General features: G+C 73.3%; 52 protein-coding genes (2 of these 52 cut by a window edge). 23 read left to right on the plus strand and 29 right to left on the minus strand.

Annotation, left to right across the window (positions count from 1 at the left end; all coding sequences use genetic code 11):
• Positions 1-4,690, minus strand: the 5' portion of a protein-coding gene (locus Sru02f_RS21325) for a non-ribosomal peptide synthetase (RefSeq protein WP_109032434.1). Its footprint begins 839 nt before the window's first position; only the first 4,690 of its 5,529 coding nucleotides appear in the window; the start codon lies at positions 4,688-4,690; its stop codon lies beyond the left edge, outside the window.
• The gene (locus tag Sru02f_RS21330; protein ID WP_109032433.1) at positions 4,687-11,409 is read right to left on the minus strand and encodes a non-ribosomal peptide synthetase; all 6,723 of its coding nucleotides are present in this window, start codon (positions 11,407-11,409) and stop codon (positions 4,687-4,689) included. The genes Sru02f_RS21325 and Sru02f_RS21330 overlap by 4 nt, the downstream gene beginning before the upstream one ends.
• A 127-nt stretch (positions 11,410-11,536) precedes the next feature.
• Between Sru02f_RS21330 and Sru02f_RS21335 the strand changes: the two genes are divergently transcribed.
• A complete protein-coding gene (locus Sru02f_RS21335) occupies positions 11,537-13,198 on the plus strand; it encodes a (2,3-dihydroxybenzoyl)adenylate synthase (RefSeq protein ID WP_109032432.1) in 1,662 nt (553 codons plus the stop codon).
• 62 nt (positions 13,199-13,260) lie between these two features.
• On the opposite strand, the gene Sru02f_RS21340 is transcribed toward Sru02f_RS21335, so the two are convergent.
• The 9 genes from Sru02f_RS21340 to Sru02f_RS21380 all read right to left on the minus strand — a co-directional run bounded on the left by Sru02f_RS21340 (position 13,261) and on the right by Sru02f_RS21380 (position 21,251).
• Positions 13,261-14,910, minus strand: a complete 1,650-nt coding sequence (locus Sru02f_RS21340) for an ABC transporter ATP-binding protein (protein ID WP_109032431.1) — start codon at positions 14,908-14,910, stop codon at positions 13,261-13,263.
• Positions 14,907-15,761: an ABC transporter permease gene (locus Sru02f_RS21345; protein ID WP_109032430.1), complete on the minus strand. Its 855-nt coding sequence runs from the start codon at positions 15,759-15,761 to the stop codon at positions 14,907-14,909. The genes Sru02f_RS21340 and Sru02f_RS21345 overlap by 4 nt, the downstream gene beginning before the upstream one ends.
• Positions 15,758-16,708 (minus strand): ABC transporter permease, encoded by a 951-nt coding sequence (locus Sru02f_RS21350; protein ID WP_109032429.1) that lies wholly within the window; start codon positions 16,706-16,708, stop codon positions 15,758-15,760. Before Sru02f_RS21350 ends, Sru02f_RS21345 begins: the two co-directional genes overlap by 4 nt.
• Positions 16,705-18,291, minus strand: coding sequence for an ABC transporter substrate-binding protein (locus Sru02f_RS21355; RefSeq protein WP_109032428.1), 1,587 nt, complete (start codon positions 18,289-18,291; stop codon positions 16,705-16,707). Before Sru02f_RS21355 ends, Sru02f_RS21350 begins: the two co-directional genes overlap by 4 nt.
• 109 nt (positions 18,292-18,400) lie before the next feature.
• Positions 18,401-18,622 (minus strand): ferredoxin, encoded by a 222-nt coding sequence (locus Sru02f_RS21360; RefSeq protein WP_003971465.1) that lies wholly within the window; start codon positions 18,620-18,622, stop codon positions 18,401-18,403.
• A 93-nt stretch (positions 18,623-18,715) separates the two neighbouring features.
• Complete coding sequence (locus tag Sru02f_RS21365; protein ID WP_109032427.1) at positions 18,716-19,168, minus strand: hypothetical protein; 453 nt, start codon at positions 19,166-19,168, stop codon at positions 18,716-18,718.
• Positions 19,169-19,208: 40 nt separating this feature from the next.
• Entirely contained in the window at positions 19,209-19,610 is a 402-nt protein-coding gene (locus Sru02f_RS21370) for a cupredoxin domain-containing protein (protein WP_109032426.1), read from the minus strand.
• A 38-nt stretch (positions 19,611-19,648) separates the two neighbouring features.
• Positions 19,649-20,203 (minus strand): COG4315 family predicted lipoprotein, encoded by a 555-nt coding sequence (locus Sru02f_RS21375; RefSeq protein ID WP_109032425.1) that lies wholly within the window; start codon positions 20,201-20,203, stop codon positions 19,649-19,651.
• A 187-nt stretch (positions 20,204-20,390) separates the two neighbouring features.
• The gene (locus Sru02f_RS21380) at positions 20,391-21,251 is read right to left on the minus strand and encodes a UbiA family prenyltransferase (RefSeq protein WP_109032424.1); all 861 of its coding nucleotides are present in this window, start codon (positions 21,249-21,251) and stop codon (positions 20,391-20,393) included.
• A gap of 36 nt (positions 21,252-21,287) precedes the next feature.
• On the opposite strand from Sru02f_RS21380, the gene Sru02f_RS21385 reads away from it, so the two are divergent.
• Genes Sru02f_RS21385 through Sru02f_RS21395 form a run of 3 tightly spaced genes read left to right on the plus strand, consistent with a single transcriptional unit; the run spans position 21,288 to position 24,016 of the window.
• Complete coding sequence (locus Sru02f_RS21385) at positions 21,288-22,463, plus strand: type III polyketide synthase (protein ID WP_109032423.1); 1,176 nt, start codon at positions 21,288-21,290, stop codon at positions 22,461-22,463.
• Positions 22,464-22,472: 9 nt separating this feature from the next.
• On the plus strand, positions 22,473-22,988 hold the full coding sequence (locus Sru02f_RS21390; RefSeq protein ID WP_109032422.1) for an isoprenylcysteine carboxyl methyltransferase family protein: 516 nt from the start codon (positions 22,473-22,475) through the stop codon (positions 22,986-22,988).
• Positions 22,985-24,016 (plus strand): NAD(P)/FAD-dependent oxidoreductase, encoded by a 1,032-nt coding sequence (locus Sru02f_RS21395; protein ID WP_109032421.1) that lies wholly within the window; start codon positions 22,985-22,987, stop codon positions 24,014-24,016. Before Sru02f_RS21390 ends, Sru02f_RS21395 begins: the two co-directional genes overlap by 4 nt.
• A gap of 132 nt (positions 24,017-24,148) precedes the next feature.
• On the opposite strand, the gene Sru02f_RS21400 is transcribed toward Sru02f_RS21395, so the two are convergent.
• Positions 24,149-24,856 carry a helix-turn-helix transcriptional regulator gene (locus Sru02f_RS21400; RefSeq protein WP_109032420.1) on the minus strand — a complete coding sequence of 236 codons (708 nt, stop codon included), beginning with the start codon at positions 24,854-24,856 and terminating at the stop codon, positions 24,149-24,151.
• Between the two features lie 120 nt (positions 24,857-24,976).
• On the opposite strand from Sru02f_RS21400, the gene folE reads away from it, so the two are divergent.
• Genes folE through Sru02f_RS21420 form a run of 4 tightly spaced genes read left to right on the plus strand, consistent with a single transcriptional unit; the run spans position 24,977 to position 28,529 of the window.
• Positions 24,977-25,591, plus strand: coding sequence for a GTP cyclohydrolase I FolE (folE, locus tag Sru02f_RS21405; protein WP_109032419.1), 615 nt, complete (start codon positions 24,977-24,979; stop codon positions 25,589-25,591).
• Between the two features lie 33 nt (positions 25,592-25,624).
• On the plus strand, positions 25,625-26,872 hold the full coding sequence (locus Sru02f_RS21410; RefSeq protein ID WP_109032418.1) for an NAD(P)/FAD-dependent oxidoreductase: 1,248 nt from the start codon (positions 25,625-25,627) through the stop codon (positions 26,870-26,872).
• A 38-nt stretch (positions 26,873-26,910) separates the two neighbouring features.
• Positions 26,911-27,786, plus strand: coding sequence for a dihydropteroate synthase (gene folP, locus Sru02f_RS21415; RefSeq protein WP_109032417.1), 876 nt, complete (start codon positions 26,911-26,913; stop codon positions 27,784-27,786).
• A complete protein-coding gene (locus Sru02f_RS21420; RefSeq protein WP_109032416.1) occupies positions 27,786-28,529 on the plus strand; it encodes a pyrimidine reductase family protein in 744 nt (247 codons plus the stop codon). Before folP ends, Sru02f_RS21420 begins: the two co-directional genes overlap by 1 nt.
• A gap of 44 nt (positions 28,530-28,573) precedes the next feature.
• Here the strand turns inward: Sru02f_RS21420 and Sru02f_RS21425 are convergent, their stop codons facing one another.
• Positions 28,574-29,170 carry an HD domain-containing protein gene (locus tag Sru02f_RS21425; RefSeq protein WP_109032415.1) on the minus strand — a complete coding sequence of 199 codons (597 nt, stop codon included), beginning with the start codon at positions 29,168-29,170 and terminating at the stop codon, positions 28,574-28,576.
• A gap of 5 nt (positions 29,171-29,175) precedes the next feature.
• A complete protein-coding gene (locus Sru02f_RS21430; protein WP_109032414.1) occupies positions 29,176-30,123 on the minus strand; it encodes an NADP-dependent oxidoreductase in 948 nt (315 codons plus the stop codon).
• Positions 30,124-30,312: 189 nt separating this feature from the next.
• Here Sru02f_RS21430 and Sru02f_RS21435 point away from each other — a divergent pair, with 189 nt between their 5' ends.
• The 5 genes from Sru02f_RS21435 to Sru02f_RS21455 all read left to right on the plus strand — a co-directional run bounded on the left by Sru02f_RS21435 (position 30,313) and on the right by Sru02f_RS21455 (position 32,125).
• Positions 30,313-30,522 (plus strand): hypervirulence associated TUDOR domain-containing protein, encoded by a 210-nt coding sequence (locus tag Sru02f_RS21435; protein WP_011031814.1) that lies wholly within the window; start codon positions 30,313-30,315, stop codon positions 30,520-30,522.
• Between the two features lie 8 nt (positions 30,523-30,530).
• Positions 30,531-31,070 (plus strand): DUF488 domain-containing protein, encoded by a 540-nt coding sequence (locus tag Sru02f_RS21440; RefSeq protein WP_109032413.1) that lies wholly within the window; start codon positions 30,531-30,533, stop codon positions 31,068-31,070.
• Positions 31,067-31,351 carry an MGMT family protein gene (locus tag Sru02f_RS21445; protein ID WP_109032412.1) on the plus strand — a complete coding sequence of 95 codons (285 nt, stop codon included), beginning with the start codon at positions 31,067-31,069 and terminating at the stop codon, positions 31,349-31,351. The genes Sru02f_RS21440 and Sru02f_RS21445 overlap by 4 nt, the downstream gene beginning before the upstream one ends.
• 247 nt (positions 31,352-31,598) lie before the next feature.
• Positions 31,599-32,003, plus strand: coding sequence for a type II toxin-antitoxin system PemK/MazF family toxin (locus Sru02f_RS21450; RefSeq protein ID WP_109032411.1), 405 nt, complete (start codon positions 31,599-31,601; stop codon positions 32,001-32,003).
• The gene (locus Sru02f_RS21455) at positions 31,934-32,125 is read left to right on the plus strand and encodes a DUF6000 family protein (protein ID WP_280524892.1); all 192 of its coding nucleotides are present in this window, start codon (positions 31,934-31,936) and stop codon (positions 32,123-32,125) included. The genes Sru02f_RS21450 and Sru02f_RS21455 overlap by 70 nt, the downstream gene beginning before the upstream one ends.
• A gap of 35 nt (positions 32,126-32,160) precedes the next feature.
• Here Sru02f_RS21455 and Sru02f_RS21460 read toward each other — a convergent pair whose 3' ends face one another.
• From Sru02f_RS21460 to kcsA, 3 genes are all read right to left on the minus strand, one after another.
• Complete coding sequence (locus Sru02f_RS21460; RefSeq protein ID WP_109032410.1) at positions 32,161-33,336, minus strand: Cmx/CmrA family chloramphenicol efflux MFS transporter; 1,176 nt, start codon at positions 33,334-33,336, stop codon at positions 32,161-32,163.
• Positions 33,337-33,571: 235 nt separating this feature from the next.
• A complete protein-coding gene (locus Sru02f_RS21465; RefSeq protein WP_174855099.1) occupies positions 33,572-34,177 on the minus strand; it encodes a dihydrofolate reductase family protein in 606 nt (201 codons plus the stop codon).
• 85 nt (positions 34,178-34,262) lie between these two features.
• Positions 34,263-34,745: a pH-gated potassium channel KcsA gene (gene kcsA / locus Sru02f_RS21470; RefSeq protein WP_109032408.1), complete on the minus strand. Its 483-nt coding sequence runs from the start codon at positions 34,743-34,745 to the stop codon at positions 34,263-34,265.
• Positions 34,746-34,909: 164 nt separating this feature from the next.
• Between kcsA and Sru02f_RS21475 the strand changes: the two genes are divergently transcribed.
• From Sru02f_RS21475 to Sru02f_RS21490, 4 genes are all read left to right on the plus strand, one after another.
• Entirely contained in the window at positions 34,910-35,893 is a 984-nt protein-coding gene (locus Sru02f_RS21475) for an alpha/beta fold hydrolase (RefSeq protein ID WP_167469570.1), read from the plus strand.
• Between the two features lie 161 nt (positions 35,894-36,054).
• Positions 36,055-37,176: an FAD-dependent oxidoreductase gene (locus tag Sru02f_RS21480; RefSeq protein ID WP_109032407.1), complete on the plus strand. Its 1,122-nt coding sequence runs from the start codon at positions 36,055-36,057 to the stop codon at positions 37,174-37,176.
• Between the two features lie 107 nt (positions 37,177-37,283).
• Positions 37,284-37,712, plus strand: coding sequence for a MarR family winged helix-turn-helix transcriptional regulator (locus Sru02f_RS21485; RefSeq protein ID WP_159107542.1), 429 nt, complete (start codon positions 37,284-37,286; stop codon positions 37,710-37,712).
• 3 nt (positions 37,713-37,715) lie between these two features.
• Positions 37,716-38,741, plus strand: a complete 1,026-nt coding sequence (locus Sru02f_RS21490; RefSeq protein WP_109032405.1) for an NADP-dependent oxidoreductase — start codon at positions 37,716-37,718, stop codon at positions 38,739-38,741.
• A 106-nt stretch (positions 38,742-38,847) separates the two neighbouring features.
• Here the strand turns inward: Sru02f_RS21490 and Sru02f_RS21495 are convergent, their stop codons facing one another.
• From Sru02f_RS21495 to Sru02f_RS21510, 4 genes are all read right to left on the minus strand, one after another.
• Positions 38,848-40,605, minus strand: coding sequence for a lysyl oxidase family protein (locus tag Sru02f_RS21495; RefSeq protein WP_109032404.1), 1,758 nt, complete (start codon positions 40,603-40,605; stop codon positions 38,848-38,850).
• Between the two features lie 217 nt (positions 40,606-40,822).
• Positions 40,823-41,332, minus strand: coding sequence for a 2'-5' RNA ligase family protein (locus tag Sru02f_RS21500; protein WP_244941856.1), 510 nt, complete (start codon positions 41,330-41,332; stop codon positions 40,823-40,825).
• Positions 41,333-41,378: 46 nt separating this feature from the next.
• Positions 41,379-42,311, minus strand: coding sequence for an aldo/keto reductase (locus tag Sru02f_RS21505; protein WP_109032403.1), 933 nt, complete (start codon positions 42,309-42,311; stop codon positions 41,379-41,381).
• A 55-nt stretch (positions 42,312-42,366) separates the two neighbouring features.
• Complete coding sequence (locus tag Sru02f_RS21510; protein ID WP_109032402.1) at positions 42,367-43,224, minus strand: aldo/keto reductase; 858 nt, start codon at positions 43,222-43,224, stop codon at positions 42,367-42,369.
• A gap of 251 nt (positions 43,225-43,475) precedes the next feature.
• On the opposite strand from Sru02f_RS21510, the gene Sru02f_RS21515 reads away from it, so the two are divergent.
• Positions 43,476-44,198 (plus strand): VOC family protein, encoded by a 723-nt coding sequence (locus Sru02f_RS21515; RefSeq protein WP_109032401.1) that lies wholly within the window; start codon positions 43,476-43,478, stop codon positions 44,196-44,198.
• Between the two features lie 69 nt (positions 44,199-44,267).
• On the opposite strand, the gene Sru02f_RS21520 is transcribed toward Sru02f_RS21515, so the two are convergent.
• Positions 44,268-44,819 carry a GNAT family N-acetyltransferase gene (locus Sru02f_RS21520; RefSeq protein WP_109032400.1) on the minus strand — a complete coding sequence of 184 codons (552 nt, stop codon included), beginning with the start codon at positions 44,817-44,819 and terminating at the stop codon, positions 44,268-44,270.
• A 51-nt stretch (positions 44,820-44,870) separates the two neighbouring features.
• On the opposite strand from Sru02f_RS21520, the gene Sru02f_RS21525 reads away from it, so the two are divergent.
• A complete protein-coding gene (locus tag Sru02f_RS21525) occupies positions 44,871-45,464 on the plus strand; it encodes a TetR/AcrR family transcriptional regulator (protein WP_239106328.1) in 594 nt (197 codons plus the stop codon).
• 1 nt (position 45,465) lies between these two features.
• On the opposite strand, the gene Sru02f_RS21530 is transcribed toward Sru02f_RS21525, so the two are convergent.
• On the minus strand, positions 45,466-46,938 hold the full coding sequence (locus tag Sru02f_RS21530) for an alpha/beta hydrolase (protein ID WP_109032398.1): 1,473 nt from the start codon (positions 46,936-46,938) through the stop codon (positions 45,466-45,468).
• Positions 46,939-47,121: 183 nt separating this feature from the next.
• Here Sru02f_RS21530 and Sru02f_RS21535 point away from each other — a divergent pair, with 183 nt between their 5' ends.
• Entirely contained in the window at positions 47,122-48,318 is a 1,197-nt protein-coding gene (locus Sru02f_RS21535) for a sensor histidine kinase (protein ID WP_109032397.1), read from the plus strand.
• Between the two features lie 81 nt (positions 48,319-48,399).
• Entirely contained in the window at positions 48,400-49,092 is a 693-nt protein-coding gene (locus Sru02f_RS21540; protein ID WP_280524896.1) for a response regulator transcription factor, read from the plus strand.
• Between the two features lie 61 nt (positions 49,093-49,153).
• On the opposite strand, the gene Sru02f_RS21545 is transcribed toward Sru02f_RS21540, so the two are convergent.
• From Sru02f_RS21545 to Sru02f_RS21555, 3 genes are all read right to left on the minus strand, one after another.
• Positions 49,154-49,693 carry an EF-hand domain-containing protein gene (locus Sru02f_RS21545; protein ID WP_109032395.1) on the minus strand — a complete coding sequence of 180 codons (540 nt, stop codon included), beginning with the start codon at positions 49,691-49,693 and terminating at the stop codon, positions 49,154-49,156.
• A 309-nt stretch (positions 49,694-50,002) separates the two neighbouring features.
• On the minus strand, positions 50,003-50,275 hold the full coding sequence (locus Sru02f_RS21550) for a DUF4190 domain-containing protein (protein ID WP_109032394.1): 273 nt from the start codon (positions 50,273-50,275) through the stop codon (positions 50,003-50,005).
• Between the two features lie 134 nt (positions 50,276-50,409).
• Entirely contained in the window at positions 50,410-51,123 is a 714-nt protein-coding gene (locus Sru02f_RS21555) for a TetR/AcrR family transcriptional regulator (RefSeq protein ID WP_109032393.1), read from the minus strand.
• 107 nt (positions 51,124-51,230) lie between these two features.
• Here Sru02f_RS21555 and Sru02f_RS21560 point away from each other — a divergent pair, with 107 nt between their 5' ends.
• Positions 51,231-52,454, plus strand: a complete 1,224-nt coding sequence (locus Sru02f_RS21560; RefSeq protein WP_109032392.1) for a saccharopine dehydrogenase family protein — start codon at positions 51,231-51,233, stop codon at positions 52,452-52,454.
• A gap of 52 nt (positions 52,455-52,506) precedes the next feature.
• On the opposite strand, the gene Sru02f_RS21565 is transcribed toward Sru02f_RS21560, so the two are convergent.
• From Sru02f_RS21565 to Sru02f_RS21575, 3 genes are read right to left on the minus strand one after another with little or no spacing between them, the layout of a single operon-like run.
• Entirely contained in the window at positions 52,507-52,776 is a 270-nt protein-coding gene (locus Sru02f_RS21565) for a DUF1905 domain-containing protein (RefSeq protein WP_164278736.1), read from the minus strand.
• Positions 52,777-52,792: 16 nt separating this feature from the next.
• Positions 52,793-52,978, minus strand: coding sequence for a VOC family protein (locus Sru02f_RS21570; RefSeq protein WP_109032572.1), 186 nt, complete (start codon positions 52,976-52,978; stop codon positions 52,793-52,795).
• A 59-nt stretch (positions 52,979-53,037) separates the two neighbouring features.
• On the minus strand, positions 53,038-54,234 hold the full coding sequence (locus tag Sru02f_RS21575) for a nuclear transport factor 2 family protein (protein WP_109032390.1): 1,197 nt from the start codon (positions 54,232-54,234) through the stop codon (positions 53,038-53,040).
• 98 nt (positions 54,235-54,332) lie between these two features.
• On the opposite strand from Sru02f_RS21575, the gene Sru02f_RS21580 reads away from it, so the two are divergent.
• Positions 54,333-55,211, plus strand: the 5' portion of a protein-coding gene (locus tag Sru02f_RS21580; RefSeq protein ID WP_109032389.1) for a LysR family transcriptional regulator. The gene runs 24 nt beyond the window's last position; 879 of the gene's 903 nt are visible here — the first part of the coding sequence; the start codon lies at positions 54,333-54,335; its stop codon lies beyond the right edge, outside the window.

Below are 55,211 nucleotides of genomic sequence, written 5' to 3' on the forward strand. Positions count from 1 at the left end.
TGATCAGCGCCCGGTACGGCATGATCGTGGCGGTTCCGGCGTGCACCAGCACGGTCGTCGGCTCGTCCTCGGAGGGGGAGCCGTGCAGGTGGATCACCGGGTCCGTGCGTACGGCACCGGACGCGGGCGTGTCCTCGGGCCCGGCCAGGCCGCGCAGGAACGCGGCGAGACCCGCGACCGTGGGGCGGCGCAGCATGTGGCGCAGGACGACCTCCCACTCCAGGTCCGCCGCCTGCGGTACGCGTTCCCGCAGCCGGCCCACCATCCGGGCCACCAGGAGCGAGTCGCCGCCCAGGTCGAAGAAGTCGTCGTTGCGGGTGACGCCTTCGACCGCGAGGAGTTCCGCCCACAGGTCGGCCAGGCTGTGCTCCAGCTCGTCCTTCGGCTGCTCGTCCACGACGACCGGTGCGCTCTCCCGGGGCAGCCAGGAGCGCAGGCGCGCGCGGTCGGTCTTGCCGTTGGCCGTGCGGGGCAGGGTGTCGACGACCTGCCACACCGCGGGGAGCATGTACTCCGGGAGCCGGGTGGCCGCCGTTCGGGCCAGTTCCCCCACCGGCACGTGGTGCCGGTCGTCCTTCATGGTGGCGATGAACACCTCCTGCCCGGTGCGTGCCAGGGCGTCCCCGGCGTCGGGCAGCGAGGTGACCCCGGACGCGTCGTGCCCGTCGAGGAGGGCACGCCACTGGGTGTGGGTGAGGAACGACTGCCCGGTGTGCTCGCGCACGTCGGTCCAGGCCCGTCCGGCGACCTCCAGGAACTCCATGGAGACCAGCAGCGGGAGGTTCTCGTCGCGGGTGTTCTCGACGAACACGAGCTGTCCGCCCGGTACGAGCAGTTCCCTGAGCCTGCCCACGGCGGCGTCCGCGTCGGCGGCGGCGTGCAGCGTGTTGGCGCAGACCACGACGTCGAAGGTGTTGGGCAGCAGGTGCTGGGCGCGCGGGTCCTCGTCGACGTCGAAGCGCTGGTAGCGGACCCAGGCGTGGTCGGCGAAGCGCTCGCGGGCCTCGTTCAGGAAGAACGCCGAGGGATCGGTGAACAAGTAGTCGACGCCGTACTCGGCGAGGACGGGCACCAGTTCGCCGGTGGTGCCGCCGACGCCGCCACCGACCTCCAGCACCCGCAGCCGCTCCTCGCCGGTGTGCCCCGCGGCGATCTCGCGCAGCGCGGCGACCACGGCGCGGTTGAGGTGCCGGATGGCGAGGTTGTCCCGGTAGGCGGCGTCCGCGGCGTCCGTTGCCGCGCCCGGGAAGAGCAGGTCCCGGATGCCTGCGTCCCCGGAGACCAGCTCGGGCAGCCGCTCGGCGCAGGTGCGCATGACGGTGAGCAGTTCGGTGCTCCACCCGATCTCGTGCTCCAGGTCGGCGGCCCGCCGCCACCGGCGTTCGGCCTCGGGCTCGGGGACGGGGCGCAGGCCGGTGTAGGTCGCGTCGGCGGCCCGGTGGGTGAGCCGGTCCCGGGCGGCGAGGGCGCGCAGCCAGCGGCGCACGATGTGCCGGTGGCGCGGTGTGGCGCGCAGTGCCGTGCCCACCTCCTCCGCCGTGCGTGCCGCGGCCGAGTCGAACACGCCGGAGGCGGCGAGGACCCGGGTCATCTCGGCGACGGCGACGTCGTCGAGGGCGGCGAGGAATTCGGTGAGCCGCGCGGCGTCGACGGCCGCGCCCGCTTCGCGTACCGCCTCGGCGGCTGCCGTGCGCGCCTGTTCGCGGCTCGTCACCGCGGGCCCGCCGTCCTTGCGTGCCGTCTCGACGAACGCGGCCAGGCGCCGCCCGCCCGCCGCCGAGTCGTCCACGACGACCGCGCCCGCGGCGACCGCGGGGTGGGTCTGTACGGCGGCCTCCACCTCGGCGAGTTCGACCCGGTAGCCGCGGATCTTGATCTGGGCGTCCTCCCGGCCCAGGAACTCGATGGTCCCGTCGGGCAGGTAGCGGCCGAGGTCGCCCGTGCGGTAGAGCCGCTCTCCGGTGGCGGAGTCGGTGAGGAACCGCTGTGCCGTGCGCTCGCCGTCGCCGAGGTAGCCCAGGGCGACACCGGCACCGCCGATGTACAGCTCGCCCGGAACCCACTCGGGCCGCGGCCGCAGGTGCCGGTCGAGCACGGCGAACGTCTGGTTGGTCAGGGGCTTGCCGTACGGGATGCTGGGGCGGGCGGTGTCGACCTCGCCGATCGGGTGGGCGATGGACCAGATGGAGCCCTCGGTGGCTCCGCCGAGGGAGACGATCTCCAGTCCGGGCAGGAGTTCACGGGCCTGGTCGGGCAGCGAGACCGGTATCCAGTCGCCCGATATCAGTGCCAGGCGCAGGGAGCCGTCGTCGGTGGGCGGCTCGGAGCGGAGCCAGTCGCACAGCATGTGGAGCTGGCCCGGCACGGAGTTCCACACCGTGACGCCGAAGTCGCGGACGAGTTCGGCCCAGTGGGAGGGGTCGCCGCGCCGGTCGGATTGGGGCAGGACGAGGGTGGCGCCCACGGCGAGCGGTCCGAACAGGTCGTAGACGGACAGGTCGAAGCCGAGTCCGGCGATGCCGAGGACGCGGTCGCGCTCGTCGACGGCGAAGCGGCGGTTGATGTCCTCGACGGTGTTGAGGGCGGCCCGGTGGCTGATCATCACGCCCTTGGGCGTGCCGGTGGAGCCCGAGGTGTAGATGACGTAGGCGAGGTCGTCCGGGTCCCGGCGGGCGGTGGTCGGGCGGTCCGCGGTGGCCTCCCCGGCAAGGTCCACGGCGACGGGCGACACCGTCGACGGGAGGTCCTCGAGTTCGGCGAGCCAGGACTGGGTGAGGACGGTGCGGACGCCGGCGTCCGCGATGATCGTGTCCCGGCGGGCCGCCGGCTGGGCCGTGTCGACGGGCAGGTAGGCGCCGCCCGCCATGAGGATGCCGAAGACGGCGACGACCTGTTCCCAGCCCTTGTCCATCCAGATGGCCACCGGTTCCCCGGGGCGCAGTCCGCAGGCCGTCAGCTGCTGGGCGAGGCCCGTGGCGCGGGCGACGAGCTGCCGGTAGGAGAGGGCCAGTTCGGGGGTGCGGACCGCGATCGCGTCCGGCGTGGTCCGTGCCCGGGCGAGTACGGGTACGTGGAGCAGGGCGTCCGGGAGGGGGCCCTCGGTCGCGTTGACCGCGGCCCGGCGCGCCGCCTGCGCCGCGGGCAGCGGGATGCGGACGGGCGCGTCCCAGGCCTTCTCGCCTGTCTCGCCCTCGGCCGACAGCGAACGCACGAGTGCCGTGTACGCCTCGAACATGGCGTCGGCCGTCCCGTGGGCGAGCGCGCCCTCCCGGATGTCCCAGGACAGGCTGAGGGTGTCGCCGCGGTGCATGACCTGGCAGTCGAGCCACACCTGCGGTGTCCGGGTCGCGGCGTACTCCACCTCGGGGGGCACGCCCTCGGACGTGGCGCCCGAGCCCAGGGCGCTGGTGAAGACGACCGGCATGAGGACCGGACCGCCGGCCCTGCGGGAGAGTTCGGCGAGCACCTCCGAGCCGGTGAACAGGGGGTGGGCCAGGTCTTCGAGGAGCTGTTCGCCGACGGCTCCGGTCCGTTCGGCGAAGGTGGCCGGGGTGTCGAGGTCGACGGCGAGGAGTTCGAGCGAGGTGAAGTCGCCGACGAGTCGGTCGATGTCCTCGTGCAGGGCGGGCCGGTCGACGGTGGGCACGTTGAGCGTGAACCGGCTGGAGCGCGACCAGGCGCCGACCGTCTCCGCGTACGCGGCGAGCAGGGCCGTCGAGAGGGTCAGCCCGCGCCGCGCGGCACGTTCGGTGAGCCGGTCCCGGTCGGCCGCGGGCAGCAGCACCTCCAGTCGGCGGAACGCCACCGCGTCGCCGCCGGAGGCCGGGCCGCGGCCTGCTTGTCCCGGGTCGTCCACCGCGGCCTGCCAGGCTTCGGCGAGGGGCAGTTCGGGGGCGGGAGGCAGGGTGTCGAGCCGTTCGGTCCAGTAGGCGCGGTCGCGGGCGTGGCCGTCGGTGTCGGCGAGGGCGCGGCGGGCCAGGACGTAGTCGCGGAAGGTGATCCGCGGCGCGTCGGTGAGAGGGGTGCCGCCGTAGCTCCGCTGGAACTCGGCGAGCAGGATCCGCAGGCTGGCGTGGTCGACGACGAGCATGTCGAAGGAGAGGTGCAGTACGGCCCGCCGACCGGTCCGGGTCACGTGCACGTCGAAGAGGGGCCACTGGTCGGTGGGCGCCTCGCGGGCGGACAGCCGCGCCCGGGTGTGCCGCATCCGTGCCTCGGCGGTGGCGGCCGGCAGCGCGGTCAGGTCGTCGGCCCCGACGGGCAGCGCGGGCACCTCGGGCAGGACCCGCTGGTGGCCGTCCTGGTGGATGACGGCCCGGAGCATGTCGTGCCGCTGGACGAGTTGCCGCCACACGGAGGTGACGCGGTCGATGTCGAGGTCCGGGTATGCCAGCTCCACGTAGGCGTGGCAGCCGACGCCCCCGTAGGCGTAGGCGTCGGTGCGGCCGACGAGGTAGGCGGCCTGGATGTCCGTCAGCGGGAAGGGTTCGTGGCGGTGGCCGGGGTCGGCCCGCAGCGCGGGTTCCGCCGCCTCCAGGTGGCGCAGGAGGGCTTCCTTGTGCGTGCGCAGTTCGGCTCGGTGCGTGTCGGTGAGCCGGCCCTGCGGGGCCCGGAACCGCAGTTGTCCGTCCTGGGCCCAGAGCGTCACGCCCTCGTCCGCGTATCGGGCCAGCAGTTCAGCGATGTTCACAGCTCTCCGGTCTCGTAGGCGGTCCCGTGGGCCGCGAGCGTTCGGGTGATGTCCGCGGCGAGCGCGGCGATGGTCGGTGCGGCGAAGAAGCGGCGGGCGGGCACGGTGGCCCCGAAGCGGCGTTCGATCGCCGTGAGCAGGCGCAGCGCGGTGAGGCTGTCGCCGCCGACGGTGAAGAAGTTGGCGTTGCGGTCCGGCGACCCGTGCGGCAGGCATGCGTGCCAGAGGGCGGCGAGGGCCGTCTCGGTCTCGCCCCGTGGCGGCTCGGCGACGGCGGAGACCGCCTCGGGTCCCGCGAGGGCGGTCAGGGCGGCCCGGTCGACCTTGCCGTTCGCGGTGAGCGGCAGGGCGGGCAGCACCAGGATGCGGGACGGGACGGCGTAGACCGGTACGCGCTCGGCCAGCAGGGCGAGGAGGTCCTCGGTGAGCCCGGGGTTCTCGACCGTCCCGGTGTCGGTGGCGGGCGGTGGTTCGTGCGGTACGGCGAACGCCACCAGGCGTCTGGCGGTGCGCTCCCCCACGGCCAGGGCGGCGGCGCGCGCGACGGCCGGGTGGGCCTCCAGCGCGGCCTCGACCTCGCCGGCCTCGATGCGGTGGCCGGCGATCTTCAGCTGGCTGTCGAGCCGGCCGAGGAACTCCAGCAGTCCGTCGTCCCGGAACCGGCCCAGGTCTCCCGTCCGGTACCAGCGCCGCCCGTCCCGTTCGACGAACTTCTCGGCGGTGCGGGCCGGGTCGGCCAGGTAGCCGCGGGCCAGTCCCGCGCCGCCGATCCACAGTTCGCCGGGCGCCCAGTCGGGGCAGTTGCGGCCGTCCCGGTCGACCACGCGGTAGTGCTGGCCGGTCAGGGGGCGTCCGTAGGGGATGGACACCCACCGGGGGTCGGGTTCCGTGACGGTGAGGGTGTTGGACCAGATGGCGGCTTCCGTGGCTCCGCCCATGGCGACGAAGGCGCAGGACCGCCCGGTCCGTGCTCGCAGCCGGGCGGGCAGGTCGAGGCCGATCCAGTCGCCGGAGACCAGGGCGGTCCGCAGCCCCGCGATCCGGCGGCCTTCCCGTCCCTCCTGTCCGTCGGCGTCGAGCAGCAGGTCGAGCAGGGCTGGGACGGTGTTCCAGACGGTCACGCCGTACCGGTCCAGCAGGTCCGGCCAGCGGGCCGGTTCACGGCGTTGGTCCTCGGTGGGCAGCAGGAGGGAGCCGCCCGCGGCGAGCAGGCCGAAGACGTCGTACACGGACAGGTCGAAGTCCAGTGCCGACAGGGCGAATACGCGGTCGTCGCCCCGGATGCCGTGGCGGGCGTTGATGTCCGCGACCGTGTTCCAGGCGGCGGCGTGGGTGATCTCGACGCCCTTGGGCTCGCCGGTGGAGCCCGACGTGAAGATCACGTAGGCGAGCGCGTCGGGAGCCGTTCCGACCGGCGTGGACAGCGGCTCGCCGCCCTGCGTGTCGGCCGGGGACAGGGTGCGGGGGCCGGTGCCGTCCGTGGCGGGCCAGGCGCCCAGGACGACGTCGAAACCGGCCGTGGCACGCACCCGCTCCAGCCGTGCGGCGGGCTGTCGGAGGCTCAGGGGGACGTAGGCGGCGCCGGCCGCCAGCGTGCCCAGGACCGCCGCGACCTGTTTCGTTCCCTTGGGCAGGGTGACCGCGACCAGGTCGCCGGGCCGCACCCCGGCGTCGGCGAGGGCGGCGGCGGTGCGCAGCGCCTGTGCGGCGAGGGCTCCGTAGGTCACCTCCTGCCCCGCCGTCGTGACGAGGGCGGTGCGGTCGGGGGTGGCCGCCGCGTGGGTGAAGAACATCTGGTGCAGCGGGCGCGGTGGCACCGGTTCCAGGGCGGCCTCCCGTGCCGCGGCCTCCCGCCGTTCGTACTGGGCGGCGGGCACCAGGTCGGGGAGCGGTGCCTGCCAGTCACCGTCCACGAGGTGCCGCAGCAGCCGTTCGTACGCGGAGAACATCGCGTCCAGCACGCCCTCGGCGAACGGTTCCTCGACGGCGTCCCAGGTGACGACGAGGTTCCCGGACTCCTCGGTGACCTGGTTGTCCAGGCAGACCTGCGGGGACTGGGAGATGCCCCAGACCTTCGGGGGGAGTCCGGTGCCCGGTCCGGCGAGCGTCGCGTCCCCGACGCCGATGGCGCTGGTGAACACCACGGGTGCGGCGGCGTCCACCGTGCCCGTGCGCCGGCCGAACTCCCGCAGCAGCCAGTCGATCGGCACGTCGGCGTGGTCGAGGTCCTCGGCCTGGCGGCGTTGCAGCTGGGCGGCCGCCGCGGGCCAGTCGGCGCCCTCGCGCCGGTAGCCGGCGAGGGACAGGGAGGTGAAGTCGCCCAGTACCCGGTGGATGTGGGGGTGGACGTCACGCCGGTTGAAGAGGGTGAGCGTGACGGTCACGGCGTCGGTCCCGCTCCAGGCCGCCAGGACCTCCGCGTACAGGGCGAGCAGGACGGTGGACGGGGTGAGGCCGTGCCGGGCGGCCTCCCGCTTGACGGCCTGCCAGTCCCCGGCGGGCAGGCTCAGCCGGCGCCGGGTGAAGACGGGGGCGTCGAGCGTCGCCGGGTCCCGGTCGAAGGGCAGGGCGGGCGGCGGCGGCAGCTCCGGCAGGCGGGCCTGCCAGTGGGCGCGGGCCCGCGCGGTCGACTCGGGGTCGGCCGGGAGGCGGGTCAGGTAGTCGCGGAACGACACGTCGACGGGGGGAAGTCGGTGTTCCGGGTCGGCGTAGAGCGCGTTCAGTTCGGCGTAGAGCGTGGTGATGGAGAGCGCGTCGAGCACGAGGTAGTCCAGGCCGATGCCGATCCGGGTCCGTGTCTCGCCGCCCCTCTCCTCGGCGTCTTCGTCCGCCCGGTGGCGCACCGCCTCGATGGCGAACAGCGGCCAGCGGGCGGGGTCGCGGACCTGCTGGGACAGGCGGGCGCGCAGGCCGGCCAGGGCCTCGGCCGCGCCACCGGCTCGGGCGTCGTGCACGGGTATGCGCACCGGCGGTACGTCGGGCAGGACACGCTGGTGTCCGTCCTCGACGACGGCGCGGAGCATGCCGTGCCGTCGCACCAGGATGTTCCAGGCGCGCTCCAGCCGGTCCAGGTCGACGTCGGTGCCGTCGAACTCCGTGTAGTGCCAGGTGCCTACGCCGCCGAGGGTGAACCGGGCGTCGCGGCCGGTGTGGTAAGCGGCCTGGACGTCGGTCAGCGGGAACGGCTCGTGCGCGTGGTCCGGATCGGGCACGAGGACGGGAGAGGTGCCCGCGGCGGGCCCTTCGTCGGTGGTCGTGGCGGGGCGCAGCGTCTCGCAGAAGTGCCGGAGTACGGGGCGGGCGAACAGGTCGGCCACGCGGGCGCCCGGGAAGCCCGCGGCGCGCAGCCGGCCGATCATGCGCGTCGCGACGAGTGAGTCGCCGCCCAGCAGGAAGAAGCCGCTCTCGCGTCCCACTTCGGCCACGCCGAGCAGGTCGACCCATTCGGCCGCGACGGCGGTCTCCACCGGGCCGGCCGGCGCCGACGTGGCGGGTCCGGGCCGGTCGGCGGTCTCGGTCAGCGCCTGCCGGACGGCCGTCCGGTCGAGCTTGCCGTTGGCGGTCAGCGGCAGGTCGCGCAGGACGAGGACGCGCTCGGGGACCATGTGGGCCGGGAGGCGTTCCGCCGCCCGCAGGCGTATCTCGTCCGGGTGCGGTGCGCCGGCGGGGGCGGACACGGCCGCGGCGAGGTGCCGTACGGGGGTGTCGAGGACGGTCGCGACCGCGTGCAGGACGGCGGGGTCGTCCTCCAGCGCGGACTCGACCTCCCCCAGTTCGATGCGGTGGCCGCCGATCTTCACCTGGTGGTCGGCGCGGCCGAGGAACTCCAGCACGCCGTCGGGCCGGTAGCGGGCCAGGTCGCCGCTGCGGTACCAGCGTTCGCCGTCGTGGTCGACGAAGCGCTCCGCCGTGCGTTCGGGGTCCGCGCGGTAGCCGTTGGCCACGCCGGGCCCGCCGATCCACAGCTCGCCCGGGACGAGATCGGGGCAGTCGCGGCCGCGTCCGTCCACGACGCGGGCCCGCATGTTGCGCAGCGGAACGCCGTAGGGGACGGACTTCCAGGCGGGGTCGGTCTCCTCCACCTCGAACACCGTGGAGTGGACGGCGGCCTCGGTCATGCCGCCGAGCGCCACGAAACGGCAGCCGGGGACGAGCGCGCGGAGTCTGCGGGGCTGGTCGAGCCCGATCCAGTCGCCGCCGAGCAGCACCATGCGCAGGGAGTCCCCGAGGCCGTCGTCCTCCCCCGCGGCCATCAGCAGGTCCAGCAGGGCGGGCACGCACTGGACCAGCGTCACGCCGTGCGTGCGCACCAGCCGCGCCCAGTGGTGGGCGTCGCGGCGGTGTTCCTGTCCTACGGCCACCACCTGACCGCCGAGGGACAGCGGGGTGAAGACGTCCCAGGTGGCGAGGTCGAAGTCCAGCGCGGAGATGGCGAGCGTGCGGTCCGCCGGGCCGAGCCCGAGCTGCGCCTCCATCGCCTCAATGGTGTTGACGACCGCCCGGTGCGACACCTCGACGGCCTTGGGCCGCCCCGTCGAGCCGGACGTGAACAGCACGTAGGCGGCCAGGCCGGGGTCCGGCCGGACGACCGGCGCGGGAGGGAGCGCCGAGGCGTCCTCCACGAGCACCACCGGGGCCGGGGAGACCTCCTCGCACAGGTGGGCGTGGTCCCGGTCGGTGAGTACGGCGGAGGCGCCGGCCACCGCGTGGATGCGTCGCCGGCGCACGGCGGGCTGTTCCACGCCGACGGGGGCGTAGGCCGCGCCCGCGGCCAGCACGCCGAGGACCGCGGTGATCTGGTCGTCGCCCTTGGGCAGGGTGACGGCGACGGTGTCGCCCTCCCGCACGCCGTGGGCGTGCAGCAGCGCGGCGATCCGCCGGGCGGCGTGGGCGAGTTCGCCGTAGGTGAGGGTGTCGCCGGTCGTGCGGACCACCGCGGTGCGGCCCGGCCCGGTCTCGGCCAGCCGGAAGAAGCGGGTGTGCAGGGCGCGGTCCGCGACGGGCGCGGCGGGCAGGGCGGCCACCGCGCGCCGGGGCAGCACGTCGGGGTCGAGCAGGCCGTCCACGGGCCGGTCCCAGGCGTCGGGGTCGGTCACCAGACGGGTGACGAGGCGGCGGTAGGCATCGAACGCGGCGTCGGGCACACCGGCCTCGAACACGCCGTCCCGCACGTCCCAGTTAAGGAGGAGACCGCCGTCGAGTTCGGTGACCTGGGCGTCCAGATACACCTGCGGGCCCTGCGAGATGATCCAGGAGGGGTGGCCGAAGGACTTCTGGACGTCCTGCTCGAAGATCTCCCCGAGACCGATGGCGCTCGTGTACACGACGGGGGCCAGTACCGGTGCTCCCTCGGCGCGGGCGAGGTCGCGCAGCACCTCGACACCGCCGTACGCGCCGTGGGAGATTCCGGCCTGCAACCGCTCCTGGAGGCCGCGGGCCTGCCGGGAGAAGGGAAGGGGCGCGCTCAGGTCCGCGTCGAGCAGGACCGAGCTGCTGAAGTCGCCGACGAGTCCGGCGACTTCGGGTGCGAACATCTCCCGGTCGAACAGCGGCAAGTTGAGCAGGAAGCGCCGGCTGTCGCTCCAGGCGGCGATCACCTCGGCGAAGGCGGTGGCGAGGGCGGCGGCGGGGGTGACTGCGTGCCGACGGGCGGCGCCGAGGAGGGCGGCCTTGTCGGCGGGGCCGAGCCAGTGGTGCAGGCGGCGGGAGTGGGTCAGCGTGCCGTCGTCCGCGGTGACCGGGGTCAGCGGGTCGACGGTCGTCGGCAGCCGCGGGGCCCGCGGCAGATCCGGCAGGCGCTCGCGCCACCAGGCGGCGTCCCGCTCTCGCTCGGTCCGTCGCCGGGAGTCGTGCTCCGCGAGGTAGCGCCGGTAGTCGAGCCCGAGTTCGCGCGGCGGTTCGTCCGGACACTCGTAGAAGCGGCGCAGGTCGGACAGGAGGACCCGCAGGCTCAGCGCGTCACCGGCCATCATGTCCAGGTCGATCTGGAGGCGGGTCCTGCCGTCGGGGAGCAGGCACAGGGCCGCGCGGAAGACGTCACCGGCGCCGATGTCCGGGCGGGTGTGGGTGTTGCGCTCGCGCAGCCGTTCCAGCTCGGACTCGGACTCGACGGGGGCGAGTTCCCGCAGGTCGTGGACGGTGAGCGGCGCCCCGGCGGCACCGAAGCGCTGACGGCCGTCCTCGTCGAAGACGGCCCTGAGCATGCCGTGCCGCAGCACGAGCGACCGCAGGGCGGTGTCCAGCCGGGCCGGGTCGACGCCGTGGCCGTCGAGTTCGACGTAGAAGTGCGCGGCGACGCCGCCGAGGGGCTGTCCGTCCTGGCGGCCGATCCAGTAGGCGTGCTGCATCGTGGCCAGCGGGAAGGAGTCCGTGTCCGGATCCGCACCGGCCACCGGCGCGGGCGGCCCGGGCGGGACGGTGGTGGCCGTGTCGTCGTTCGCGGCCCGCGCGAGCAGGGTCGTCCAGTCCCGCAGGGTCGGCCTGCTCGTGAGGTCCTGGAAGGTGACCGTGCTGCCCTCGCGCCGCCAGGTACCGACCAGGGACATCAAGGCCAGCGAGTCGAGGCCGAGTTCGAAGAGGTCTCGGTCGTCCTCCAGCTCCTCCGGTGCGATCTCCAGCACGCCCGCCACGGCTTCCCGCACCGCGGCGGGTGCGTGGCGGGCGCGGCTGCCGACGTCTCCTTCCGCTGTCCGCGCCTGGACGACTGCTTCATCGCTCACTGGTGCTGCCTTCCGGTCGGACGGTGCTAGATAGAAATGATTATCATTTCTATAGTTCACATCGTAATCACACGACGGGACTCGGCGCCAGAGCCGGAGGCCCGGCAAAAAAAGAGAGGCACAGCCCGTGAGCGAGACTCAACGGACCTGGTCCGAAGCCGAATCGGCGCACTACCGTGCCGCCGGGCACTGGCAGGGGGTGACGTTCGCCGCCCGGCTGCGGGAGAGTGCGGCGGTCCACGGAGCGCATGTCGCCCTGGTCGACGGTGACCGGCGGTGGACCTACGCGGAGCTGGACGCCGAGGCCGACCGCGTCGCCCGCGGGCTGAGGGGACTCGGGATCGGGCGGGGTGACCGCGTGGTGGTCCAGCTCCCCAACTGCGCGGAGTTCGTGCTCGTGTGGTTCGGGCTGCAGCGCGTCGGTGCCGTTCCGGTGCACGCCATGCCGGGCCACCGGCGCCTGGAGATCGGCCACCTGGTGCGCGTGGCGGGCGCCGTGGCCTGCGTGGTGCCGGACCGGCACGCCCGCTTCGACCACCGCGAACTGATGCGCGAGGTACGGGCGGAGCAAGGGCCGGGCGGCTCGCTGCGGCACGTCGTGGTGGTCGGAGATCCCGGGACCGGCGAAGGCTTCGTCCCCTTCGAGGCGCTGCGGACGGACACACCGTCCGCGTCGGGCCCCGGGTCCGGCCCCGCATCCGGTGTCGCATCCGGCGAGGGCGCTGCGGACGCCGCCGATGTCGCCCTCCTGCTGCTGTCCGGCGGCACCACGGGACTTCCCAAGCTCATCCCGCGCACCCACGACGACTACGCCTACAACGCGCGTGCCTGCGCGGAGGTCTGCGCACTCGACGCGCGCACCGTGTACCTCGCGGTGTTGCCCCTCGGGTTCAACTTCGCCTTCGCCTGCCCCGGTGTGCTGGGCACCCTCATGGCCGGGGGAACCGTCGTCGTCGCGCCCGACCCCAGCCCGCAGACGGCGTTCGCCCTCGTCGAGCGGGAGGGCGTGACCCTGACCTCGCTGACGCCCCCGCTCGTCCCCCACTGGACGGACGAGGCCGCGTCCGGCTCCTGGGACCTCGGCAGCCTCTCGGTGGTGCAGGTCGGCGGGGCGCGGCTGCCCGAGGACCACGCCCGCAGGCTCGGACCGGCGCTCGGGGTGACCGTGCAACAGGTCTTCGGCATGGCGGAGGGCCTGATCAACCTCACCCGCCTCGACGACCCCGAGGACCTGGTCTGCGCCACCCAGGGCCGGCCGGTCTCGCCGGACGACGAGGTGCTCGTGGTGGACGCCGACGGCAGGCCCGTGCCGGACGGTACGGAGGGTGAGCTGCTCACCCGCGGTCCGTACACGTTGCGTGGCTACTACCGCGCCGAGGAGCACAACCGCACCGCGTTCACGCCGGACGGCTACTACCGCTCCGGAGACGTGGTGCGGCGTCTGCCGTCCGGTCACCTCGTGGTCGTGGGGCGGCTCAAGGACCAGATCAACCGCGGTGGCGAGAAGGTCGCCGCGGTGGAGGTGGAGGAGCAACTGCTGACGCATCCCGCGATCACGGCGGCGGCGCTGGTCGGAGTGCCGGACGAGCGGTGGGGTGAGCGGTCGGTCGCCTTCGTCGTCTGTGCGGGCGCGGCTCCCGGCGTCCGGGCGGTCGCCGCCCATCTGAAGGAGCGCGGGCTGGCCGGGTACAAGGCTCCGGACGAGGTGGTGCGGGTTCCCCGGCTTCCGCTCACCGCGGTCGGCAAGGTCGACAAGGCGGCACTGGCACGGCAGTTGCCCCGGCCGTGAGACCCGGCGTGGAGGAGCGCCCGGTGACCGGGGCGCTCCTCCCGCCTGCCGTAAGACGCCTCTCACCGCCGCTGATCCGGTTCGGCGAGGACGACGCCGTCCGCATGGGTGAGCAGTGCCCTGGTGACGGGGTACTCGGGGGCGGTGAGCACCCGGTCCACGGGCCCGGCCTCGGCCACCCGGCCCGCGTCCAGGACGACGACCCGCTCCGCGTGGTGGGCGGCGGCCGTCAGGTCGTGCGTCACCATCACTACCGTCACTCCCAGCGTCCGGCGCAGCGAGCCCAGCAGGGCCAGGATCCCGCTCGCCGTCTCCCGGTCCAGCGCGGAGGTGATCTCGTCACAGACCAGGACACGCGGCTGCGCGGCCAACGTCCGGGCCAGCGCGACGCGTTGACGCTGGCCTCCCGACAGCTCCCCCGGCCGGCGGGCCAGCACGTCGGCGTCCAGCGAGACCAGGCCGAGCAGCCGTACGGCTTCGCGGGCGGCGTCGGCGGCGCAATGGCGCCGCCGGAGGGGCCGCATGAGCGCGGCGCGAACGGACTCCCGTGGATTGAGGGCGCCGCGCGCGTCCTGGGCGACGAGTTGCACCGGGGCGCCGTGGCCTCCCTCCGGACCGTCCTCCCGCCACTCGACGCTCCCCCGCGCGGGCCGGTGCAGCCCCGCGAGGCACCGGGCGAGGGTGGTCTTGCCGGAGCCCGAGGGACCCACGACGGCGGTGCAGGAACCTGCCGGGACGGTGAGGGAGATGCCGTGCAGCACGGACACACGCCCGTGGGCCGCGTCCAGCCCGCGCACGGACAGCTCGCCGCCGGAGCCGGTACGCGGCGCGCCACGTGAGCCGGTGCACGGCGCTTCACGGGGGCCGGTACTCGGCGCTTCACGGGGGCCGGTACTCGGCGCGCCGCCCGGGCCGGGGCCGCCGGCGGTCGGGAAGCCTGTGGACGACCGCGGGGCGGGCACCGGCGCGCCGGGCTTCCCGGCACCGGCGATCCGGCCTCCCTCCAGGCGGACGACTTCGTGCGCCACGGACGCGATCCACGCCGGGTCGTGGCTGACCAGCAACGCGGCGCGGTCCCCGCCGGACAGGACCTCGGCCAGCAGGCCACGCATCCGGTCCGCCAGCACCGTGTCCAGACCGCTGGTGGGCTCGTCGAGGACCAGCAGGGCGGGCCTACCGGCCAGGGCGACGGCGAGGGCGACCCGTTGCGCCTGCCCTCCCGACACCTGACTGGGCAGCCGCCGCCGGAAGGCCCGGTCGGCCGGCAGCCGCACGGACAGCAGCAGTTCCTCGACCCGCGCACGGACCTCGTGCGCACGCCTGGCGGGCGAGCGCAGTCGGACCGCTTCGCCGATCTGCGTGCCGATCCGGAGGGCGGGGTTGAGCGCGGAAGCGGGGTCCTGCCCCAGGAACGACACCACGCGGCCCCGCAGCCGGCGGGCGTCCGCGCGGTCGAACGGGTCGAGGCCGGCCACGCGGACGGTTCCGGAACGCACCTCCAGGCCGGGTCGGACATGCCCGAGCAGGCTGTACGCCAGGCTGCTCTTGCCCGATCCGGACCTGCCGACCACCCCCAGCACCTGTCCGCGCGCCACCGTGAGGCGGGCGTCGTGCAGGACGGGCGGTCCGCCCTGCACCGGTCCGAGGGACAGCCCGCTGATCTCGGCCGGCGGGTCCGCCCCCGGCGGACGCGCGGTCGCGTTCCCGGTCATGCGGCTCCCTTCCCCACCGTGTCCGCCAGTCGTCCGGCGAGCAGACCGACGCAGACGGAGAGCAGTACGAGCAGCAGGGCGGGCGCGAGGAAGGGCGCGGCGGCCAGTGTCGCCCCGGGGACGTTCTCGCTCACCATGCGTCCCCAGTCGGGCGCCGCTCCTCCCCGTCCCAGGCCGAGGAAGCCCGCGGTGGCGGTGAGGTGCAGGGAGGCGACCAGGCGCAGCGCGGTGTCCATGAGGGCCGGTCCGGCGATGTTGGGCAGCACGTCGTGGCGCAGCACGGCCCTGCGGGTGTCGCCCCGGGCCAGGGCCGCCTCGACGTACCCGCTGTGCAGCACCGTGTCCGCCGCGGCTCGCAGCACCCGGGTGGAGAAGGGGGCGGTGGCCAGGGCGACGGCTGTCACGAGGGCGGTGTCGCTGCCGGGGAAACCGGCGGCCAGCACGAGGACGACCAGGAGGGCGGGGAGCACGGCGAGGGCGTCCACGCAGCGGACCGTCAGGTCGCCCAGCCGACGGGAGACCATGGCGGCCAGGACGCCGGCGGTCATCCCGACGGCGCCGGCCGCCGCCGTTCCCGCCAGCGCGGTGAGGACGATGGTCCGGCCGCCGCCGAGCACCCGGCTCGCCACGTCCCTGCCCAGCACGTCGGTGCCGAGGAGGAACCGGCCGTCCGGCTGCTGGAAGGGTGCGGCGAGCTGCGCGGTGGGGCTGTGCGGCGCGATCAGCGGACCCAGGAGGGCGAGGAGGAGTACGAGCAGCGTGAGGGTCCCGGTAAGCAGCGGCGGTCGCCGGCGTCCTGCGGTGCGGGCCGTGCGTGCCCGCCTCCGCGGTGGTGTCAGTACCGTCGTCATCGGCCGTGCCCCTCCCGCGCCCCCAGCAGACGCGCGCAGACGTCGCCCAGGACCAGCACCGCGAGCATCACCGCGACCAGGGCGGTGGCGATGCCCTGCACCATCGGTACGTCCCGTGCCGCGACGGCCAGTTGCAGCTCCCGGCCGATGCCCGGGTAGTCGAAGACGTTCTCCACCACCACCGCGGAGCCGACCAGGGCCCCCGTGGTGAGGGTGAGCGCCTGCACGGCCGGTCCTGCCGCGTTGGGCAGGATGTGGCGTACCGCGAGTCGCACGCCGCGCACGCCGTTGAGCCGTGCGGCTTCGCAGTACGGCGTGGCCGCGGTGTCCGCGACGGAGGCCCGCAGCAGCCGGGTGGCCACCGCCAGGCCGACCGCGCTGAGCGTCAGTACGGGCAGCACCAGCGCGTCCGGGACGTCGAGCGGGGTGCCTCCCAGGGGGATGACGGAGACCCTCGGCAGCACCTCCAGCCACACCGCCAGTACCGCGACGAGCAGCGCGGCGACGACGAACTCCGGTACGGCGGCCAGGATCTGGGCGGACGTCGAGACGACCCGGTCGGCGACGCCGCCGCGCAGCCCCGTCCACAGGCCGAGCAGCGTGGCGAGCGGCGCGGTGACCGCGAGTGTCAGTGCGGCGAGGAGCAGGCTGTTGGGCAGGCGGGTGGCGAGCACGTCGGCGACCGGCCGCTCCCCCACGAAGCCCCGGCCCAGATCCCCCCGGACCGCGCCCGCCGCCCAGTCGGCGTACCGCTGGACGGCGGGCCGGTCCAGCCCGAGTCCGGCCCGGACCTCGGCGCGTTGCGCCGCGGAGGCGTCCACGCCGGCGACCGCGCTGACGGCGTCCCCGGGGAGGACCGCCGTGGCCGCGAAGACCGCGGCCGACAGCAGGACGAGCAGGACGACGGCCCCCGCGAGGCGACGGGCCGCGAAGGCGAGCAGGTTCACGCCAGCGACGCCCGGGAGAAGCCGGGGAACTGTTCGAAGAGGTCGTCGGATATCCCGTCGACCCCCTTGGCCCGGGCGTTCAGGTTCGGCTTGAAGACCGGCACCACCTGGTTGCCCTCGTCCCAACGCGTGCGCTGGGCCCGGGTGCCCAGTTCCCTCGCGCGCTCCGGGTCGCGCTCGGCGCGCGCCTCGGCCACCAGGGCATCGGTCTCGGGCTTCTTCCAGCCGAACGCGGACGGTGATCCGCCCGCCGTGTTCATCTGGTAGGTCGACAGCGCGGGAACGGGCATCTGGTACGAGCCGGCCACCGGCAGTGCCGAGTACGCGGGGAAGTCGGCGTAGAGCTGGCCCGGGGGCAGCTCACGGACGGACGCCCGCACGCCGATCTTCTTCAGGTCCTCGACGAAGAGGGTGGCCATCTCCACCATGCCCGGCGTCTCGGGGCCGGTGGTCAACTGGACCTTCACCCCGTCGGCACCGGCCGCCTTGAGGAGGGCGCGGGCCCGCTCGGGGTCGTGGGCGCGCTGGGGGATGCCGTCGGCGTAGTCGGGGAAGCCGAGCGAGGGCAGGTCGTTGCCGATCTCGGCGTTGCCGTAGAACACGGTGTTCACCATGGCCTCGCGGTCGACCGCGAGTTTGAACGCCTCCCTGACGCGCGGATCGTCGAAGGGCTCGGCGCTCATGTTCAGCTGGAAGGAGAGACCGACCAGGTAAGGGCTCTTCGTGGGCGCCAGTTCGACCTTCGCGTCGTCCGCGAGGGTGCGCGCGGTGACGGGCGAGAGGTCGTGGGCGAAGTCGACCGCGCCGCCGGTGAGCGCCCCCGCCCTGGCCGTCGAGTCCGCGATGGACCGCAGCTCCAGGCCGTCGAGGTGGGGCACGTGACCGTAGTGGTCGTCGTAGCGCTCGAACGCCGAGCCCTGGCCGGCCGTGAATCCGGTCAGCCGGAAGGGGCCGCAGCTGGGCATGGACTCGCGGAAGTCCTTGGTGCCGTCCTTGACGACGAGGAAGTTTCCCTGGCAGAGGATCAGGCGGCCGTCGGCTATGGGCCGCAGGGTCGGCAGTACGACCTTCAGGTCGCCGTCGGCCTTGGCGCGCGCGAGGTCGAAGTTGGCGGCGGCGAGCCGGTACACGGGCAGTTTGCTCCGGGCCGCGAGCGCGCTGAGCGAGTGCAGGATGTCGGCGGAGGTCAGCCGGGAGCCGTCGGTGAAGCGGACGCCGGGCCGCACGCGCAGCGTGTAGGCCGACAGGTCGTCGGCGATGTCGATCCCTTCGAGCACGCCGTAGCGCACCCCGTCGGGGCCGCTGGGATCGAGGTTGCCCAGCGTGCCGTGCCAGGCCCGGGCCCGTACGAGGTCCAGGGCGGAGGGGCCGTTGAAGAAGTCGAGGGTCTCGGAGGCGCCGCCGCCGACGAAGGCGGCGCGGAGCGTGCCGCCGGACCGGGGCGAGGACCCCGGTCCGGGGTTTCCGGCGGAGCCGGGCTCGTCGGTGGAGCACGCCGCCAGCAGGCCGGGTCCCACCGCGAGGGCCGCGGCGCCCGCCGCGCCGCGACGGAGGAAGGCACGGCGATCGATCTGTCTGGACATGCTTCTCCTTGACGTTCTGCTGAGCTGAACCGGGCACCGCGGGACACCTGCGGCGCGTGAAGTGAGGCGGTGGGCGAGGCGGGGCCGGAAGACGGGCGGCCCGCGCGGGCTACCGAAGAGTGAGCGCTCCGGACGGGCAGGCCCGCACGGCCGCGCGCACGGCGTCCGACTCGGCCGCGGAGGGCCTCTCGGCGAGGACGCGCACGAGCCCGTCCTCCTCGTCCTGGTCGAAGACCCCCGGCGCGGCGAGGACGCACTGCCCCGCCCCGACACACCGATCCCGCTCGGCGCCGACTCTCCCGGATCCGAACGCCTGGCCTGCCAAAGTCATGAGGGCCCCTCCCCTGCGGCCGCGGGCGCGGCCGACACGCGATGGTCAGACGTTAAGGGAAAACGACATTCATATTCAACCATTGCCGCGGGCTCAGTGGCCGCGGCCTCCTCGGGGCCGGAGGAGCAGCAGGGACAGCGTGGCGAGCGCGGCGACCGCCTGGGCGACCGCGGTGACTTCCTTCTGGCCGTACCAGACCGGCTCGTACATGTCCGGGACCGGCCCCAGTTCGCCGACGTCCACGTAGCGGTACACGAGCAGCAGCGCGAGTCCGCCGACCGCCACCAACGCGGCGAAGAGGTCCCCGGGGAGGCGGCGCCAGACGAGGACGAGCAGGGCGGCCAGGGCCGCGAGGGCCGCCTCGAGGCGGAAGAGGGTGCCCTGGCCGACGACGCTCGACGCGATGGCGTCGTACCGGTCGGCGAGGTGCGCGTGCAGATACGCGTCCACGGCGAGACCGGCCGCGGCGAGCACTCGCACGGCACCCCGTACGACCCGGCCGGCGCCGCCTCGGCGCGGGGGCGGAGCGGTGGACTGTGACGACATGGCAGGTCTCCGTTTCGGGGCCGGGGGCCACCGGCCGGGGTCACTCGACGGTGAGCGTGCCCTTCATGAACGGGTGGATCGAGCACGCGTAGGGGAAGTCGCCCGCCGTGGACGGCGCCGTGAAGGTGGCACTCTTGCCCGGGGCGATGTCTCCGGTGTCGAAGGAACCGCCCTTGGACGCCGTCAGGGTGTGCGTCGTCGAGTCCTTGTTGACGACGGTGACCTTCGCCCCGGGAGAGACGGTCAGGGAGGCGGGCTCGAACTTGAAGTCCTTGATGGTGACCTGAGTCCCGCCGCTCGCGGACGAGCGGGTGGCCGACTCGGTCGCGCCGTCGCCGCCACCGCCTCCCCCGTCGGAACATCCGACGAGGGTGGTCAGGGCGAGCGCGCAGACGGCGGCCGCGGCGAGCCGGGCGGCACCGGTGGGGAACGGGAACGGCATGGAGTCTCCGAGCGCTGGTGGGCCGGTCCGGCCTGAGGTCAGTAGCCGCCGTCGCCGGTCTTGGGCTTGGTGGTGATCTTGTCGCCGTCGGGGTCGACGACGAACCACTTGGCGCCGAAGGCGTCGACGTCCTGCCCGTTGGTGTCACCGGGCTTCTGGTCGTCGGCGAACCGGTACAGCGGGTGCCCGTTGTACGTCACCTGCTCGGAGCCGTCGTCCCGCTTGATGGTCTTGAGCAGGTCCTTCTTCACCCCCTTGCCCGCGGTCGGGGTCGCCTTGACCGTGAACGGGGGCCACGCCTTGGCGCAGTCGCCGTCGCACTTCGACTTGTCCTTCGAGTCCTTCTCGAAGAGGTAGAGGGTCCGGCCCTTCTCGTCGACGAGTGACTTGCCGTAGGTGCCGTCCTTGACGTCGACCGCGGGGGCGCTCGACGAGGTCGCCGCCGGGACGACGTCGGTGTCCGGCGCGTCCGCGGCGTTGCGGGTCTCCGTACCACCGGCGCTGCCTGAGCCACCATCGTCCGAACACCCTGCCGCCGCGCCGGCGACCAGCAGGGCCGCGGCCATCGCGGTGGCTGTCCTGATGCGTTTCATGAGGGTCTCCTCGACCGTCGGGCCGCCTCGCGGGGCAGCACGCGGCCCCGCTTCGGGGCCACCGGACTCAGTGCACCCCAGGACTCGCGAACCGACCAACGCACCGCGTCTGTTCGGAGTGCGGCCGACCGTGCACGGTGCCGCCGGCACGTTCCGGAGCGGTCGGGTCCGGGTTCGGAGCCCGCGCTCAGCTCATGTCGGGAGCGTGCAGCAGCAGTTCCGCCACCCCGATGGCGGCCACCACGATGGCCGTGCGGAACGGCCACCGGCTGCGGGCTCCCGACCGCACGGCCGTGCCCACCACGGCGGCGGCCACGGCCGCCCCCGTCAGCACCCGGTCCATGACTCCGGTCGCGCCGGGCGGTCCCACGACGAGCACTCCCACGGCGGCCGTCATCACGACCGGCGCCAGCCGGCGGCAGGCCGGCCGGCGCAGCCGTTGCGGCAGCCCGCGCACCCCCATGGCCAGGTCGTCCTCGATGTCCGGCAGCACGTTCGCCAGGTGGGCGCCCACGCCCAGCAGGGCCCCGGCGGTCGTGGCCCACCATGCGGGCCAGGCCGACAGGGGCGGACCGAGGGTGACGAAGGCCGGCAGGGCGGCGAAGCCCACCGCGTACGGCAGCGGCGAGAGCACCGTCCGCTTCAGCCACAGGTTGTACGCCCAGCCGGCGGCAACCCCCACCAGGTGGACCGTTCCCGCGGCGAGCCCGCAGACCAGGGACAGGGGTACGCACAGGGCCAGGGCCGTGCCCGCCGCGGCGGCGGCAGCCGCCCGCGGAAGCTCCCCGGTGCCCACCGGCTTGTCACCGCGTCGGCAGGCCGAGTCGCGCCGCGCGTCGACGGCGTCGTTGCACCAGCCGATCGAGAGCTGGCCGGCCAGTACGGCGAGCGCCACGGCCACCGACCCGGCCGGTCCGCGGCCGGCTCCGACCGCCAGGACCGCCACGAAGACGGTGACGGCGACCGTCGGCTCCGGATGGCAGGCACGCAGCAGCGCCACGACTCTGCCGGACGAGCGCGGGAGAACCCCGGACGGGTGGAGTGACACGTACGCACGGTAGTGGGACCGGCGACCGAGGAAGGCATGAACGACATGCGTGTCCCCGTGCTAGTCGAGCATGCTCCCTCGCCGTCCGCTCCCGCTTCCCCCGCGCGGCGCGCGTCGCCACCGTCCGCGGCGGGCCCCCGCATCGCCGCCGTGCGGTGCGCGCTGCCCCCGCACCGGTACGCCCAGCACGAGCTCACCGGGCCCATCGGCGACCTGTGCCTGTTCCCCGGGGCGGACCGCGCCCTGCTGCACCGTGTGCACGCGTCCGCGGGGGTGGGTACGCGTCACCTCGCGCTGCCGATCGAGCGGTACGCCCGGCTGGGTGACTTCGGGCGCAGCAACGACGCCTGGCTCGAGACGGGTCTCGAACTGGGTGAGGAGGCCCTCTCGGGCGCGCTGCGCGAGGCGGGGCTGGCACCGGCCGACGTCGACCTGCTGGTGTTCGCCTCGATCACGGGCGTGGCCGCGCCGTCACTCGACGCCCGGCTGGCGGGGCGCATGGGGCTGCGGCCCGACGTCAAGCGGCTTCCGCTGTTCGGGCTCGGCTGCGTCGCGGGCGCCGCCGGTCTCGCCCGGGTGCACGACCACCTCCGCGGGCACCCCGACGACACCGCCGTACTGCTCACCGTGGAGCTGTGCTCGCTCACGCTCCAGCGCGGTGACTCCTCGCGTGCCAACCTCGTCGCCGGGGCGCTCTTCGGCGACGGCGCCGCCGCACTCGTCGCCCGCGGCGGCAACACCGACGGCGACAGCAGTGGCGCGGTCGCACCCGCGGCCGGTCCCCGCGTGGTCGCCACGCGCAGTCACCTGTACCCGGGTACCGAGCGGCTCCTCGGGTGGGAGATCGGCGCCGCCGGCTTCCGCGTCGTGATCGACGCCGGTGTCCCGGACATCGTCCGGGGCCACTTCGGACGGCATCTGCGCGCGTTCCTGGCCGAGCACGAGCTGGCCGTCGACGACATCGGAACCTGGATCTGCCACCCCGGGGGCCCGCGGATCCTGTCGGCGGTGAGCGAGACCCTCGGCCTGTCCGAGGACGCCCTGGACTGCTCACGGCGCTCCCTGGCGGCGGTGGGGAACATGTCGTCCGTGTCCGTGCTGCACATCCTGGAGGGCATCCGGGCACGCCGTGCACCGGAGCCCGGCACCTGGGGCCTGCTCCTGGCGATGGGCCCCGGATTCTGCTCCGAACTCGTCCTGCTGCGCTGGTGAGGTGCTCTCATGCCGTGGTACGCGCTTCTCGTCCTCGCCGTCGCCGCCGAGCGCGTGGCCGAACTCGTCGTCGCCCGCCGCAACGCGGCGTGGACGCTCGCCCGCGCCGGAGTGGAGCACGGCCGTGGCCACTACCCCGTGATGGTCGCCCTGCACACCGGCCTGCTCGCGTGCTGTCTGCTCGAACCCCTGCTCGCCGACCGCCCGTTCCTGCCCGCCCTGGGGTGGCCCATGCTGGCCCTCGCGCTCCTGGCGCAGGCCCTGCGCTGGTGGTGCATCGCGACGCTCGGGCCCTACTGGAACACCCGGGTGATCGTCGTTCCGGGAGCGCGTCCGGTCGGCGCCGGACCCTACCGCTTCCTGCGGCACCCCAACTACCTCGCGGTCGTGGTGGAGGTGGCCGCCCTGCCCCTGGTCCACTCGGCGTGGCTGACCGCGGCCGTCTTCACCGCGGCCAACGCGATGCTGCTCACCGTCCGCCTGCGCTGTGAGAACACGGCCCTCGCCCGGATGGCGCCCGCGTGAGCGCCCGCCACGACCTGGTGATCGTCGGTGGCGGGCCCGCCGGGCTCGCCACCGCCCTGCACGCGGCGCGCGCCGGTCTCGACACGGTCGTCGTCGAGCCCCGCCCGGCGCCGGTCGACAAGGCGTGCGGCGAGGGGCTGATGCCCGGCGCGGTCCGCTCGCTCGCCGCGCTCGGCCTGGCGGTCCCCGGCGTCCCCGTCAGCGGCATCCGCTACGTCCAGGGCGCCCGCGGGGTCCAGGCCCCGTTCCGTCACGGCCCCGGCATGGGCGTCCGCCGCACCGACCTGCACGGCGTGCTGCACCGTGCCGTGCTGGCGGCCGGGGTTCCGGTGCTGCCGCTGCGCGTGGCAGAGGTGCGGCAGGACGGTGCGGGCGTGAGCGTGCCCGGCACGGGGCTGCGCTCCCGGTGGCTGGTCGCGGCGGACGGCTTGCACTCACGTGTGCGGCGCTCCCTCGGCCTGGAGGCGCCAACCCGTGGCGCACCCCGCTACGGGCTGCGCCGGCACTACGCGGTGGCGCCCTGGTCGCCGTACGTCGAAGTGCACTGGGGCAGCGACGCGGAGGCGTACGTCACCCCGATCGGCCCCCGGCTCGTCGGGATCGCCGTGCTGACCACCCGGCGCGCCTCCTTCACCGCCCACCTGGAGGGCTTTCCGGGTCTGGCGGCCCGCCTGCCGCCGGACCGGGCGGTCACCTCGGTGCGGGGCGCCGGGCCCCTGCGGCAGCGGGCCCGCACCCGGGCCCACGGCAGGATCCTGTTCGTCGGCGACGCCGCCGGATACGTCGACGCCCTGACCGGTGAGGGCGTCGCCCTCGCCCTCGTCGGCGCCGAAGCCCTGGTCGCCAACCTGCGCCGGGGCACACCCGGCCGCTACGAGGCCGACTGGCGCAGGGCGACCCGCAGGCACCGGCTGCTGACCGAACTCCTGCTGCGAGCCCGTCTGCAGCCCGCGCTCGCCCCCCGCATCATGCCCACCGCCGCTCGTCTGCCCCGCGTGTTCTCGGCAGCGGTGAACGCGCTGGCCTGAGCCCCTTCCGGCCCCGCGCGGCCCGGGCTCCGACGGTTCGGCGTCCGGGCTCCGCGCCGGGCGGAGGCCTCAGCGCTTCATCGAGCAGACAGATCATCACTTCGACGCGTGCCTCAACACCCGTCGCGAGGGCTACGGGCCGCCCCGGTGCGGTCGTCGGGCGGCCGTGGCTTCGGGCTCCTGCTCCGGTGGGTCGACGACCACGCAGCAGCGGCCGGGGCGGGGGGCGAGCACCGCACGGCCAGGCTGGTGTCCGCCGGCCTCGAGCACGCCCCGTACCAGGTGCAGGTTCAGCCAGCACACCAGTTCCGTGTGCTCGCGAGCGAGCCGGTGGAAGGGGCAGTTGCGCAGGTCGATGCTGCCCCCGGCCGTCGTCGCGGGCTCGTAGCCGCAGCCGCGCAGCGCCGCCGTCAGGTCCTCGCCACCGGCCGACCTGCCCGCCGCGTGCGCGGCGGCGGCCACGGCCTCCCGCACCGCCCCGGAGTCGTCCGCGGCGACGGCCTCGGCCAGCACCCCGGCGAGCAGACCGTAGTCGCGGGGCGGCACGCTGACCGACAGCTCCTGGTCCGTCCGCGTGTAGCGCTTGGCCGGGCGGCCGGCTCCCGGGCCGCCGCGCCCGGCGGCCCGCGCGTAGCCGACGGTCAGCAGGCCCGCCTCGGAGAGCTTGTCCAGGTGATAGGCCGCGAGCGTGCGGCTGATCCCGGCCGCCTTCGCGGCGTCCTCCCGGCTGACGGCCTCGTCGCAGGTCCGCACGTAGTCGTACAGCCGACGCCGCACCGGATCGTCCAGGCTGCTCAGTCCGCCGATGGCGTCCCTGTCACGGTCCTCGTTCGTACCCACATTCCCAATGTAACACCAATGAGATTTGACAAATCTCCGGCGCGGTGGCCAGCCTGTAAAAACAACAGAAGTTGGCGATAGACAGAGGGCCGTGCACATGTCACAGGAGGGTCCGTGGATATGACTGCCACAGCCGCACTGCAGGTGATCGAGGACGTCACCGGGCCCGACGAGGTCACCGGGCCCGACCTGGAGGCCGCCGAGCGGGCCGCCCGGGAGTTCCTGCAGGCGCTCGGGGTCGTGGTGGACAGCGAGGGAAACCGGGACACGCCCGGCCGGATGGCCCGCGGCTACGCCGAACTGCTCAACGCGCGCCCCTTCCGGATGACCACGTTCCCCAACGACGAGGGCTACGACGAGCTCGTCCTGGCCCGCGACATCCCCCTGCGGTCGGTCTGCCAGCACCACATGCTGCCCTTCGTGGGGGTGGCACACGTCGGCTACCTGCCCGGCGCGCGGATCCTCGGGCTGTCGAAGCTGGCCCGGGTGGTGGAGCACTACGCCTGCCGGCCCCAGGTGCAGGAACGGCTGACCAAGCAGGTCGCCGACCACCTCGCCGAGCAGTTGCGGCCCCGGGGCGTCGGGGTCGTCGTCGAAGCCGAGCACACCTGCATGACGCTGCGCGGAGTGCGGGCCACCGGATCGAGAACCGTCACCTCCACCCTGCTCGGAACGCTGCGCGACGACGCTGCGTCCCGCCAGGAGTTCCTCGCCCTCACCGGCGTCCAGCGGTAGTGCAGCAACGCACCAGGCCATTGGGAGGCAGTCATGAGCACATCGCAGCACCCGCCCCGGCGGATCCTGATCGTGGGCGCCGGGCTGGCCGGCGCGTCGGCCGCCGCCTCCCTGCGCGAGCAGGGGTTCGACGGTGACATCACCGTGTTCGGAGAGCAGTCCCACGACCCGTACGAACTTCCGCCGCTGTCCAAGGACGTCCTGCTGGGCCGGCGGGACGAACCTGACTGGGTCCGCGGGGCCGGCTACTGGGACGACCACGGCATCACCCTGCGCCGTGACACCGCCGTCATCGCGCTCGAACCGGCCGACCACGAGATCGTCGACGCCGACGGCACGGCCCACGGTTACGACCGGCTGCTGCTGGCGACCGGGTCCCGCCCCCGTGTCCCGCCCGGCTTCGAGGGTCCCGGGGTGCACACGCTGCGCACCCTCGACGACGCTCTGGCCCTGCGCGAGAAGCTGACCGACGGAGCCCGCGTGGTGATCGTCGGCGCCGGATGGATCGGCTGCGAGGTCGCTTCGGCGGCCCGCGCCCACGGCGCGCGGGTGACCATGGTCGACCCCGTGCCGCTGCCGCTGCGGCACGTCCTCGGCGACCAGGTCGGAGCGGTCTTCCGCGACCTGCACGCCGACCACGGCGTCGCCCTGCGCCTGGGCGTCGGGGCGACCGGCACCGAGGTCCGCCCCGACGGCCGGACGGTCCTCCTGGACGACGGCAGCGAGCTGCCCGCCGACGTGGTGGTCGTCGGAGTCGGCGCCCGGCCCCGCACCGAACTCGCCGAAGCCGCCGGTCTGGACCTCGCGGCGGGCGCGGTCGCCACCGACGCCGCACTGCGCACCTCCGCCCCCGACGTCTACGCGGCCGGCGACATCGCCGCCCACGACCACCCGCGCCACGAGGGGCGCGTACGCGTCGAGCACTGGTCCAACGCCAAGGAGCAGGGCACCCACGTCGCGGGCAACCTCCTCGGCGGCCACGACGCCTACGGCGCCGACCCGTACTTCTTCTCCGACCAGTACGACCTCGGCTGCGAGTACCGCGGCCTCGCCGACCCCGCCCGCGACGAACTGGTCCTGCGCGGCGACCCGGTCACCCGCGAGTTCCTCGCCTTCTGGCTGCGCGACGGGCGGATCGCCGCCGCCCTCAATGTCAACTCCTGGGACCACGGCGACGCACTCACCGCCCTGGTCGGCAGCCGCGCACGGGTCTCCGCCCAGCAGCTCACCGAGGCGGACCTCGACGCGCTCGCCACCGGCGACGCACCGCCCCGGCCATGAGCGCCCTCGACCGGCCGACGACAGGAGCCGCACACACCATGCCCACCACAGCAGTCGACCTGGAGTTCCGCGGCCGCCGCGTAGTCCTCGACCGGCCCCTGGTGATGGCGATCGTCAATCGCACACCGGACTCCTTCTACGACCGGGGTGCCACCTTCGCCGCCGAGGCGGCCCGGTCCGCCATCGCCCGGGCCGTCGCCGAGGGCGCCGACATGATCGACCTCGGCGGCGTCACGGCCAGTCCGGGAGCGGAGGTCACGGCCGCCGAAGAAGTCGCCCGCGTCGTTCCGCTGGTGGAATGGGCCCGCGACCGCTACCCCGACCTGCTGATCAGTATCGACACCTGGCGCCACGAAGTCGGCGACGCGGCCTGCCGGGCCGGAGCGGACATCCTCAACGACGCCTGGGCCGCCGCCGACCCGAAGCTCATCGAGGTGGCCGCCGACCACGGGGCCGGCTACGTGTGCACGCACACCGGCGGCCGCACTCCCCGCGCCGAACCCTTCCGGCCCGACTACCCCGACGTGGTGGCCGCCGTCCGCACCTCCGTCGTCGAGCTGGCGGAGCGGGCCGAAGCCGCCGGCGTGCCCCGCGGCGGCATCCTCATCGACTCCACCGGCTACGGCAAGAACACCGCCGACCACCTCCTCCTGCTCCGCAGCCTCCGCGAGTTCACCCGGACCGGGTGGCCGGTCCTGATGGCGCTGTCCAACAAGTCGTTCGTGGGCGAGATGCTGGACGTGGAACTGGAGGACCGGCTGGCCGGCACCCTCGCGGCGACCGCGATCGCCGCCAGGGACGGCGCCGCCGTCTTCCGGGCCCACCAGGTCCGGCCCACCCGGCACGTCGTCGAGATGGCCGCGGGCATCAACGGCAGCCGTCCTCCCGCCCGTACGAGTACCTGGATCGCCTGATGCACCTGATCTGGCCCGCCGAACACGCCCGGCCCATCGACGACGACGAACTGGAACGCCTTTACACCTACCCGGACCGTGAGCGCTGGCTCGCCGTCAACTTCGTCGCCAGCGCCGACGGGGCCGTGGAAGTCGGCGGCCTGGCCAGGCCCCTGTCGACCCCGCCCGACCGCAAGGTGCTGCGGCTCGGCAGCGACCTCGCCGACGTCCTGCTGATCGGTGCCACCACGGCCATGGTCGAGGGCTTCCGCGGCGTCCACCCCGACCGGCGGACGCTCGACCGCCGACGCCGCCACGGCCTGGCCGACGTTCCGCCGACGGCCGTCGTGAGCACCGGCCGATCACTGCCCCCCGACGCCCCCGTCATCACCCGGGCGCGCGTCCCGACCACCGTCCTCACCTGCGCTTCGGTACCCGAGCCCACGCGTCGGGCCTGGCAGGAGGCCGGGGCGGACGTCGTCGTCGCGGGCGAGGACACCGTCGACCTGGCCGCGGCGGTCGCCGCACTCACCGGGCGGGGGCTGCGACGCATCGACTGCGAAGGTGGACCCCACCTGTTCGGAGCACTGACCGCCGCCGGACTGGTCGACGAACTCCGTCTGACCGTCTCCCCGTTGCTGGCCGCGGGCCCGGCCGGCCGGATCGCCACCGGGCCACCCACCCCGCCCACCGGCCTGCGCCTGGCCACCGCACTCGCCGAGGACGACACCCTGCTGCTGCGCTACCTCACGCCCTCGCGCTGAACCGGCACGGCCCACGGGCCCGGTTCGCAGACCATGAGCCGGACTCAGAGGTCGAGCGGGTTGGCGGCCATCCTGTCGGCGAGCCCGGACCGCACCGCACCGCCCGCGGAACTGCCGGGTTTGCGCGCGGCCTGGGCCTGGAAGCACGCCAGGAACCGCTCGGTGAGGTCCAGCCTGGGGTAGCGTGCCAGCACCTCGTCGCGGAAGTGCGGCGGGTGGTCGTCCGCGCCCCTGCCGGTGATCTCGGTCGCGGTGGCGCGGGCCAGCAGGTGTCCCTCGGGGTCCGTGGCGGCATCCACCTGCGGCGCCATGTGACGGACGATCACGTCCGCCAGGCGCTCGCGGCGTTCCGCCGGCCATCCGGCGCCCGCCGCGAAGACGCGGGCGACGTGGCCGCTCGCCTCCTCGAACGCGACGGTGTGGCTGTCGAACGCCGGGACCAGCCCGATGTCGTGGTGGAGCGCGGCGACGTAGAGGAGTTCCGGGTCGAACGAGAGGCCTTCCGCCGTGCCGCGGGCGGCCGCCCACACGTAGGCGCGCAGCGAGTGGTTGAGCAGCGCGGGCGGAAGGTAGGCGGTCGCGACGTCCAGGGCGGCGGCCGACGCCGGGCTGTCGGGCACGGGCAGGGCGTCGAGCGACATACGGGTCACCGGAGGCCCGCCGCCTCGTCAGGTCCCCCGGTCACGACGCGGATGATCGTCCTGCCGTGTCTGCCCCGGCCGGAGGCGAAGGCGGCGGGTGCCTCGGCGAGCGGGCGCACCTCTGCCACGGACACCCTGAGCCGCCCGTCCCTCACCCGCTGTGCGAGGTCGGCGAGCCTGACCCGGTCGGATTCGACGACGAAGAAGACCGCACGCCCGTTCTCCGGCCTGACGACGGGGGGCGCGGCGATGGTGACGAGGGTTCCGCCGGGACGCACCAGGGCGGCCGAGCGGTCCAGGATCTCGCCGCCGATGACGTCGAACACGACGTCGGCCTCCCCCGCGTCCTCCAGCCGGTCCGACTGGAGGTCCAGGAAGACCTCGGCGCCCAGGCCGAGAGCGGTGTCCCGGTCGGCGGCACGACCGGTGGCGATCACCCGGGCACCCGCCTCGCGGGCGAGTTGGACGGCGATCGAACCGACGCTGCCGGCAGCGCCGTGGATCACGACCGTCTGCCCCGTCGCGAGCCGTCCGTGGTCGAACAGACCCTGCCACGCGGTGAGCCCCGAGACGGGCAGCGCGGCGGCCACGGTGTGGTCGACGTCGGCGGGAAGCGGAGTCAGGTTGCGGGCCTCCACCGCGGTGTACTCGGCCAGCGAACCGTTGCGCGTCCAGTCGGCCAGGCCGAACACCCGCTGGCCGACGGTGAGGCCGGTGGTGCCGTACCCCAGTTCCTCGACCACGCCCGACAGCTCGTGCCCGGGCACAGTCGGTGTGCGGTCGCGTCCGGCACGGTCGGTCCAGGTACCCGGCCAGGTGAGTTCCCCGCGGGTGAAACCGGCGGCGTGCACACGCACGACGACGTCGTTCTCGGCGGCGTGCGGGTAGGGCATGTCCGTCAGGGCCAGCCCTTCGGCGCCCGCGTCACGGTCATGGACGGAGATGGCTTGCATAGCGGATCCTCGGGGTCGAGCGGCGGTCATCACGCACACGGTGCCCCCTCGCGGTCGCGGGGGCACGCGATGCGCCGTGCCCTCGACCGTATGCTCCTGCCACTCCGCCCGGGTGGGCCACTTCGCCCCCGGCGGAGTGAGCCATTCACGGGATGGCCGCCGCCCTGCACACATGAGAGTCTGGACCGCATGGCGGACGATTTTTCCGTGGGAGACCACGTGCGCTGGAACTCCGAGGCCGGGTACGTCGAGGGCGTCGTCGTCAAGAAGCACACCCGCGACGTGGAGTTCAAGGGCCGTACCCGTCACTGCTCGGCGGACGACCCGCAGTACGAGATCAGGAGCGACAAGACCGACCATGTCGCCATGCACAAGGGTGGAGCGCTGAAGAAGGCGTAGGGGCCGAGGTGAGCCGGGTCCACACGATCGGGCATTCGACGCGTGCCTTCGACGAGGTGCTGGACATGCTGCGCAGCCACGACATCACCTGTCTGGTCGATGTGCGCTCGTACCCGTCGTCGAGGAAACATCCCCAGTGGAACCAGTCCGCCGTCGTGGAGAATCTGCCGTCCGACATCGAGTACCGGTGGATCGCTCGGCTCGGCGGTCGGCGGCACACCCCCAAGGGGGTCCCCAGTGAGAACGGTGCGTGGCGAGTAAAGGCGTTCCGCGATTACGCCGACTACATGGCGGGGGACGAATTCGCCGAGGGCCTCGACGAGCTGATCCGGCTGGCCCGGCACGAGCGGCCCGCCATCATGTGCAGCGAGGCGGTGCCGTGGCGGTGCCACCGCCGGCTGATCACTGACGCGCTGCTGGTCGCCGGGGTGGAGGTCGTGCACATCATGTCGCGGACGGCCACCAGGCCGGCGGTCCTGAACGAGCACGCACGGGTCCGCGACGGCCGCCTGACCTACCCACCACCGCCCGACTCGGAGGCGCCGTGACCTTCGTCGACGAGGTCCGGGACGCGGTGTGCTCGATCCCCGCGGGTGCCGTGGCCTCCTACGGTGACGTCGGTCAACGGATCGGTGTCGGCGCACGGCAGGTGGGTCGGGCCATGAGTCTGCTCGACGAGGACGTGCCGTGGTGGCGTGTCGTGTACGCCGACGGCACGCCACCCTCCTGCCACGGCGGGCGGGCGCCGGTCCTTCTGCGGGACGAGGGAACGCCGATGCTCGGGGCGCGCGTGGACATGGCCCGTGCCCGCCACCACTGGACACGGTGAGGTCCGAGCCCTCTGATCAGCTCGGTATCAAGGCCGACCCTCCTCGGAAAAGGAATCCTTCGACAAGTTCTCCGTGAACAGCGCCAGTTGTGCACGCCGCCCCGGCACCCCCGCCACCCCCACTGCTCGTCCACCTCGCCCTTGAGCCGGCCGCGCAGTCGCCTGCCGGCGCGCACCGTCTACGCTGGGACCTGCCGCCACCGCCTGATCCACAGCGCCCTCACCGCAGATCGTGTCAGGAGGACATATGCAGCCCGGCGAAGTCTGGTGGGTCGAGTTCGATGAGCGAAGGCCGGTCGTGCTGCTGCCGGGCGACGAGGCGTCCGGGCTCCGGGCGGTGCAGGTCGTCGCTCCGGCGGGCGTCGACATCAGCGGTCTGGGTGTGGAAGTGGCCGTGGGCGCCGCGGAGGGGCTGCCCTTCGAAGGCGTGCTGCGGTTCGCGTTCCCGCGTCCAGGCTTGACCCCGTGCACGTGGCTGACCACCGTGTCCCGCGACGACCTGATCGAGCGGGCAGGCGTGCTGTCCGCCGCGAAGCTCAGCGAGATCGAGGAAGCCCTGCGTGTTGCCGGCCGGCCGCAGGAGTGGACCGAGACGGCTGCCGCGAAGCTCAACGGGATGAAGGACGCCCTCCGCCTCGGTGGACCGGAGTAAGCGGGCAAGGGACGGACGCCGACGCCGATCTGCTCGCCCCTTACCTTGATCGCTACCTCTGCCGACCTGACCTCGCTCACGACCGGAGCATCGTCATGGGCACTCTCCGGTTCTCGACCTGAGCCTCGACGGTGGACGGACCAGCCGGGTGGTGGTTTCACCGGATCGCGTCGGCGGGTGGGGCAGTCGTGATCACCGTGCGGAGGGGGAACGCGACGAGCAGTGCGACGGCGACCAGGAGGCCGCTCGCCCACAGCGGTCCGAGGTTGCCGGTCGTGTGGCCGAGGGTGGTCGCGGCGACGAGTGGTCCGACCGCGGCGCCCACGTTGAGGGCGGCGGTGGCGTACGCACCGGCCATGGTGGGGGCTCCCGCCGCCTCGTAGAGGACCCGCGTGATCAGGGTGCTGCCCAGCGCGAACGACAGGGCGCCCTGGACGAACACGAGGAGCAGCAGGGCGACCGGCCGGTCGGCCAGCACCGCCAGCGCCGGCCAGCCGACGAGCAGCATCGGGCCGCCGACGGCGAGGACCTGGGCGGGGCGCCGGTCGGACAGCCGTCCGGCGACGGTGACGCCGACGAAGGAACCGGCGCCGAAGAGCACCAGGGCGACAGAGATCCACAGTTCGCCCAGCCCCGCGGTGTCGGTCACGACCGGGGCCAGGAAGGTGAAGCTCGCGAAGGTTGCCGCGTTCACCAGCGCGCCCAGCAGCATGGCCAGCAGCAACCGGGGGGTCTTGAGCCGGGCGAGCTCGGCTCGCAGCGGCGGCCCACCGGCCGCCGCCGTCGCACGTCCCGCGGGGATTCCCTTCAGCACGCCGAGCGCCGCGGGCAGGCAGCAGACGGCGACGGCCCAGAACGTGGCCCGCCAGCCGAGCCATGTGCCCAGGAGTGCCCCGCCGGGGACGCCGGCGACCGTGGCCACCGTCGTGCCGGACAGCAGCACGGCCAGCGCGCGCCCCTTCCTGTCGGCAGGGACCAGCGCGGCGGCGGTCGTCAGTGCGACCGCGAGGAATCCCGCGTTCGCGAGCGCGGCCACGACCCGGCAGGCCACCAGGACGGGGAAGCTCGTGGTGCCGGCCCCCACGACATGTGCCGCCGCGAAGGCGAGGATGAATCCGAGGAGGCTGGAACGCCTGGGCCAGGTGCGGGCCAGCGCCGCCACGAGGGGAGCGCCGACGACCATGCCGGTCGCGAAGGCCGAGGTGAGTGTGCCCGCGGTCCCGACGGTGATGCCGAGGTCCGAGGCGATGTCCGGCACGAGGCCGGCGAGCATGAACTCCGAGGTGCCCATGGCGCAGACGGCCACGGCGAGCAGGTACAGCGGAAGAGGCATCGAGTGGCTCCGAGGCGAGGAGAAGCACGAGAAGGGTCATCTCGTCACCACGGCCGGCCCCCTGCGCGCGCTCGTCCGGCCCGCGAGAGCGGTACGACGACGCAGGGCTGCGAAATCAGTGATTCAGGGGGCTGACGGGTGACCGAAAGCCCCCACCCTGTCTGACTCGGGACTCGACATGGGCCGCACAGTACCGGACCCCGGCCCGCCGGGGCACCTCGGTTCCTCCGGCGTCCTAGTAGCTGTCGTAGCGGGGCGCACCGCTCGGCCGGTAGACGCCGACGACGGTGCCGCCCTTCGTCGTCGAGACGCTGACCGGCTCCAGCGCGGTGGGAATCGCTCCGTCGGCGAACAGCCGCTTGCCGGTCCCGATGATCACCGGGTGGACGGTCAGCCGGTACTCGTCGACGAGGCCGTGCCGCATGAGGGTCTGGGCGAGGTCGCCGCTGCCGACGACGTTGAGGTTCCCGCCGTCCGACGCCTTCAGCCTGCGTACGGCGTCGACGGTGTCGCCCTCCAGCAGCGTCGAGTTCTGCCAGTCGAGGGACGTCAGGGTCCGGGAAGCCACGTACTTGTGCATGCTGTTCATCCGAGCGGTGAACGGGTTGTCGGGGTCGGCGGTCGGCCAGTACGACGCGAAGATGTCGTAGGTCTTGCGGCCGAGCAGCATGGCGTCGGAGTCCTCGTACCAACCGGCGATGGCCGCGCCGACCTCGTCGTCGTCCACCGGCTTCTGCCAGCCGCCGTGCTCGAAGCCGCTCTCGGCGTCCTCGTCCGGGCCGCCCGGCGCCTGCATGACGCCGTCCAGCGTCAGAAACGTGCAAACGATGATCTCGCGCATGATGCGCTCCCTTCGTCGACGGGTAGACCGCACAACCACCGCGGACTCATCGGTGCGGCGTCCGCGCGGGGAGTCACCGGCGCAATCACCGGCGGTTGTCGTCGAGCATCCGCTCCAACCGGTCGAAACGCTGGTGCAGCGCCCGGGTCGCCTCGGTGTACGCCTCCTCGGCGGCCTTCTCGGTGTGGCGCACGAAGTGGCCCCGGCGCTCTTGTTCCCTGCCGACGAACCAGGTGGCCAGCGCGGCGGTCACCAGACCGAAGGAGGTGATCCCGGCGACCATCACCACCACGGCCACGAGCCGGCCCCACAGGGTCACGGGGTACAGGTCGCCGTAGCCGACGGTCGTCGCGGTCTCCACGGACCACCACAGCGCCCGCGGATACGTGATCAGCTGCGCCCCCGGTGCGCCGCGCTCGGCCAGGACGGCCAAGTACGAGCCCGCGAGGAGCACGATCACCAGGACGACCGTCGCGGCACCCGCGGCCCTCCAGTGCAGCGCACCGCCGTGGCGCCCGAGCAGCAGTTTGACCAACCTGGCCACGAGACCGGACAGCATGGGTGGCATGCTCCGCCACCGGCCGGGACGACGAGGCGACAACGCGCCGGTGCGCGAGGCACTCCTTTGCGCTCCGTGACCGATCTTCACTCCTTCGGTCATATCCGTGGTGCCGCGTCCATCACCCGAACGCAGTGTGTTCTGCAGTCCCTCCCCTCAGAGAAAGCAGGGTCATGGAGCACATACGACGCGCCGCCACCCGGCGGGCGCTACCCCTGGCCGTCCTCCTCCCCGCGGCCGCTCTGATGGCCGCAGGCCCCTGTCTGGCGTCCGAGAGCGGAGGCGATACCACACCCCCCGGTGGAACGTCCGGAGCCGACAAGCCGACGGTCGTGCTGGTGCACGGCTACTGGGCGGACGCCTCCGGCTGGGACCGCGTCGTCGGGCACCTGCAGGCTCTGGGCTATCCGGTGGTGGCCACCGCGAATCCGCTGCGCAGCCTCTCCGGCGACGCCGACTACCTCGCCGCGCGGCTCAAGGCCATCGAGGGACCCGTCGTGCTCGTCGGGCACTCCTACGGCGGAGCCGTCATCACCAACGCCGCCGCCGGCAACCCCAACGTCAAGTCCCTCGTCTACATCGCCGGGTTCGCGCCCGACAAGGGCGAGTCCGCCTTCCAGCTCGCGGCCAAGTTCCCCGGCAGCCGGGTGACGGACGACCCGAACGCGCCGGTGCCCACCGCGCTGAACGCCGTACCGCTCGGCGGCGACGCCACGAACGTGGACCTGTACCTCAAGCCGGAGAAGTTCGGCGACGTCTTCCTGAGCGACCGGCTCGACGCGAGCCGCGTCGAGGTGCTGGCCGCCACCCAGCGGCCCGCGACCGCCGCGTCCGGCAACGAACCGACGCGGGCCGTCGCGTGGCAGACCATCCCGTCCTGGTACCTCGTCCCCACCGACGACCGCACCATCGGCACCGACAACCTGCGTTTCATGGCGAAGCGGGCCGACGCCACCACCGTCGAGGTCGACGCCCCGCATGCCGTCATGGAGACCAACCCGGAGGACGTCACCAAACTGATCCTGCGGGCGGCGGGCGACGCGCGGCCGAGTCTCGCCAGTACCGGCACGAGCGGACGGACCGCGTTCCTCGGCGGCGCGGCGGTGCTCGCCGTCGCGGCGGGCGCGGCCGTCGTGATCCGCGCCCGCCGCGCCTGAACCCGTCGTCCGACCTGCGGTGTCGGTGTCGTGCCGACACCGCGTAGGAGCGATGTCGGGGGCTGTCGGTCGGATGTCGGTGGCCCGTCGGCGGCAGCTGGCACCTTCGAGTGGTGGCCGGCCGGGGAAGAACCGGACGGCTCGATCCCGAAGGAGCCAGCATGCACACCCCTGTCACGATCATCGGCGCCGGGCTCGGCGGACTCGTACTGGCCCGCGTCCTGCACGTCCACGCGATCCCGGTCACCGTCTACGAGGCCGACGCGTCCCCTTCGGCGCGCGCCCAGGGCGGACTGCTGGACATCCACGACTACAACGGGCAGCTCGCGGTCGAGGCGGCCGGGCTGACGGACGAGTTCCGGGCCATTGTTCTGGAGGGCCGCCAGGCCCTGCGGGTTCTCGACCCGGACGGCACCGTCCGGCTCGACCAGGCCGACGACGGGACCGGTGGACGCCCGGAGGTGCAGCGCGGCGACCTGCGGCGGATTCTGCTCGACTCGCTTCCGGCCGGCACCGTGCGCTGGGGTCGCAAGGTCGGCCGTGCCCGTTCGCTCGGCGACGGTCGCCATGAGGTGACGTTCACCGACGGGGGCACGGTCGTCACCCGCCTGCTGGTCGGAGCGGACGGCGCGTGGTCACGTGTCCGGCCGCTGCTGTCCTCCGCCACACCCGAGTACGTGGGCAGGTCGGTGGTCGAGACCTACCTGTTCGACGCCGGCACACGCCACCCGGTGGCCGCGAAGACGGTCGGTGGCGGGATGCTGATCGCTCCCGCACCGGGCAAGGAGATCTTCGCGCACCGGGAGAAGGACGACACCCTGCACGCCTACGTGGGACTGTCCCGGCCGCTGGACTGGTTCACCGGGATCGACTTCACCGACGGCGCCTCGGCAACCGCACGCATCGCCCGGGAATTCGACGGCTGGGCGACGGAGCTCACCGCGCTGATCACCGACAGCGATGTCGCGCCGACCCTGCGCGCCCTCCACGCTCTGCCGGCCGGACACCGGTGGGAGCGGGTACCGGGGGTGACCCTGCTGGGCGATGCGGCCCACCTCGCCGCGCCCAACGGGGAGGGCGCCAACCTCGCGATGCTCGACGGGGCGGAACTGGGTACGGCCCTCGCCGCGCACCCGGGCGACGTCGAGGCGGCGCTGGCCGAGTACGAGCGGGTCATGTTCCCCCGCAGTGCCGAGGCGGCGAGCGACGACATGGTCGGCATGGACTCCCCCGACAACACGGCCCAGGGCCTGATCGACCTGATCGCCGGGAACGGCGTGTGAGCCGCCGGTAGGTCACTTGCCGCCGCGGTTTGCCATGGATCCGGTTGCGGAATTATCGTTGAGTACTCATCGAAGTATCAACGTGTTCTCAACGTGTGAAGGACATCATGGACCGGTCACGGAAGGCGGACGACCTCGCACTCGCCCTGGAGCTGACCCGCGCCGCCTCGGGTCTGCGGCGGCGGCTCGATGTACAGGGGCTCTCCTTTCGGGAGTTCGCCGTCCTGCACCACCTGGCGCACTCCCCCGAGCGGCGGCTGCGCCGGCTCGACCTCGTCGAGCTGCTCGGCATCACACCGTCCGGTGTGGCCCGGCTGCTCGCGCCGCTGGAGAAGCAGGGGTACGTCGACCGCTGCCCCGACCCGCGCGACGCCCGACGCGCCCTGGTCACCCTGACCGGGGCGGGGGCCGCACTGGCCGAGGAGGCCACGGCCGTCGCCACCGACAAGGCCTCGGCGCTGCTCGGCCGGGCGCTCGGCCCCGTGGACCGCGAGGCCTTCGCCGCCCTGCTCCACCGGTTCACGGAGGTGCTTTGACCCATGCTTGCCACCAACCGCCAGTGGGTGCTGACCCGCCGCCCCCGGGGCGACCTCGACCCCTCCCGTCCCGACTGCTTCGAGCTGCGCGTCGGGCCGGCGCCCGAACCCGGGCCGGGCCAGGTCCTCGTCCGCGTCGACTGGCTGAGCATCGACCCCACTCAGCGGGGGTGGCTCAACGACGGGCCCAACTACCGTGCGCCGGTGGGACTGGGAGAGGTGATGCGGGGCGGCGGCGTCGGCGAGGTGGTCGCCTCGAACGTCCCCGCGCTCCCGACCGGCACGCAGGTGTACGGCGAACTCGGCTGGCAGGACTACGCCGTCGGCGCGCCCGGCGGCCTGTACGGCGTCCACCCCGTTCCGCCCGGAGTCGAACCGCGCACCATGCTGGGCCTGTTCGGTGCCACCGGCCTGACCGCCTACTTCGGCATGACCGACGTGGGCCGCCCCGGCCCCGGCGAGACCGTCGTCGTCTCGGCGGCCGCGGGCGCCACCGGGTCGATCGCCGCCCAGATCGCCAAGGCGCGCGGCGCTCGCGTGATCGGCATCGCGGGCGGCGAACGCAAGTGCCGCTGGGCGGTCGAGACCGCCGGTCTGGACGCGTGTGTCGACCACACCTGGGACGACGTCCCGGCCGAACTGGCCCGCCTCGCACCCGACGGCGTCGACGTGTACTTCGACAACGTGGGCGGGGCTCTGCTGGAGGCGGTCCTGGACCGCCTCGCGCTGCGCGCCCGCGTCGTGGTGTGCGGCGGTGTCGCCTCCGGCTACCGGGGCGAGTCCCCCGCGACCGGCCCCCGCAACTACCTCCAACTCGGCCTTCGCCGGGCCCGCATGGAGGGCTTCGTCTTCCTCGACCACGTCGACCGCTTCCCCGAGGCGTTCGGCGCGCTCGCCACCTGGTCCGCGAAGGGCGACATCGTCCTGGCGGAGTCCGTGGCGGAAGGCCTCGCCCAGGCTCCCGCCGCCCTCGCCGGGCTCTTCCGGGGCCACAACCTGGGCAAGCAGCTCGTCCGCCTGCGCGGGTGACCGGCACCCCAGGGGTCGGGACGCGTTAGGTGCGTGGAGCCGACGGCCGCCGCGGGTGGCGGCCGTCGGCCCTCCGGCCCGGGGCACTGGCGGCCCCGGGGTCGGGTCAGTTCGCGTTCACCAGGTCGTGTGCCGGTACGGTCACGGTCCGGGCGTCCGGCTTGCCGCCGAGCACGATCTTCCGCAGCGCGCTGTTGTTGTCGAGGTTGGTCTCCTTGAGCCGCTTCTCGGGGTTGGCCAGCACCTGGATGTAGTACGTGCCGTTGGGCACGTCCGTGATGTCGAAGGACTGGCCCGGCAGGTCCTGGGAGTAGGTGTCGCCGGAGCCGACGTCGAGCACCTCGCGGACGGAGATGGAGTTCTCCTCACCGCAGGCGGTGGAGAGATCGGTGTTGAACGGGTGCCAGTTGGCGTTCTTCACCGTGTAGTCGATCGCGTCGGTGTTGGCCAGGCAGAAGGCCTCCTTGCCGCTGCGCACGGCCTCCTTCTTGTCCGCCTTCAGCAGCCGGTAGCTGGCGAAGTCGGTGAAGTGCCAGTGCATGTGCCCCGGCCGCGGGTCCCACTCCATGGTGCCGGTCGGGGTGTAGCCGACCTGCTTGCCCTTGGCGTCGTAGAAGTACTGGTAGGCGTCCATCTTGGCCTTGCCGGGCGACCGGAAGCCGTCCACCACCAGTTGGGCCGGACCGGCGTTCCACACGTTGGCGCTGAAGGCCAGGTAGTCCTTGCCGGGGACGTCCTTCTCCCCGTCGCTGACGACGATGCCGTAGGCAGGCAGCGAGCGCAGGTCGGGCTTGGGGACGTCCGGCACGGAGGCCTTGCCCGCGGGTCGCTGCGCCAGCGGCTGAAGTGCCGGGGCCTTGCGCGAGCCGTCGGTCTGGCCTCCCTTGTCGCCGACCGGCGCGGAGCGCGCGGCCTGCTGCTTCTTCAGCGCCCACGGCAGGGCGGGCGGCGCGGCCCTGAGGGGCCCGTGGCCCACGTTGTACGAGGCACCCGCCCCGCTCGTGACCGGCGCGGCGGCCTGCGCGGGTGTCGGCGCGTGCTCCGGCCCGTGTCCCGCGTGTGCGGCCGGAGCCTGGTGGGCGGCTCCGTGACCGGCGTGCTCGCCCGCCGTCGCGGACCGGGACGCGGCCGACCCGGCGGCACCCAGGTCGTCCTCGTAACTCCGTTCCACGACGGTCACCTTGACGGTGGCCGGCTTGTTCGCGATGCCGAAGAGGTCGCGGTACTTCTTGGCGACCCCGACCTTGGCGGTGTAGGTCCCGGCCGCCAGGGCGACCGGGTCGGTGTAGGAACCCGCGTAGGTGTTGGCCGCCCAGCCCTGCTCGACGCCCCACACCGAACCGAGGGTGAAGGGGTTGGTGGGGCAGCTCTCCGGATACTTGGAGGTGGCGGGCGCGTCGGGGCGGACCCGGCCGCTGGCGTTGTTCGGACAGAAGTCCTCGGTCCGGTTCAGGACCTTCTTGCCCGCCTTGTCGGTGATCGTGATCTCCGCGAAGCCGGGCAGTCCGGAGAAGTCCTTCACCGTGCCCTTGGGCAGCGTCTTGGCCTTGGCCTTGCCGCCCTCGTACACGGTCTGGGTGATGGTCACCGGGTCCTTGTAGGATTTCCTGGTCACCTTCAGCTCCAGCGGCCTGCCCTCTGCGGTGAGGTAGGTGCCGAGGTCGAGGTAGACCCCCGGGTCCTCCTTCCAGGAGGTGAGCGTGAGTGAGGTGGTCGCGGCGATGAGGCTCAGCTTGGGCCCTGTCGCCGCTTTCGCCGGCTCCGCGGTGGCGGCCACGAGCCCGGCGGTCACTGCCATGGCGGCGACCGCCGTGGTGCCTGTGAGCAGTGGACGCCGCAGCCGGATGGTGCGCGTTCTGGTCATCGATCCCTCGTCCTTCAGGTGCTGGGGGGTGCGGTGGGAAGGAAGCAGGCGGGCACTTGCTGTGCCCGCGCTGTGAGAGGGAGCGCTCGGATGCCCGGTTGTCCAGAAGGTGGGAAACGGTCGGAGGTTGGCCGGATCGCAGCGCTTTCGAAGCACCTTGCCGGGGTGCAGCAATGTCAGGTCACCAAGCGGGTGCCGGGGGTTGCCGCTCGTCGCGTCAGTGACTGAGCGGCAGTTCCGCGAGGCCCCGCCACCCCTCCCGGGCGAGGGTGACCAGGTGCAAGGTGTTGACCGCCGTGGTGATCGGCAGGGCGGCCGCGGTGCGGCGGGCGATGTCGGCGGCGGCCTGCGGTGCCGCGTCCAGGGCCACGGTTACGTGCACCTGGGGGCGCGGGCCGAATCGGCCGCCGTAGGGCGCCTGCCCCGGAAACGCCGTGCGAACCGCGTCGGCCACCTGGTCCAGTCCGGGCACCGGGACACCGACGAACCCGCCGGTTCGTTCGACCGTGGCCAGCCTGACGGGGACCGGGCCGACCGGTAGGGCGGCCCGCAGCCGCCGCAGCTCCGGCTCTCCCACCTCGTCGGCGGGCAGCCAGGGATAGAGGAGGGTGGCGTGTGCGGGCAGGCCCGGCCGCACCGCCGACCCGTCCACCGCGGCGGCCGCCCGCAACAGCGGTTCGGCGTCCGGCAGCAGCGCCAGCACCGCCGTCGTTCCCGTCCGGGCCACCTCGTTCCTCCCCGCGTCCCGTCGTCCCCTGTGGCCGGGCCGTCGGTTACGGCACCGTGTAGCCGGCGGCGCGGAACAGTTCGTACCACTCGGGCCGGGTGAGCGGGAGGTCCGAGCCGAGCGCGGCCGCCTCGACCCGCTCGGGCGTGGTGGTGCCGAGCACGACCTGCATCCGCGCGGGGTGGCGGGTGATCCAGGCGACCGCGATCGCCTCGGCCGGTACGCCGTACTTCTCGCTCAGCCGGTCGATCACGGCGTTCAGCTCGGGGTAGCGGGGCGAGCCGAGGAAGGGGCCGTCGAAGAATCCGGCCTGGAAGGGCGACCAGGCCTGGACGGTGATGTCGTGCAGGCGGCAGTAGTCGACGATTCCGTCGTCGCGCACCACCGACTGGTCGAGACCCTGCATGTTCGCGGCGATGCCCTGGGCGATCATCGGCGCGTGGGTGACCGAGAGCTGGAGCTGGTTCGCGACGATCGGTTGCCGCACGTACTTGCGCAGGAGGTCGAGCTGGCGCGGCGTCTGGTTGGAGACGCCGAAGGCACGCACCTTGCCCGCCGCGGACAACTCGTCGAAGGCGCGGGCCACTTCCTCCGGTTCGACCAGCGCGTCGGGACGGTGCAGCAGCAGGATGTCGAGGTACTCCGTGCCCAGTGCCTCGAGCGAGCCGTTCACCGACTCCACGATGTGCTCGTGGGAGAAGTCGAAGTACGGACCGTCCTTGACGATGCCGGCCTTCGTCTGGATGACGAACTGCTCGCGCTCCGAGGGGCTGAGTTTCAGGGCCTCGGCGAAACGGCGTTCGCAGCCGTGGCTGCCCGTGCCGTACACGTCCGCGTGATCGAGGAAGGTGATGCCGGCGTCGCGTGCCGTGTGCACGAGCGTGCGCACTTCGTCGTCGTTCATGTCCTGGATGCGCATCAGGCCGAGGACGACGTTGGGCACGACCATGTCGGTGCCGGGCAGGGTGAAGGTCTTCATGCGGCTCTTTCGCTGTGGCTCGGGCGGGTCGGCGGAGGGATCGGGCGGAGACGGATCAGGCCGACAGGAGCGCGACCTGGTCGCCGGTGAGTTCGAGGTCGGCCGCGGCGGCGGAGTCGCGGATGCTCGCGGGGCGCGAGGCGCCGGGGATCGGGATCACCACCGGCGCGAGTGCGAGCTGCCAGGCGAGTGCGACCTGGTGCACGCTGGTGCCGGTCTCGTCGGCGACCTGCTGGAACACGCCGTGCCGCGCCGCCAGTTCCTTGGCGTTGGCGATACCGCCGAGCGGGCTCCACGGCAGGAACGCGATACCGAGCCCGGCGCAGTGTTCGAGTTCGGACCGGCTGGAGCGGAAGGCGGGCGAGAACTGGTTCTGCACCGACACGAGCCGCCCGCCGAGGACTTGGCGGGCCTCGTCGATCTGCGCGATGCCGGCGTTCGAGATCCCGGCCATCAGGATGACGCCCTCGTCGAGCAGTTCGCGGAGGGCTCCGACCGAGTCGGCGTACGGGACGCCGGGGTCGGGGCGGTGGAACTGGTAGAGGCCGATCGCCTCGACGCCGAGCCGACGGGCGGACTCCTTGGCCGCACGCTTGAGGTATGCGGGGTCCCCGTTGCGCGTCCATGTGCCGTCACCGGGACGCAGGTGGCCGCCCTTGGTGGCGACGAGGACGTCCGCGGCGGGCGCACCGTACTCGCGCAGCGCGCGGGCGATGAGTTCCTCGTTGTGGCCCACCTCGTTCGCGTCACGGTGGTAGGAGTCGGCCGTGTCGATGAGGGTGACGCCGGCGTCGAGCGCGGCGTGGATGGTGGCGATCGACCGCTCCGGGTCCGGGCGCCCTTCGATCGACATCGGCATCCCGCCGAGGCCGATCGCGGAGACGGACCGGTCGCCGATGGTGCGCTGCTGCATGGCTCTCCTCGTCCTGGACGCTCTCGTGAGCGCGGGTGCCGCGCGAGTCCCCCGCGCTCACTCTAGGAATCGCTGATCCAGAAATCCAACAGCTGTGGTTTCTTGGATTCAGAAGTGCGGGAGGTGGATGAGGGACGGCGCACCCTCTCCTGTTCCCGGGCCGGAAACTCGGATGCGGGGCCGGCCCGGCCACCCCTAGGCTGCGGCCACGGGACGGGTGAACCACCTCATGGATCGAGGTTGCACGGCGTATGACCAGTCAGCTGTTCGCGATCTGCTTCAACACCTCCGTGCCCTCGGACCTGGCGCGGTTCTGGTCCGGGGTCCTGGGCTGGGAGCTGTCCGCCGGCGCGGACGACGACCTCGCGGTCGTCCCGCCCGACGGCTCCGGGTACCGCCTTCGGTTCCTGCCGGGGCCAGCACCGAAGACCGGGCAGAACCGGGCGCACTTCGACCTCACCAGCGCGTCCCCCGAGGACCAGCGGGCGACGGTGGCCAGGGCGCTGCGTCTGGGCGGAAAACACATCGACGTGGGCCAGCTCCCGGAAGAGGGGCACGTGGTGCTCGCCGACCCGGACGGGAACGAGTTCTGCGTCATCGAGGCGGGCAACGACTTCCTGGCCGGCACCGGCGCCGTCGGAGCGCTGGCCTGCGACGGCACGCAGGAGGTCGGCTACTTCTGGAGTCAGGCGCTGCGCTGGCCGCTGGTCTGGGACCAGGACCAGGAGACCGCGATCCAGTCCCCGGCCGGCGGCACGAAGATCACCTGGGGCGGTCCCCCGGTGGCGCCGAAGTCCGGCGCCAACCGGCTCCACCTCGAGCTGGCGCTGCCCGCCGACGCGGACTTCGAGGCGGAGACCGCCCGCCTGCTCTCGCTCGGCGCGACCCGCTCCGCAGCCGGTGAGGGGGCCCGGGGCCGGGCGTTCCTGCTCGACCCGGACGGCAACGAGTTCACGGTGACACACGTCGGCTGAAGGACCGGTGCACAGCGCCCCACCGCGCGGGCGGCTTCGCGCCGCCGTCCGTCGTCCGCCGTCGCCCGCCTACCGTGTCCGTGAGCGCCGGTCGGCGGCCAGGACCGCCCAGACCTGCTTGTCGTAACGCACACCCTCGTACGGCCACGCCTCGCGTCGCACTCCTTCCAGTGTCATGCCGAGTCTCTCGGCCACCGCGGCACTGCGGTCGTTGTCCGCCCGGCAGTGCCATTCGGCCCGGTGCAGCCCCCGAACCGTGAAGGCCCAGTCCAGCAGCAGGCCGCAGGCCCGCGTGATCAGCCCCCGCCCCTCGGCCGACGGCTCCAGCCAGCAGCCGATCTCGCAGTTGCCGAAGGCCGCGTCGAACTGGGTGAACATCACGCCTCCGACCAGTACTTCCTCGCTCCACAGGCCGTACAGACGGGCGCCGTCGGCGGCCTGGCGTGCGGCGTACCGCTCGAGGGTGGCCCGCGCTCCGTCCGTGTCGCGGGTGACGAAGCCGGGCCCGACCCAGGGGCGGATGTGCTCACGGGCCCGGTCCAGATGCCCCGCGAACTCCTCGGCCTGCCACACCTCCAGCGGGCCGAGTCGAGCAGCGCCACCCAGCGACATCGAGAACATGAGAGCCTCCCCGTTTGCACAACAACTGTTATGGCAATGTACCGTGGCGGCATGCCACGCACCAAGGGAGATCACGAGGCCCGGCGGCAGGACGTCTCCGCGGCGGTCTGGCAGGTCATGGCCACCCGCGGCTTCGCGGGCCTGACCCTGCGTGCCGTGGCCGCCCGACTCGGCGCGACCACGGGCCTGCTCACCCATTACTTCCCCACCAAGCGCGCCTTGGTCGCCTACGCCCTCGACCTGCTCGAACAGCGCACTCTCTCCCGCCCCCGCCGCGGTGCCGACCGGGGCCCGGCCACCCTCAGGGACGCCCTGCTGGACATCCTGCCGCTGACCCCCGAGGCCACGGACAGCAACCGCGTCTGGGTCTCCTCCTGGGACGCCGCGCTCTCCGACCCGGCCCTGAGCACCGACTACGCCCGCAAGTACGCCGAGGGCCGTGAAAGGCTGCGCGCCCGGGTGGTCGCGGCGCAGGAACGCGGCGAACTGGCCCCGGGCGACCCCGCGCAGGTCGCGGCCGCCGCGCAGTCGTTCGTACTCGGGCTGGTGGTCCAAGCCCTGTTCGACCCGGTGACGTTCACGCCGCAGCGCCAGGTCGAGTTGCTGGACGACTACCTGGCCGCCCTGGCCGCCGGGGCGCGGTAGTTCACTCGCCCGGTCGCGCCGCGCAGGCGAGGTCCCGCGCGGGGCGTTCCCCGGTGGTGAGGAACCCGGTCGCCGCGTCGTTGGCGCAGGTGTTGCGACCGTACGGGTAGACACCGTGGCCGCCCTGGTCGGCGGTCACCATCGTCGCCCGCCCGCCGAAGGCGCGCCGCAGTTCCCTGGCGCCGGCCAGCGGCGTGCCCGGGTCGCGTTCGTTCTGCAGCATCAGCACGTTCGACGGCCCCGTGCCGGTGATGCGCACCGGCGGTTCGGTTCCTTCCCGCGGCCAGAACGCGCAGGGGTTGATGCTCGCCGTGGAGCCGCCCAGCATGGGGTACCTGCGCCGGTCCACGGCGACGTTGCGCTGGTACTCCCGGACCGTCCCCGGCCAGCGCGAGTCACCGCACACCACGGCGAAGCGCGCGGCCATCAGGTTCTCCAGGCCCGCGGGCGGCTCCGGCAGCGGCAGTGACCCGCCCGTGTCGACTGCCTGCCAGAACTCGGCGAGCCGGGGCATGGAGGCGTCGGTGTAGAGGCTGTCGAAGGTGTAGCCGCGGAACGCGGTCCCGTCCACGTCCTGGTACGGCTTCGCGTCCAGCCGCTCCGCGAGTTCGAAGTACTTGTCGGTGACCTCCTCCCTCGTGGAGCCCAGGCCGTACTCGGGGTGGGCCACGGCGAACGCGGCGAAGTCGGGGAAGCGGTCCTCCAGTCCTCGGGCGAACAGCCGCATGGCCGTGACGTCGTAGCCGCCGGGACCCATGTTGCTGTCGAGCACGATCCGGTCACCGCGCCGCGGGAACAGCGTCGCGTAGACCGCGCCGAGGTAACTGCCGTAGGAGGCGCCGAGGTACGACAGCTTCGGCTCGCCCAGCGCCGCCCGGAGGCGGTCCATGTCACGTGCCGTGTTGGCGGTGGTGGCGTGCGGCAGCATCCACGCCGTCCGCGAGTCGCCGCACTGTTCGGCGATCTTCCGCGCGTTCCCCGCCTCCCGCGTGACGTCGGCCGCGGTGTGCGCGTACGGCGGGAAGTTGCCCCGCCACTGCTGCTCCTGTGTCAGGTCGCAGGTCACCGGCGTACTGCGGCCGACACCGCGCGGGTCGAAGCCGATGATGTCGTAGGAGTCGAGCACCTCCTGCGGCAGCCCCGAGGCGGCCAGCACGGCCGGGTAGACGAGGCCCGAGCCGCCCGGGCCGCCCGGGTTGGTCAACAGGACGCCACGCCGTCGCGCCGGCTTCTCGCTCGCCAGCCGGGAGACGGCGATCTCTATCCGACGGCCGTCCGGATCGCGGTAGTCCAGCGGGACGCGGAGTGTCGAGCACCGCAGACGGGGCGCGGCGGCGCCCTCGGGGCACGGGCCCCACCGCAGGGCGCCCGGCGCCGACGCGGTCGTCGCCGCCTCCGGCGGGGCGGCCGACGCGGGCAGCGCGGTCACCGCCAACGCGGTGGCGGCGAGCGCGAGTGACAGGCTTCTGCGCATGAGGTGTCCTCCTGGTGGGGGGTTGACCGGCACGGATCGAGTCTGTTCGGCGTCGGCGGCCGGTACATCGGCCGGGCGGACCGGCTCCGTCTCCGACCCGGGGCGAGGTGCCGGTTGGACCTGGGTCCAAGGCGCATCGGTCCCCGGTCTGATCCGCCGGGCGCACGGTGCGGCGACAATGGCGTGGTGAACACGGACGATGTGCCGCGGCTCGGGGCGTGGCAGCACGCATGGCGGCTGACGGTGGCCGCGGTCGTGAGTCTGCCGGTCTGGCTCTCGACCCTCGCGCTGATGCGGAGCCGGTCCGGCGAGCCGGGGTCCTGGCTCCTCGTCGGCGATCCGCTGGTGGCCCTGGGCTGCCTGACGCTGCTCCGGTGGCGGCGGCGGTGGCCCGTCGCGGTCGCCGTGACCGTCACGGTCGCCTCGGCCGCGTCGGCGCTCGCCACGGGCGCCGCGCTGTTGGCGCTGTGCTCGGTCGCCACCCGCCGCCGTCCGGCGGAGATCGGGATCGTCGTCCTGGCCTACGTGACCGCGTCACGGCTCGCCGGCGAGGTCTACGCGGTGCAGGGTTCGGCCGACTCGATGTGGTGGGTCCAGGTCGTGGTGCCGGCGCTGACCGCGGGGATCGCGGTGGCCGCGGGCATGGCGGTCGGGGCACGGCGGGCCGAGGTGCGGTCCCTGCGCGAGCGGGCGGAGAGCGCGGAACGGGAGCAGAGCGCGCGGGCGGCGCAGGTACGGGCCCAGGAGCGCAACCGGATAGCCCGCGAGATGCACGACGTCCTCGCCCACCGCATCTCGCTGGTGGCCATGCAGGCCGGGGTTCTCGACCACCGCGGTGACCTCTCGGCCGACGAGAACCGGGTCCTGGTCCACGGCATCGCCGAGGGAGCCCACCAGGCACTGGAGGAGCTGCGGGAGGTCCTCGGCGTGCTACGAGCGGACCCCGGCCGCCCGGAACCGCCGCAGCCCTCCCTCGACCGCGTGCCCGAGCTGGTGGCCGACACCCGCGCCTCGGGCCTCGACGTCAGGTTCACCAGCACCGTGACCGCGGCCCCGCCCGACGGCGTCGGACGGACCTGCTACCGGATCGTCCAGGAAGCGCTGACCAACGCCGCCAAGCACGCGCCCGGCGCGGTGGTGCGGGTCACCCTCGACGGCGCCGCGGGCGGCACGCTCGACATCGGCGTCCGCAACGGACCGGCTCCGCTGCGCCCCGCACGGCCGCCGGCCTCCGGCTTCGGCCTGCTGGGCCTCGGCGAACGCATCACCGTCGCCGGCGGCGAACTGGGCCACCGCCCCACGCCCGACGGCGGGTACGTCCTCACCGCACGGCTGCCCTGGCCGGACGGCGCCGCCCACCGCCATGAAAGGGGCGCATGAGTGGTCAGCCGACACGACCGCGTTTCCGAGCCCGGTCCCGGGGCCGGGACCGATCCCGGGACTGGGACCGGGACCGTACGGATCGTCATCGTCGACGACGAGCAACTGGTGCGGATGGCCCTGCGGCTCGTCATCGACGGCGAACCGGACCTGACCGTCGTGGCGGAGGCGGCCGACGGGGACACCGCCCTCGCCGTGGTGGACGAACAGCGGCCCGACGTGGTGCTGATGGACGTACGGATGCCGGGCCGGGACGGTCTGGACACGACCCGGGAGCTGCTCGCCCGTCCCGCGCCGCCACGGGTGCTGATGCTGACCACCTTCGACTCCGACGACCTCGTGCTCGGGGCGCTGCGTGCCGGGGCGCTCGGCTTCGTCCTCAAGGACACCCCTCCCCCGCGCATCCTCGACGCGGTGCGGACCGTCGCGGACGGCCATCCGGCGCTGTCCCCGGCGGCAACGGCACGAGTGATCGCCGCGGCCACGGCCCCGGACTCCGCACACAGCCGGGACCGCACCCGCGAGGCCGCGCGCGAACGGCTGTCCGTGCTGACGGAGCGGGAGTGGGAGACCGCCCGGGCCGTCGCGGACGGGCTGGGCAACCCGGAGATCGCCGAACGGCTGCGCATCACCGTCGCCACGGTCAAGGCGCACACCGGCAGTCTGTTCGCCAAGCTGGGGGTCGAGAACCGGGTCCAGATCGCGCTCCTGGTCCGCGACGCGGGGCATCCGACCTGCCGGCGTGCTACCGATCGCCCTTCGGATGCCGGATGATCACGGCGACCGGCGCCGTCTCCCTTCCGGCCGGCCGCCGGTCAACGGGTGAGGCCGACGGTCAGCGGGTGAGGCCGGCGGTCAGGTGGTCGCCGGGGATGCCGGACTTCTCGGGCCGGTAGTAGTCCCTGATGCCGTCCGCCCAGGTGGCCACCCGGATTCGGTCGCCGTCGTCCGGCTCGAAGGCATCGAACAACGTCTCGATGTTGCGCCGTTCGAACCCGATGGCGATCATCAGCGCGACGAACTCGGGCCGCGCGACGAGGCCGTCGCCCTCCGGGTCCCCCATCGCGGCCAGCGCCTCGGCGAACTCGTCCACGGCGGTGTCGAAGCGCTGCGGGTCGAGGACGACGGAGGTGAACTCCTCGGGGCTGATCCGGCCGTCGCCGTTGGCGTCCAACTCGGTCCGGAGCGTGTCCCAGTAGCCGCCGAAGGACGCGGTGAGCCGCTCCTTCACCGCGTCGCGGGCCGCGGGCACGGCCGCCGTGACGCGGCCGCTCATGAGGTCGAAGTCGGCCTGCTCCAGGTAGCCGTTCCCGTCGGCGTCGAAGAGGGAGAAGACCAACTGGACGCGATCCGTCGCCTCGCTGGTGGGCGTCATGGTGCACCTCGGACTTTCGGTATGGACGGCTTCCGGCTGAGTGCGCCGGCATCACCTCCGGCGGCTCGTCCACTATCGGCCCGCTGCCGCCGCCGCGTCGGCGAAAGGGGCCGGGAACACCCGAACGGGCGGAAATCGCGCGGTCGTTGTGTGAAGCGCCGTTGCCCTGGACACGACTTGAGGTCCTCCTCGGTGGCGAGCGGCGAAGCGGGGGTCGCCGCCAGGTCGCAACTCCTTCGCGCAGCACGGTGCCCGCACCGCTTGCGGGAAGCGGTGCGGGCACCGTGGTGAGAAGCCGGTCGAGCGGCGTCAGCCGATGTGCCAGGAGAAGCTGCCGCCGTTGTTGGCCGCCACGGCGAACATCACGATCATGAGCAGGATGTCGACCACTCCGAGGCCGAGTGCCCACTTGGCCATGGTGGATCCGGTCTGCCGCAGCGCCACGGCACCGAAGACGATGGCGAGCGGGCCCAGGACGATCGGCAGGATGAAGAGTCCGACGATGCCGCAGACCAGTCCGGCGATCGCCAGTCCGCTGGTCCTGCCGCCCCTTCGGGTTCCTGTTCTGCTGTAGGTCGCCATGCTTTCTCCCGAACTGTCGTGGATCAGTGGGTATCTCCTTGGCTAACCATCGAGTTGCCGCTCGATGTCGATTCACACCTACGGATCGTCACCGCGAGACCGCCCGGAGCGCCGCACGCCGGACCTCTACGACTTCACATCTCCGGTGCCGTCACGGTCAGTTCGGCGGCGATGCCGTCCAGCAGGGTGTCGAGGACCACGGGGTAGGCACTGTGCGGCATGCGGGCCGCGAGCCGCTCGGCGGTCGCGGCGATGTTCGGGTGGGTCTCGGCGGGCAGCCGGGCGTAGGTGGTCCCCCACATGTCCTCGTCGGACCTGCGGGCTTCCTCCGGAAGGGCCAGTGAACCCGCGTCGAGCGCCGCGAAGGCGAGGGCCAGGTCGATGAACGCGTGGTAGAAGCGGACCGCGGCCCGATCGGTCAGCCCGGCGCCCCTCAGCAGACCGAGGATCGCCTCGTCCACCGCTATCTCGCGCGGCCGTCCGCTGACCCGGCTGGCGGTGAGCACCGCCGCCTGGGGATGGGCGAGGTACGAGGAGTGCAGGGCGAGACCGAGGGAGCGGAGGTCCGCGCGCCAGTCGCCCTGCGCCGTCCACCCGTCCAGGGCCTGCCCCATCAGCTCGTTGCCGACGGCCCGTGCCAGGTCGTCCATGCCGGCGAAATAGCGGTACAGGGCGCTCGGGTCCGCCCCCAGTGCCGCGCCCAGACGCCGGGCGGTCAGTCCGCCGGTGCCGTGCTCGCGCAGCATCCGCAGCGCGGTCCGCACGATCAGGCCCTCCGAGAGCACCGCGCCCTGCCGAGTCGGCCTGCGCCTGCGTCGCGCCTCCTCGGGCACCACCTTCTTCGGCATCCGCCCGCTCCCGTCTTTATGCCAACACGGTTGACCTTACAGCAGCCGGTCCTGTTGCATCGGGGTCGCTCCGGAGGCAGCGGCCTCCCGCACGAAAGGTCTCTGTCATGCGCGTCCTCCTCGTCGGCGCGGGCGGTGTCGGCACGGCCGTCACCCGGATCGTGGCCCGCCGGAAGTTCCTGACCCACATGGTCGTGGCCGACTACGACCACTCCCGCGCGCGTGCGGCGGTCGACGCGCTGCCGGGACGGGGTGATCGTTTCAGTGCCCTTCGCCTCGACGCCTCCGACCAGGCCGCGGTGCGGAAGGCACTGGAGGAACACCGGTGCGACCTCCTGCTGAACGCGACCGATCCGCGGTTCGTGATGCCCCTGTTCCGGGCGGCCCTCGCCGCGGGGGTCCACTACGTGGACATGGCCATGTCGCTGTCCGCTCCGCACGCCTCCCGCCCGTACGAGGAGTGCGGGGTGAAGCTCGGCGACGCGCAGTTCGAACTGGCCGGGCGCTGGGCGGAGTCGGGGCGCACGGCCCTGGTGGGGATGGGGGTGGAGCCAGGTCTGTCCGACGTCTTCGCCCGGTACGCCGCGGACGAACTCTTCGACGAGATCGACGAGATCGGCGTCCGCGACGGTGCCGACCTGACCGTGGAGGGCTACGAGTTCGCCCCCTCCTTCAGCATCTGGACCACGATCGAGGAGTGTCTGAACCCGCCGGTGGTCTATGAGAAGGATCGTGGCTGGTTCACCACCGCCCCCTTCAGCGAACCGGAGGTGTTCGACTTTCCCGAGGGGATCGGGCCGGTGGAGTGCGTGAACGTGGAGCACGAGGAGGTGCTGCTGATCCCCCGCTGGCTGGACGCCCGGCGGGTCACCTTCAAGTACGGCCTCGGCGACGATTTCATCGCCCGGCTCAAGACCCTCCACGAACTGGGGCTGGACTCGACCGCCAGGGTCACCGTGCCGGGCGAGGACGGACCGGTGCGGGTCTCCCCGCGTGACGTGGTCGCCGCGTGCCTTCCCGACCCCGCGACCCTGGGCGAGAGGATGACCGGGAAGACCTGCGCGGGCACGTGGGTCAGGGGCACCAAGGGCGGCGAGGCCCGGGAGGTCTACCTGTACCACGTGGTCGACAATCAGTGGTCCATGCGCGAGTACGGGTCGCAGGCCGTCGTCTGGCAGACGGCCGTCAACCCGGTCGTCGCCCTCGAACTGCTCTCCACCGGGGCCTGGTCCGGCGCAGGTGTCCTCGGTCCCGAGGCGCTGCCCGCCCGGCCGTTCCTCGACCTGCTCACCGAGTACGGGTCGCCCTGGGGACTGCGCGAACAGGGGTGAGCGGTACCGGTCATGATGCCGAAGCCGGCCGACACGTCCCGGGGCAGCACGGCTAGGCGCCCAACCGCTCCACCAGGCGGACGGTCACGGTGTCTCCCTCTTCCTTGCCGATGGCCTTGCGCACGTCCGCCCGCACGGGCAGCTTGTGCCTGCCGTCGCCCAGGGCCATGAAGGACCCCTGGAAGGGGTGACCGTCGATCGTGCCCCGGACCTTCACCAGGCCGCGGGTGCCGAAGTACTCGACCGACTCGGGCCAGACCACGTAGGTCCAGCCGCCCTTGTTCGGGCTCTTCAGCAAGGTTGCGGTGAACTGCCTGTCCATCGTCGGCACCGCCTGTTCAGGAGGTCTGGACGACAATGAGGTCATTGCCGTCGGGGTCACGTACAGCGATCATGTGCGGCACTCCGGGCCCCGTCCGCAGGATCTCGGCGTCCACGTCGGCGCCGCGTGCGCGCGGGTCCGCGTGGTCGGCGACGCGAATCCCGAGCGTCGCCACGTGGGTGGCGCGGGTGGCCCTGCTCATGTCTGCCTCCACTGCCTCGGCCTTCGTTCACCAGGTAGGACGGAGGCGGGCGGGAAAACTCATCGGTGTCCCGAGGACCGACCGACGTGCCGGTGGTAGACCTTGTTCGCGATGCGCCAGCCGTCTTCGGCATCCACCAGCAGGAAGACGTCCGTGAACCGGTCCGCGCCGTGCCGCAGTGTCATGGTGGCGGTCGCGACGCTGCCATGGACCTCGACGGCGTCGATACTGCGGGTGCGGGTCGCTTCGTCCGCGGCAGGCCGGCCCCGGAAGAGGGCGCAGTACTCGTCCAGGCCCCAGGAGACGAAGGCGCCGTCCCGGACACCCTCGATGTGGGCGGTGGGCAGGAACGCGTCACGGAAGTGGCCGGGGTCGCCGGTGGCGTGTCCGCGGACGTAGGCGCGGAGCGGATCGAGGACGGCGCCCTCCACATCGCCCTCAACCGTCGGCACGGCGGCGACGGCCACGTCGGACGCGGGGTCGGCCGCGGGCCCTGCCAGGGCGTCCGCGCTCCGCAAGGGCGTGGCCGAGGCATCGGCGAGCAGCGCCATGTCCTTGGCCAGCGCGCCGATGGTGAAATCGGCCGTGTGCGGGGCCCGTTCACCGGTGAGGAAGGGACGCTTGCGGGCGACGAGCCCGCCGAGCTGACCGAGTTCGAGGACGTCCAGCACCTGAGTACGCGGCAGGCCGAGCGCGTCCCCTTGCCGCAGTGAGTCGCCCAGCGCCAGGAGGGCTCCGGCAAGGCTGCTGTTGGCGACGAGCTTGAGCGCCGCGGCGGTGCGGGCGTCGTCGACGCGTCGCACGGTGCCCAGCGTTTCCAGGACCGGTCGGACGCCGTCGAGTGTGTCCTGCTCGGCGGCGGCGAGGATCCGGAGCGTTCCGGCGGCCACGGCCGGGACGGAGCCGATCACGGGCGCGTGGACGTAGGACCGGCCGAGGTGCCGCGCGAACCCCGCCGCCTCGGCGGGGGCGACGGTGCTGGTGTTCAGCACGACGGTGCCCGTGCGCAGCGAGTCCCGGATGTCGCCGAGGACCTGGAGACAGGCGGGTCCGTCGAACAGCGACAGAAGCACCAGGTCCGCCTTCGCCACGGCGGTGCCCGGATCGGGGGCCACCTCGACGGTGCCCGGGGCGCGGCCGGAGCGGGTCCAGCCGACGACGTCCCGGCCCTGGGCGGTGAGCCGGGCGGCGATCGCTTCTCCCATGCGTCCCAGGCCGAGAACGGCGATGGTGCACGGCGCGTGTGGTGCGGTCATGACCGCCACAGTGGTGCACCCGGATGACTGCGACAAGCGCAGGTTTCGCAGGTCTGCCCTGCGGTTCCCGCATGCCTGGGCGCGTGGATACTGGCGCGATGGATCTCACCGTGTGGCGGACCTTCGTGACCGTGTGCCGTCTCGGGTCGCTGTCGGCGGCCGCCGACGAGCTGAACCACACCCAGTCGGCGGTTTCCCGCCAGATCGCCGGACTGGAGCGGCAGTTGGGCGTGCCGCTGGTCGAGCGCCATGCGCGGGGCGTGCGTCCCACGCCGGCCGGAGAGGTGTTCCGCCGGCACGCCCTGACCACGCTCACCGAGGCCGACCGCGCCGTCCGGGCCGCACGGGACGTCCGCGACGGGGGATCCGGCCGGCCGTTGGCCGTCGGCGCGGTCCCCTCGCTGGCCTCCGGGATCGTCCCGGAAGCGGTCCGCGGCCTGCTGGACAGGGCCGGACACCTCCGGTGGAGCCTGGTGCCGGGCCTGACCGGGCAGCTGCACCGGCGTGTGATCGGCGGCGACATCGACCTGGCTCTCGTCACCGACGCACCACCCGGCCTGCCCCATGCCCCCCAGGTCGAACGGCGGTTCCTGGGACTCGACCGCATGGTCGTCGTCCTGCCCGTCGGCCATCCGCGGGCCGGGGCCGGCCCGGTGCACATCCGGACGCTGGCCGACGAGACCTGGGCCGAGGACAACGACGGCTCGGCGGCGCTCCTGCGCCGGCACGCCGCCCGAGCCGGAGTAGGTGTCCGCATCGACCTCGGTGCGGCCGACCTGCCCGGCAAGCTCGCTCTGGTCGCCACCGGTCACGCCGTCGCGCTGGTGCCCGGGGTGCTGAGGCGTGCGTTGCGGGCCGACGTCACCACGGTGGGCCTCGTCGACGCTCCGACGCGCGGCGTCTACACGATCACCCCGTACCGCGACCCCCACCCTTGTGCGGCCCTTCTCCACGACGAGCTGACCACTGCGTTCGCC

The organism is Streptomyces rubrogriseus (assembly GCF_027947575.1).
Taxonomy (GTDB): domain Bacteria; phylum Actinomycetota; class Actinomycetes; order Streptomycetales; family Streptomycetaceae; genus Streptomyces; species Streptomyces rubrogriseus.

What these genes read in the sequence shown, in the direction of transcription:
- Sru02f_RS21360 (WP_003971465.1), bottom strand. Translation starts at nt 18,622, where the DNA reads ATGACTTTGGCAGGCCAGGCGTTCGGATCCGGGAGAGTCGGCGCCGAG.
- Sru02f_RS21515 (WP_109032401.1), top strand. Translation starts at nt 43,476, where the DNA reads ATGACCAGTCAGCTGTTCGCGATCTGCTTCAACACCTCCGTGCCCTCG.
- Sru02f_RS21480 (WP_109032407.1), top strand. Translation starts at nt 36,055, where the DNA reads ATGCACACCCCTGTCACGATCATCGGCGCCGGGCTCGGCGGACTCGTA.
- Sru02f_RS21460 (WP_109032410.1), bottom strand. Translation starts at nt 33,336, where the DNA reads ATGCCTCTTCCGCTGTACCTGCTCGCCGTGGCCGTCTGCGCCATGGGC.
- Sru02f_RS21550 (WP_109032394.1), bottom strand. Translation starts at nt 50,275, where the DNA reads ATGGCGACCTACAGCAGAACAGGAACCCGAAGGGGCGGCAGGACCAGC.
- Sru02f_RS21375 (WP_109032425.1), bottom strand. Translation starts at nt 20,203, where the DNA reads ATGAAACGCATCAGGACAGCCACCGCGATGGCCGCGGCCCTGCTGGTC.
- Sru02f_RS21370 (WP_109032426.1), bottom strand. Translation starts at nt 19,610, where the DNA reads ATGCCGTTCCCGTTCCCCACCGGTGCCGCCCGGCTCGCCGCGGCCGCC.
- Sru02f_RS21525 (WP_239106328.1), top strand. Translation starts at nt 44,871, where the DNA reads ATGCCACGCACCAAGGGAGATCACGAGGCCCGGCGGCAGGACGTCTCC.
- Sru02f_RS21435 (WP_011031814.1), top strand. Translation starts at nt 30,313, where the DNA reads ATGGCGGACGATTTTTCCGTGGGAGACCACGTGCGCTGGAACTCCGAG.
- folP (WP_109032417.1), top strand. Translation starts at nt 26,911, where the DNA reads ATGCCCACCACAGCAGTCGACCTGGAGTTCCGCGGCCGCCGCGTAGTC.
- Sru02f_RS21420 (WP_109032416.1), top strand. Translation starts at nt 27,786, where the DNA reads ATGCACCTGATCTGGCCCGCCGAACACGCCCGGCCCATCGACGACGAC.
- Sru02f_RS21565 (WP_164278736.1), bottom strand. Translation starts at nt 52,776, where the DNA reads ATGGACAGGCAGTTCACCGCAACCTTGCTGAAGAGCCCGAACAAGGGC.
- Sru02f_RS21355 (WP_109032428.1), bottom strand. Translation starts at nt 18,291, where the DNA reads ATGTCCAGACAGATCGATCGCCGTGCCTTCCTCCGTCGCGGCGCGGCG.
- Sru02f_RS21365 (WP_109032427.1), bottom strand. Translation starts at nt 19,168, where the DNA reads ATGTCGTCACAGTCCACCGCTCCGCCCCCGCGCCGAGGCGGCGCCGGC.
- Sru02f_RS21390 (WP_109032422.1), top strand. Translation starts at nt 22,473, where the DNA reads ATGCCGTGGTACGCGCTTCTCGTCCTCGCCGTCGCCGCCGAGCGCGTG.
- Sru02f_RS21410 (WP_109032418.1), top strand. Translation starts at nt 25,625, where the DNA reads ATGAGCACATCGCAGCACCCGCCCCGGCGGATCCTGATCGTGGGCGCC.
- Sru02f_RS21530 (WP_109032398.1), bottom strand. Translation starts at nt 46,938, where the DNA reads ATGCGCAGAAGCCTGTCACTCGCGCTCGCCGCCACCGCGTTGGCGGTG.
- Sru02f_RS21385 (WP_109032423.1), top strand. Translation starts at nt 21,288, where the DNA reads ATGAACGACATGCGTGTCCCCGTGCTAGTCGAGCATGCTCCCTCGCCG.
- Sru02f_RS21465 (WP_174855099.1), bottom strand. Translation starts at nt 34,177, where the DNA reads ATGCGCGAGATCATCGTTTGCACGTTTCTGACGCTGGACGGCGTCATG.
- Sru02f_RS21485 (WP_159107542.1), top strand. Translation starts at nt 37,284, where the DNA reads ATGGACCGGTCACGGAAGGCGGACGACCTCGCACTCGCCCTGGAGCTG.
- Sru02f_RS21555 (WP_109032393.1), bottom strand. Translation starts at nt 51,123, where the DNA reads ATGCCGAAGAAGGTGGTGCCCGAGGAGGCGCGACGCAGGCGCAGGCCG.
- Sru02f_RS21510 (WP_109032402.1), bottom strand. Translation starts at nt 43,224, where the DNA reads ATGCAGCAGCGCACCATCGGCGACCGGTCCGTCTCCGCGATCGGCCTC.
- Sru02f_RS21575 (WP_109032390.1), bottom strand. Translation starts at nt 54,234, where the DNA reads ATGACCGCACCACACGCGCCGTGCACCATCGCCGTTCTCGGCCTGGGA.
- Sru02f_RS21475 (WP_167469570.1), top strand. Translation starts at nt 34,910, where the DNA reads ATGGAGCACATACGACGCGCCGCCACCCGGCGGGCGCTACCCCTGGCC.
- Sru02f_RS21560 (WP_109032392.1), top strand. Translation starts at nt 51,231, where the DNA reads ATGCGCGTCCTCCTCGTCGGCGCGGGCGGTGTCGGCACGGCCGTCACC.
- Sru02f_RS21505 (WP_109032403.1), bottom strand. Translation starts at nt 42,311, where the DNA reads ATGAAGACCTTCACCCTGCCCGGCACCGACATGGTCGTGCCCAACGTC.
- Sru02f_RS21495 (WP_109032404.1), bottom strand. Translation starts at nt 40,605, where the DNA reads ATGACCAGAACGCGCACCATCCGGCTGCGGCGTCCACTGCTCACAGGC.
- kcsA (WP_109032408.1), bottom strand. Translation starts at nt 34,745, where the DNA reads ATGCCACCCATGCTGTCCGGTCTCGTGGCCAGGTTGGTCAAACTGCTG.
- Sru02f_RS21430 (WP_109032414.1), bottom strand. Translation starts at nt 30,123, where the DNA reads ATGCAAGCCATCTCCGTCCATGACCGTGACGCGGGCGCCGAAGGGCTG.
- Sru02f_RS21520 (WP_109032400.1), bottom strand. Translation starts at nt 44,819, where the DNA reads ATGTTCTCGATGTCGCTGGGTGGCGCTGCTCGACTCGGCCCGCTGGAG.
- Sru02f_RS21450 (WP_109032411.1), top strand. Translation starts at nt 31,599, where the DNA reads ATGCAGCCCGGCGAAGTCTGGTGGGTCGAGTTCGATGAGCGAAGGCCG.
- folE (WP_109032419.1), top strand. Translation starts at nt 24,977, where the DNA reads ATGACTGCCACAGCCGCACTGCAGGTGATCGAGGACGTCACCGGGCCC.
- Sru02f_RS21340 (WP_109032431.1), bottom strand. Translation starts at nt 14,910, where the DNA reads ATGACCGGGAACGCGACCGCGCGTCCGCCGGGGGCGGACCCGCCGGCC.
- Sru02f_RS21545 (WP_109032395.1), bottom strand. Translation starts at nt 49,693, where the DNA reads ATGACGCCCACCAGCGAGGCGACGGATCGCGTCCAGTTGGTCTTCTCC.
- Sru02f_RS21490 (WP_109032405.1), top strand. Translation starts at nt 37,716, where the DNA reads ATGCTTGCCACCAACCGCCAGTGGGTGCTGACCCGCCGCCCCCGGGGC.
- Sru02f_RS21425 (WP_109032415.1), bottom strand. Translation starts at nt 29,170, where the DNA reads ATGTCGCTCGACGCCCTGCCCGTGCCCGACAGCCCGGCGTCGGCCGCC.
- Sru02f_RS21570 (WP_109032572.1), bottom strand. Translation starts at nt 52,978, where the DNA reads ATGAGCAGGGCCACCCGCGCCACCCACGTGGCGACGCTCGGGATTCGC.
- Sru02f_RS21345 (WP_109032430.1), bottom strand. Translation starts at nt 15,761, where the DNA reads ATGACGACGGTACTGACACCACCGCGGAGGCGGGCACGCACGGCCCGC.